Origin of the sequence: Paraburkholderia sp. UCT2, assembly GCF_014397665.1 — a bacterium.
Lineage (GTDB): Bacteria > Pseudomonadota > Gammaproteobacteria > Burkholderiales > Burkholderiaceae > Paraburkholderia > Paraburkholderia tuberum.
The window spans coordinates 1-42,220 of record NZ_VZQO01000059.1 but is presented as its reverse complement, the minus strand read 5'-3'; the positions used below and the strand labels follow the sequence as shown (position 1 = coordinate 42,220).

General features: G+C 63.4%; 34 protein-coding genes and 7 pseudogenes. 18 read left to right on the top strand and 23 right to left on the bottom strand.

Annotation, left to right across the window (positions count from 1 at the left end):
• The 5 genes and pseudogenes from F6X39_RS32265 to F6X39_RS32245 form a co-directional block, all read left to right on the top strand.
• Positions 1–151 (top strand): annotated as a pseudogene (locus F6X39_RS32265) (iron-containing redox enzyme family protein); the annotation flags it as partial.
• Between the two features lie 91 nt (positions 152–242).
• Positions 243–1,700 (top strand): aldehyde dehydrogenase family protein, encoded by a 1,458-nt coding sequence (locus tag F6X39_RS32260; RefSeq protein ID WP_187619590.1) that lies wholly within the window; start codon positions 243–245, stop codon positions 1,698–1,700.
• Between the two features lie 59 nt (positions 1,701–1,759).
• Positions 1,760–2,239 carry a GlcG/HbpS family heme-binding protein gene (locus F6X39_RS32255; protein WP_187619589.1) on the top strand — a complete coding sequence of 160 codons (480 nt, stop codon included), beginning with the start codon at positions 1,760–1,762 and terminating at the stop codon, positions 2,237–2,239.
• A 66-nt stretch (positions 2,240–2,305) separates the two neighbouring features.
• The gene (locus F6X39_RS32250) at positions 2,306–3,349 is read left to right on the top strand and encodes a 2Fe-2S iron-sulfur cluster-binding protein (RefSeq protein WP_187619588.1); all 1,044 of its coding nucleotides are present in this window, start codon (positions 2,306–2,308) and stop codon (positions 3,347–3,349) included.
• Positions 3,346–4,305 (top strand): ornithine cyclodeaminase family protein, encoded by a 960-nt coding sequence (locus tag F6X39_RS32245; protein WP_187619587.1) that lies wholly within the window; start codon positions 3,346–3,348, stop codon positions 4,303–4,305. The genes F6X39_RS32250 and F6X39_RS32245 overlap by 4 nt, the downstream gene beginning before the upstream one ends.
• A gap of 127 nt (positions 4,306–4,432) precedes the next feature.
• Here F6X39_RS32245 and F6X39_RS32240 read toward each other — a convergent pair.
• Positions 4,433–4,966 (bottom strand): annotated as a pseudogene (locus tag F6X39_RS32240) (IS6 family transposase); the annotation flags it as partial.
• A gap of 130 nt (positions 4,967–5,096) precedes the next feature.
• Here F6X39_RS32240 and F6X39_RS32235 point away from each other — a divergent pair.
• A complete protein-coding gene (locus F6X39_RS32235; protein WP_187619586.1) occupies positions 5,097–7,877 on the top strand; it encodes a LuxR C-terminal-related transcriptional regulator in 2,781 nt (926 codons plus the stop codon).
• Positions 7,878–7,907: 30 nt separating this feature from the next.
• Here F6X39_RS32235 and F6X39_RS32230 read toward each other — a convergent pair.
• Together F6X39_RS32230 and F6X39_RS32225 are read right to left on the bottom strand one after the other, a co-directional pair.
• Positions 7,908–8,398 (bottom strand): annotated as a pseudogene (locus F6X39_RS32230) (transposase); the annotation flags it as partial.
• A 200-nt stretch (positions 8,399–8,598) separates the two neighbouring features.
• Entirely contained in the window at positions 8,599–9,069 is a 471-nt protein-coding gene (locus F6X39_RS32225) for a YbhB/YbcL family Raf kinase inhibitor-like protein (RefSeq protein WP_187619584.1), read from the bottom strand.
• A gap of 538 nt (positions 9,070–9,607) precedes the next feature.
• Here F6X39_RS32225 and F6X39_RS32220 point away from each other — a divergent pair.
• Positions 9,608–9,802: a hypothetical protein gene (locus F6X39_RS32220; RefSeq protein WP_187619596.1), complete on the top strand. Its 195-nt coding sequence runs from the start codon at positions 9,608–9,610 to the stop codon at positions 9,800–9,802.
• A gap of 241 nt (positions 9,803–10,043) precedes the next feature.
• Here the strand turns inward: F6X39_RS32220 and F6X39_RS32215 are convergent, their stop codons facing one another.
• The 14 genes and pseudogenes from F6X39_RS32215 to F6X39_RS32155 form a co-directional block, all read right to left on the bottom strand.
• A complete protein-coding gene (locus F6X39_RS32215; protein WP_262414892.1) occupies positions 10,044–10,781 on the bottom strand; it encodes a GntR family transcriptional regulator in 738 nt (245 codons plus the stop codon).
• Between the two features lie 84 nt (positions 10,782–10,865).
• Positions 10,866–11,264 carry an oxalurate catabolism protein HpxZ gene (gene hpxZ / locus F6X39_RS32210; protein ID WP_187619594.1) on the bottom strand — a complete coding sequence of 133 codons (399 nt, stop codon included), beginning with the start codon at positions 11,262–11,264 and terminating at the stop codon, positions 10,866–10,868.
• A 5-nt stretch (positions 11,265–11,269) separates the two neighbouring features.
• The gene (locus tag F6X39_RS32205) at positions 11,270–11,932 is read right to left on the bottom strand and encodes a cysteine hydrolase family protein (RefSeq protein ID WP_187619583.1); all 663 of its coding nucleotides are present in this window, start codon (positions 11,930–11,932) and stop codon (positions 11,270–11,272) included.
• Between the two features lie 43 nt (positions 11,933–11,975).
• Positions 11,976–13,589: an ABC transporter ATP-binding protein gene (locus tag F6X39_RS32200; protein WP_184033142.1), complete on the bottom strand. Its 1,614-nt coding sequence runs from the start codon at positions 13,587–13,589 to the stop codon at positions 11,976–11,978.
• Positions 13,590–13,591: 2 nt separating this feature from the next.
• Entirely contained in the window at positions 13,592–14,284 is a 693-nt protein-coding gene (locus F6X39_RS32195) for a cysteine hydrolase family protein (protein WP_187619582.1), read from the bottom strand.
• A 71-nt stretch (positions 14,285–14,355) separates the two neighbouring features.
• On the bottom strand, positions 14,356–15,282 hold the full coding sequence (locus F6X39_RS32190) for an ABC transporter permease (protein WP_187619581.1): 927 nt from the start codon (positions 15,280–15,282) through the stop codon (positions 14,356–14,358).
• Positions 15,275–16,429: an ABC transporter permease gene (locus tag F6X39_RS32185; RefSeq protein WP_187619580.1), complete on the bottom strand. Its 1,155-nt coding sequence runs from the start codon at positions 16,427–16,429 to the stop codon at positions 15,275–15,277. The genes F6X39_RS32190 and F6X39_RS32185 overlap by 8 nt, the downstream gene beginning before the upstream one ends.
• Before the next feature lie 30 nt (positions 16,430–16,459).
• A complete protein-coding gene (locus F6X39_RS32180; protein WP_187619579.1) occupies positions 16,460–17,557 on the bottom strand; it encodes a BMP family ABC transporter substrate-binding protein in 1,098 nt (365 codons plus the stop codon).
• A 32-nt stretch (positions 17,558–17,589) separates the two neighbouring features.
• A complete protein-coding gene (gene atzF, locus F6X39_RS32175) occupies positions 17,590–19,440 on the bottom strand; it encodes an allophanate hydrolase (RefSeq protein ID WP_187619593.1) in 1,851 nt (616 codons plus the stop codon).
• 920 nt (positions 19,441–20,360) lie between these two features.
• A pseudogene (locus F6X39_RS37435) lies at positions 20,361–20,543 on the bottom strand (substrate-binding domain-containing protein); the annotation flags it as partial.
• Positions 20,544–20,795 (bottom strand): annotated as a pseudogene (locus F6X39_RS37430) (LacI family DNA-binding transcriptional regulator); the annotation flags it as partial. It lies immediately after the preceding pseudogene.
• Positions 20,796–20,959: 164 nt separating this feature from the next.
• The gene (locus F6X39_RS32165; protein WP_187619592.1) at positions 20,960–21,919 is read right to left on the bottom strand and encodes a dihydrodipicolinate synthase family protein; all 960 of its coding nucleotides are present in this window, start codon (positions 21,917–21,919) and stop codon (positions 20,960–20,962) included.
• Positions 21,920–21,957: 38 nt separating this feature from the next.
• Positions 21,958–22,617 (bottom strand): annotated as a pseudogene (locus F6X39_RS32160) (MFS transporter); the annotation flags it as partial.
• 61 nt (positions 22,618–22,678) lie between these two features.
• Positions 22,679–23,398, bottom strand: a complete 720-nt coding sequence (locus F6X39_RS32155; RefSeq protein WP_184071848.1) for a TetR/AcrR family transcriptional regulator — start codon at positions 23,396–23,398, stop codon at positions 22,679–22,681.
• Between the two features lie 344 nt (positions 23,399–23,742).
• Here F6X39_RS32155 and F6X39_RS32150 point away from each other — a divergent pair, with 344 nt between their 5' ends.
• The 5 genes from F6X39_RS32150 to hydA all read left to right on the top strand — a co-directional run bounded on the left by F6X39_RS32150 (position 23,743) and on the right by hydA (position 30,906).
• Complete coding sequence (locus F6X39_RS32150) at positions 23,743–25,008, top strand: Zn-dependent hydrolase (protein WP_187619577.1); 1,266 nt, start codon at positions 23,743–23,745, stop codon at positions 25,006–25,008.
• Between the two features lie 127 nt (positions 25,009–25,135).
• The gene (locus F6X39_RS32145) at positions 25,136–26,530 is read left to right on the top strand and encodes an NAD(P)-dependent oxidoreductase (RefSeq protein WP_187619576.1); all 1,395 of its coding nucleotides are present in this window, start codon (positions 25,136–25,138) and stop codon (positions 26,528–26,530) included.
• A 39-nt stretch (positions 26,531–26,569) separates the two neighbouring features.
• On the top strand, positions 26,570–27,850 hold the full coding sequence (preA, locus tag F6X39_RS32140; RefSeq protein ID WP_187619575.1) for an NAD-dependent dihydropyrimidine dehydrogenase subunit PreA: 1,281 nt from the start codon (positions 26,570–26,572) through the stop codon (positions 27,848–27,850).
• Positions 27,851–27,903: 53 nt separating this feature from the next.
• Positions 27,904–29,406 carry an NCS1 family nucleobase:cation symporter-1 gene (locus tag F6X39_RS32135; protein WP_184033163.1) on the top strand — a complete coding sequence of 501 codons (1,503 nt, stop codon included), beginning with the start codon at positions 27,904–27,906 and terminating at the stop codon, positions 29,404–29,406.
• A 42-nt stretch (positions 29,407–29,448) separates the two neighbouring features.
• Complete coding sequence (gene hydA / locus F6X39_RS32130) at positions 29,449–30,906, top strand: dihydropyrimidinase (protein WP_090811231.1); 1,458 nt, start codon at positions 29,449–29,451, stop codon at positions 30,904–30,906.
• Positions 30,907–31,133: 227 nt separating this feature from the next.
• On the opposite strand, the gene F6X39_RS32125 is transcribed toward hydA, so the two are convergent.
• A complete protein-coding gene (locus F6X39_RS32125) occupies positions 31,134–32,084 on the bottom strand; it encodes an oxidoreductase (protein WP_187619574.1) in 951 nt (316 codons plus the stop codon).
• A 136-nt stretch (positions 32,085–32,220) separates the two neighbouring features.
• A pseudogene (locus F6X39_RS32120) lies at positions 32,221–33,890 on the bottom strand (Tn3 family transposase); the annotation flags it as partial.
• On the opposite strand from F6X39_RS32120, the gene F6X39_RS32115 reads away from it, so the two are divergent.
• A complete protein-coding gene (locus F6X39_RS32115; RefSeq protein WP_262414891.1) occupies positions 33,849–34,736 on the top strand; it encodes a PhzF family phenazine biosynthesis protein in 888 nt (295 codons plus the stop codon). The pseudogene F6X39_RS32120 and the gene F6X39_RS32115 sit on opposite strands and share 42 nt — an antisense overlap.
• Before the next feature lie 148 nt (positions 34,737–34,884).
• On the opposite strand, the gene F6X39_RS32110 is transcribed toward F6X39_RS32115, so the two are convergent.
• From F6X39_RS32110 to F6X39_RS32100, 3 genes are all read right to left on the bottom strand, one after another.
• Entirely contained in the window at positions 34,885–35,685 is an 801-nt protein-coding gene (locus F6X39_RS32110) for a hypothetical protein (protein WP_187619572.1), read from the bottom strand.
• 489 nt (positions 35,686–36,174) lie between these two features.
• Positions 36,175–36,594 carry a GntR family transcriptional regulator gene (locus F6X39_RS32105; protein ID WP_222945380.1) on the bottom strand — a complete coding sequence of 140 codons (420 nt, stop codon included), beginning with the start codon at positions 36,592–36,594 and terminating at the stop codon, positions 36,175–36,177.
• Between the two features lie 1,022 nt (positions 36,595–37,616).
• Entirely contained in the window at positions 37,617–38,789 is a 1,173-nt protein-coding gene (locus tag F6X39_RS32100; protein ID WP_187619571.1) for a tyrosine-type recombinase/integrase, read from the bottom strand.
• A gap of 162 nt (positions 38,790–38,951) precedes the next feature.
• Here F6X39_RS32100 and F6X39_RS32095 point away from each other — a divergent pair, with 162 nt between their 5' ends.
• The 5 genes from F6X39_RS32095 to F6X39_RS32075 all read left to right on the top strand — a co-directional run bounded on the left by F6X39_RS32095 (position 38,952) and on the right by F6X39_RS32075 (position 41,376).
• Positions 38,952–39,965: a DNA-binding protein gene (locus F6X39_RS32095; RefSeq protein WP_187619570.1), complete on the top strand. Its 1,014-nt coding sequence runs from the start codon at positions 38,952–38,954 to the stop codon at positions 39,963–39,965.
• Positions 39,962–40,165, top strand: a complete 204-nt coding sequence (locus tag F6X39_RS32090; protein WP_187619597.1) for a hypothetical protein — start codon at positions 39,962–39,964, stop codon at positions 40,163–40,165. The genes F6X39_RS32095 and F6X39_RS32090 overlap by 4 nt, the downstream gene beginning before the upstream one ends.
• A gap of 79 nt (positions 40,166–40,244) precedes the next feature.
• Positions 40,245–40,490, top strand: coding sequence for a type II toxin-antitoxin system ParD family antitoxin (locus F6X39_RS32085; protein WP_187619569.1), 246 nt, complete (start codon positions 40,245–40,247; stop codon positions 40,488–40,490).
• Positions 40,480–40,779 carry a type II toxin-antitoxin system RelE/ParE family toxin gene (locus F6X39_RS32080; RefSeq protein ID WP_187619568.1) on the top strand — a complete coding sequence of 100 codons (300 nt, stop codon included), beginning with the start codon at positions 40,480–40,482 and terminating at the stop codon, positions 40,777–40,779. The genes F6X39_RS32085 and F6X39_RS32080 overlap by 11 nt, the downstream gene beginning before the upstream one ends.
• 369 nt (positions 40,780–41,148) lie before the next feature.
• Positions 41,149–41,376, top strand: coding sequence for a hypothetical protein (locus F6X39_RS32075; RefSeq protein ID WP_187619567.1), 228 nt, complete (start codon positions 41,149–41,151; stop codon positions 41,374–41,376).
• A 276-nt stretch (positions 41,377–41,652) separates the two neighbouring features.
• Here F6X39_RS32075 and F6X39_RS32070 read toward each other — a convergent pair.
• The coding region (locus tag F6X39_RS32070) for a proline dehydrogenase family protein (RefSeq protein ID WP_187619566.1) at positions 41,653–42,220 on the bottom strand (568 nt) is incomplete at its 5' end.

The following is a 42,220-nucleotide window of genomic DNA, read 5'->3' as shown; positions in this document are numbered from 1 at the left end:
TCTGGAGAACGCCAACACGGTCGAGCTGCAGCAGCGCTGCCTGAAGATCTGCGAGATCGGCGCGCAGATGCGCCTGCTCTACACCACCGCCCTCTACTACGACTACGTCGAGAAGGAAATCCCGCTGACCCAACTGGGGCTCGCCGCCTGAAGTAGTCGGGGCCGGGCGCGAGACGCCCGGTCATTCAGTTCATGCGATGGCGGCGTGCTCGCCATCGCCATCGCGTACAAGAGGGAGTGTCATGAGCGAATCCGCAACTGTATTCAAGAACCTGATTGCGGGAGAGTGGACCGCCAGCGTGAGCGGCAAGACTTTCCGGAACATCAATCCCGCCGATACGCGCGATGTCATCGGTCATTTCCAGGCGTCGACGCCCGACGACGCGCAGGCGGCGCTCGGCGCGGCATCGGCCGCATTCGCGAAGTGGCGCCGCACTTCGGTATCGGCGCGCGCGAAGATCGTCAACAAGGCGGCCGACTGGCTGGAGGCCAACGCCGATGCATTCGCGCTCGAATTGACGCGCGAAGAAGGCAAGCCGCTCGCGCAAAGCCGCGACGAAATCCTGCGTTCCGCGCAGGTGCTGCGTTTCTACGCGGTCGAAGCGCAGACCTTCACCGGCGAGACGTTCCCCAGCGACGATCCCGACCAGCTGGTGTACACGCAGCGCGAGCCGCTCGGTGTGGTCACCGTGATCACGCCGTGGAATTTCCCGATCTCGATTCCGGCGCGCAAGATCGCACCGGCGCTGATGGCCGGTAACACGGTCGTCTTCAAGCCTTCATCGGATGCGCCGCTGATCGGCTATCGGCTTGCCGAAGCGTTCGTGCAGGCGGGCATTCCGGCCGGCGTCATCAACTACATCACCGGGCGCGCCTCCGACATCGGCGCGGCGATCACCGAGCCGCCCGTGGTGCGCGCGGTGTCGTTCACGGGTTCGACGGCCGCGGGCGAGCATATCCATCGCTCGGTGCCGATCACGACGCGCACGCAGATGGAACTCGGCGGCAAGAATCCGCTGATCGTGATGGAAGACGCGGACCTTGAGCGCGCGGTGGATCTCGCGGTCAAGGGCGGCCTGTCGCTGAGTGGCCAGGCGTGTACCGGCACGAGCCGCATCCTCGTCATGGAGACGGTGCGTGAAGCGTTTACGGCCAGGCTGCTCGAACGCGTGAAGAGTCTCAAGATCGGCAGCGGCGTCACGCCCGGCATGGATCTCGGTCCGCTCGCCAACCGCAAGCAGCTCGATACGGTGCTCGGCTACGTCGCATCCGGCAAGGAGCAGGCGACCCATCTGACCGGCGGCGATCAACTGACCGGCGACGGTTTCGAACACGGCTATTACGTCAGGCCGGCCGTCTTCACGAACGTGCCCGAGAACGCCCGCATCTATCGCGAGGAAATCTTCGGTCCGGTGCTGGCGATTGTTTCGGTGACGAGCTTCGAGGACGCAATGACGAAAGCCAACGACACCGAATACGGTCTTTCGGCGGCCATCGCGACGTCGAATCCGCGCTACATGCACCGCTTCGCCGACGAGATCGAATCCGGCACGGTCAAGATCAACCGCACCACCACCGGCAACGTCGTCAATGCGCCGTTCGGCGGTTTGAAGCGCTCGAGCACGTCCACGTTCCGTGAATCGGGCCGCGCGGGGCTGGAGTTTTACACGCAGATCAAGACGGTTTATCGCGGTCTCTGAGCCGCACGTCGCGCGGCCAAAGCATCGCAACGACACATCATTCAATCGGAAAACGCATCATGAAAAGTTCTTTCAGGCTTGAACTCGCCGAAGCGCGCGCGATGGCGCGCGCCTCGCTGGAACGCGCGCAGGCGATCGACGTCGCCGAGTCGGTCTGCATCGTCGACGCGGGCGGCTATCCGCTCGTGCTGGAGCGCATGGACGAAGCGCGCATCACCGGCCCGCAGATCGCCTGGAACAAGGCCTTCACCGCGGCGGGCCACAAGCGCTCGACGCATCTGTTCACCAAGGCGCCGAATGGCCCCGCGTTGCCGGGCAACGAGGCGTTCGGCATCCAGTTGAGTTTCGAGGGACGCTTTGCCGCGTTCGTCGGCGGCTTTCCGATCGTGGTCGACGGCGAAGTGATCGGCGGCGTGGGGCTGAGCGGCGGCAACGGCGAGCAGGACACGCAGTGCGGCCTCGCCGCGCTCGAAGCGCTGCAGACGCTGCTGTCCGCGGGCCTGCATCGCGTGCTCGTGGAAGCCGACATCAAGAAGTAACGTCAAGAAGTCACACTGCGCCGCCCAGTGGCAGGCGAGTCCATTGTTTCGTTAGAGATTGGCAAGATGGTCTATCAGATTGAGATCGCGGAAACCGGCCAGCGCTTCGCTGCGCAGGCCGACGAATCGCTGCTCGACGCGGCGCTCGCCGCTGGCGTCGCGCTTCCTCACGATTGCCAACTGGGCGGTTGCGGCGCATGCCGGGTAAAGGTGGTCAGCGGTGCGCACGAGTACGACGAGTTCCCGTTCGGGATCTCGGAGGAAGAATCCGGCGCGGGCTTCGCACTCGCATGTCAGGCGCGCGCGCGCAGTGACATGGTGATCGCCGCGGGGCATGCGGGCGCGGATGTGTCTGCACCCGCCGTGGTCGAGGCGCGAGTCGTCGAAGTGAGCAGCTTGGGTCCGGACGTGCGGCGGCTGGCGATCGCGCTTCCCGAGCACCTCGCACTCAAGTTCAACCCCGGCCAGTACATGAACGTCGTGCTGGACAACGGCGCGCGCAGGAGCTTTTCGATGGCGTCGGCCAAGCTCGGCGGCGCGGATACATATGCGCTCGACTTTCATATCAAGCGCGTGCCGGGCGGCCGCTTTACCGATCATCTGCTGTCGGGCTTGCGCGCGGGCGATCGTCTCGACGTCGAACTGCCGCTGGGCAGCTTCCGCTTCCACGCGGAGGATTACCGCCCGCTCGTGATGGTCGCGACGGGCACTGGACTCGCGCCGGTCAAAGGCATCATCGAGTCGCTGATGGACGATCCCGATTGCCCGCCGGTATCGCTGTATTGGGGCGCGCGGACCGAGGCGGATCTTTATCTTCACGACGAGATCCAGCAATGGGGCGCACGCCTCTACGAGTTCCAGTACGTGCCGGTGCTGTCGCGACCGGACAGTACCTGGACCGGACGGCAGGGCTATGTCCAGCACGCGGTATGCGAGGACTTTCCGGACCTGTCGGAGCACGCGGTCTACCTGTGCGGATCGCCGGCCATGATCGACGATGCGCGGCGCCACTTCCTGCGCAACGGCGCGAGCATCGATCACCTCTACGCGGACAGCTTCACGTTCCAGCACGAAGCCGAATCCGCGCTTCACGAAAGGAAGATTGCATGATTCATTTGACGGATGCGCGGATCGACGAACTCATCACCATCGACGATGCCATTCCGGCACTCGAACAGGGATTTCGCGAACTCTCCAGCGGCGCGGCGGCGGTGCAGCGCCGGGTGCGCACGGAAGCGGGCGGCGTGAAGCTCTCGACCCTTGGCGCCGTGCTGCCAGGACTCGGTGTCGCGGGCGCGAAGGTTTATTCGACGATTGCCGGTCAATTCAACTTTTCGATCGTGCTGTTCTCGACGGTGGACGGCAGCTTGCTGGCCACACTCGATGCGAACGCGATCACGCGCATTCGCACCGCCGCGACGACGGTGGTGGCCGTGCGCGCGCTGGCGAAGCAACAGGCGCGCACGGTGGCCGCGTTCGGCACCGGCGTGCAAGGGCGCGCTCATGCGCTTGCGCTGGCCGCGCATACGGACTTGCGGTCGTTTCGTATCGTCGGGCTGGAGGGCACGCGCGAACTCGCGGCGGCCGTCACGGCCGCCGGTTCGACGCGAGGCATCGAGGCCACGGTGTGCGACGCGGGCGACGCGGTGCGGGGCGCGGACGTGATCGTGACCGCGACGCGTGCCACCGGTGCGCTGTTCGACGGCAATGCGGTGTCGCCGGGCGCGCTGGTTGCCGCGATCGGTTCGAGCCTGCCGCATACGCGCGAACTCGACGACACGCTGATCGCGCGAGCGTCGCGCATCGTGGTCGAACTGCGCGAGCAGGCGCGCGAAGAAGCGGGCGACCTGGTGCTCACGCAGCCGGGCACGTTCGACTGGAACGACACGGTGGAGCTCGGCGATGTGCTGACCGGCCGCGCTAAAGGCCGCGTCGCGGACGACGACGTGATCGTCTACAAGGCCGTGGGCATCGGCTTGCAGGATGTCGTGCTGGCGGGAATCGCATGGCGCAAGTACCTGGCGCGCAGCGAGGTCAAGGTGCTGAACGCGTTGCAGGGCTCGTGATGAGCGCAACGCCGGGCGCCGATCGGGCCTGCACCACTGCGGTTCTGTCGCGGTAAGGCGATTTTGGCGGACGATTGCGATGTGAGAAGGATTGCTTACATCGCCAGCCAGTAGAATTGCCGGGCGGCCGATGGTCTTGTTCCACGATATTGTTGAGATACTTGGTCTGGCGGATCTTGATGGGCGTCTCACGCTCGGCGTTCACGGCGTGCAGCCCGGCCAGATTGGCACCGCTTTTGTCGATGGTTACGGTTTCGGGCGCGCCATTCTGATCGATGGCCTTCTCGAAGTACCGTCGGGCCGCTTCCTTGTCCCGCTTGGCTCGCAGCAGGAAATCAACCGTGTTGCCGGCCTTGTCGACGGCGCGGTAGAGATACTTCCATGTGCCCCGGACCTTCACATAGGTTTCGTCCATCCGCCAGCTCTTGCCGACCGGGCGCTTGCAGCGGCGGAACGCCTTTTCAAGCACTGGCAGAAGCTTGATGGCCCACCGATGCACGGTCGAATGATCGACCGCGATCCCGCGTTCGACCATCATCTCCTCGAGATTGCGCAAGCTCAGCGGGTAGGCCACGTGCCAACGCACGCACACCAACATTATCTCGAGCGGATAGTGCAACCGCTTCAGCACTTCGGCTACCGCCGGACTCAGCGCCTTCATGGCCGTCCACATCATTCTGTTAGGTCCCGCAGCATACCAGCCTCCGCTATTGCAACAGAACCGGTGCAGCAATAGCGCTGGTAAAATTTCGCGCTATTATTTCTGGATTGGGGGCCAGTAGAGGACAAACATGGATGCGTCTTCAGACAGTACCGATCGCCCATGGAGCGTGTCGCTGATTCAGACCAAGATGCTCCCGCCCCGTCTTCCGTCTGGCTGCGTGCAACGATCCGTGTTGCTTAAGTGGTTGCGTAAGCAGCCGGTTCGCAGCATCACCGTCGTGACCGCCCCGGCGGGGTTCGGCAAGACGACATTGCTTGCTGGTTGGTGTGAAGCGCTGTCGCAGCGAAAGCATGTTGTTGCATGGCTCAGCCTCGACGCAGAAGACGATGATCCGCAGCAGTTCTGCGCTTACCTGGTGGCCGCGTTCGCCAGGGCCTCGGCGGAAATTGCCTCGCAAGCGCAACAGATCCTTAATAACGATCCGCTGACTCCTATCAGAACGGTCATTTCACTACTCCTGAACGGGATCGCTGCATCCGGCAGGCGCGTTTTCCTCGTGCTGGATGACGCCGACCGTCTGACTGCGAAACCGGTTCTTGCGATTACTTCCCGTCTGCTTCGCTATGCCCCCGAGAACATGCATATCCTGCTCGGGGTGCGAGGTGAACCGGCCTTGATAGTTGGTCAGTTTCGAGCTCCAGAGGAACTAGTTCGTATTGATGTCGACGATCTGCGTTTTTCGATCGCCGATGCGCAGGCATTTTTTGACCGGACAGGCACCGTGCCGCTTGACCGGACCAGTGTTGAGTTGCTGAACGAGGCAACGGAGGGGTGGGTCGCTGGCTTGCAACTTGCTGCTCTTGCGCTACGCGATGTGGGCGATGCGGCCAAGGTCGCCGGTGCGCTGGTCGGAGTCAGTTCCGGAATCGATTCGTACCTGAACGATGCCGTGCTCGCACACCTGCCGCTCCATATGCTGAAGTTTCTGCTATACACGTCGATTCTTGAACGACTCGCCCCTGAGTTGTGCGATGCCATCATGGGCAAGGGAAGTGGAAGCGCGGGCCAGCTCGACTGGCTCGAGCGGCACAGCGTGTTCATCCGGCCGCTGGATGAAACACGGCACTGGTACCGCTATCATGCGCTCCTGTCCGACGCACTTCGTCGGCGCCTTCTTCGCCAGATGCCGCAACACGTCCCGTTGCTGCACCGTCGTGCGTCCCAATGGTTTGCAGGAGCACGTCTTTGGCCCGAGGCAGTCAGACATGCCTTGGCTGCAGGCGAACTCGAGCAGGCGGCACAGTGGGTTGAAAACTGTGCGACGGAGATGCTCGAGCGCGGTGAGTTGAACACGTTGCTAGGATGGATCGGAAAACTGCCACCGGATGTCATCCAGAGACGGCTTCGTTTGCGCCTGACGAAAGCATGGGCGCTCGTGTTCTCGATTCAGCCGGACGCCGCCTCGAGGGAGGTTGCTGCTGTTAACAACGAATTCTTTCGGGGGCGTCGCAAGGATACCAGCATGGTAGAGGAAGCGGCATTGGCGGAGATCAACGCGGTCAGCGCACTGATCGCCACCATGGTGGAGGAAAGCGAGCGGGCGCTCGAACTAGGGCGTGCTGCTCAAGCCTCAATGGCGCCTACAGCGCCGTGGGTGCAGCGCTGTGCGCAATTCGCGCAGCTCTTCGGCTTGATGCACAGGGGCAGGTTCGACCAGATACGTGAAATACGCGACGCCGTCGGCGAGCGAGTCGAACAGGGCCAGGAGCCCGACTACTCGGATATGTTTCGACGCTCGTCGTTCGGTGTTGCTGCATTTATGCATGGCGAGCTGTCTGAATCAAGGCGAATTTTTGAGGCGATGTTCCACCGCATCGAAAAAGCATGGGGCCACTCGTCATCCTGCGCAACCTGGGCGGCCAGTTGCCTTGCTGCGATCTACTATGAGTGCAACGAACTGCCTGAAGCGCGGAGGATGATCGCGGGCCGCACGACCGCTGCACTGGAAACCTCGCCGCTAACTGGTTTAATGCGCCATATTCTGTCTGCAGCACGCTTGCTGTGGCGCGACGGGGAGATGGGTTCGGCGCTGGCCATTCTCGAAGACGGTCGACAGGCCGCCGTAACCCGACACTGGCTACGTCTGAAGTTGGCGCTGGATGCCGAAACGGTAAGATTGCTCCTTGTAGAAGGCAACGTTGCTCAAGCGAGGCAGATCGCCGACGAGCTGAGCAAGAGCGTGCCCATGATGTGCGAAGGGCGGACTGGGTGCGCGGTAGACACCTGGACAAGCTATTGTCTCCTGGAGGCTCGCGTACTGATCGCCGGGGATCGTGCACATGAAGCCGTCACGCTTCTCACACCTTTGCTTGATACTCTGGCTGCTACGGGCAGGCGCTATTCGGAGGCTGTGGTTTCCTTGCTGTTCTCATGCGCGCTCGCGCAATGTGGAGCGTCCGAAAAGGCGCTTGGTGCGCTCGAACGAGCGCTACGGCTCGGAAGGCAGAGCGGCATGATTAACAGCTTCGTGGATGAGGGGCCACCCGTGCGCGCGTTGCTACAGCAATTTCGCTTGGCTTCAGCGAATGTTCCTACGGCAGAAACGGCGTATGTCGACAGGCTGCTTACAGCTTTTGATGCCTTCGGTAATTCACCGGCTGCGTCGCCCGCGCATGTTGAGGCCGTGCCGCTGTCACCGGATGTTCTTAGTGCGAGGGAGTTTGAGGTACTCGAGTGCGTTGCCCGCGGTCTTTCGAACAAGGAAATCGGCCGGTCGTTGAAACTGGCACCCGAGACGGTCAAGTGGCATCTGAAAAATATCTTCGAAAAGCTCGACGTAAATTCGCGAATTGACGCCGTACAGAGAGTTTTTGGACTTGGGGTAGGAGAGGGTCGCGCGGCCATGTAGTGACGAGCCATAGGCAATAGCCCTCACCAGATCCGGCGCGGACATCCCCAGATCGCCTGGACTTTTTTCTCAGAATCACAAGCGCAGCCGCTTCCGCCAGCGCCTTCCTTGCGCTGCAATTCCTTCTCAAGCTGCTGGATGCGCTTCTTGTCATCTTTCGACTGATGACGCTGCTCGCGCGCCTGCTCGGCAGCATTCGCGTCGGCCGCCTGGCAAGCAGCCCGCCACGCTGCAATCTGTTCGGGATAAAGACCTTTGCGGCGGCAATACTCGGCCAGCTCCACTGCGTTGACCGACGCGGTTTCCAGCACTACCGCAAACTTGTCTTCCGAAGACCATCCTTCGGGATTCTTCCCATCGCCCGGCACTGCGACTCCTTGTCCTTTGGCCTGTCGGCGCCACGTGTACAACGTCTGTTCTGTAGTCCCCGGTTCTATGGCCAGCGCCGAAACCAGCGCATTTTCTGGCGGCATCATGCGGCGCACTAACGCTTCTTTTCTTTCTGCTGAGTAGGCTTTCATTCATCCTTTTGCGACAGCAACGCTGTTCATGTCGCACCCCCCGGCTTCAGAATAGATACTGTGGTCCCCGTCAAGCATTTTGTAGTTCGGGATCGAAGCCCTTGCCTGACCTGATAACACCGAATGCGACGTGAACGAGCTTGCGCAGCATCGACGTGGAATCGACAATCCCGGACAAGTAGCGTCCAGGGGGCTGCGTGTTACTTCTTGAATGTGCCGAGCAGTTCGGTGTGCGCCACGACATGGCCTTGCATCGCCTTTTCCAACGCCACCTTTGTGGGCTTGTGAAGATCGGGTAGCACGGTGTCGAGCGCGTAGAGCTTATGGAAATACCGATGACGGCCAGTGGGCGGGCATGGGCCGCCATACGTGGTGCGATGGAAGTCGTTGGTGCCTTCAAGTGTGCCTGCCGGAAGCGCGCCCGAAGTGACGCCCTCCTGAATACCAGGAGCCGTCGTCGGGATGTTGTAAAGCACCCAGTGGACCCATGTCATCCGTGGCGCGGCCGGGTCGGGCGCGTCGGGGTCGTCGACGATCAGCACGAGGCTTTTCGCGTTGGCGGGCACCCCGGACCACGAGAGCGGTGGGGAGACGTCCGCGCCCGTGCAGGTGTAGCGCCGAGGAATCTCGCTTCCTTCGTGGAAAGCGTGTGAGGTGAGGGTGAAGGCCATGGTGCGCTCCTCGGCGTCAGCCCGCGCCGCCAGCTAGTGCTTGCGATGCATCCAGCTCATATGGTGTGTGTCGAGCCATTGACTCAGGCTCTCTCCCGGGTGATCGCGCCTGTAGCGCCTGGACAAGGCCGATGCAACGACAACGAGAACCACAAGGCCAACCCAAAAACTGATCATTGATTGAGTCATGGCAGCCTCCTTGGGGAATGCGACGATCCCTAAATTGTAGTCATTGGCGGCCGAACTGGCTCAACTCGAGAAGGCGGCTTACAGCCCGAACGGCTACGTCGACGATTCTCCCGATCTCCAGCGTGCCGAAACCCGAATTTGCGTGATCGCCACCGTATCTGTTGCAGTGCGGCACTCCCCAATCGACCCAATATGCGGGACGACCCTGGATTGCCGCGCCGCTGCGCTGCCCCTACCATCAACTCCCCGCGCCATTGCCGCGAGTGCGCCATCGGCAGGCGACGTCAAAAGCGAGTGCCACAGCCAACACAATCCATACAGCACCTACTCAAGCTATCAGGAGGCAAGCATGCTCAGTGCCCATGAATTTGCGACATTGATGCTGGTCAGGGATTCGGCTGACCATATTGCCGAGCGGGAAGAACTCGATACGCTGCTTGAACGTCGGCTCGTCACCATGGAGAGGCTTGCCGGCGGGGCAGTGCGACCTCGCGTGACGCCGGACGGCGATTCGCTCCTTCGTAACCTCGCGCGCATACACTGAGAAGTCGAAACCTGCCGCGTGTCGGCCGGGACTCGAGCGAGCAGCTAGCCTCAACCGACGAACCGCGAAGTATTGACGAGCCCTCGGATCTTCGACTTCCTCGTAGTCGCCGGGGTGGAATGCCAAATTCTGCATGGAAAGTACGATTACCCCTTGAAGGGCGCCTCGAAGACATGAAGGCCGAAGGCTGTGTCCGGAGACCGCGCCAGATAGTTGCACCAAAGCCCCGGAAAGGCACTCTCTAGCTGACAAAGGGCAGCTTCTCGTCGCGCGCAGTCGCGAGCATCGACAGCGTGATTTTTCGCACCTCGAGCTTGCTTTGCGTAATGTGAGCGCGCAGCAGGATGGCAGCCTCGCCAAACTTGCCGCGATCGATGAGATGGAGCATCGCCGAATGCTCGTCGTACGTCGCGCTCGTGCGATGCGCCTTGAGAAAATCGAGCCGCCGCACGATGCGGATGCGCTCGGTCACTTCGTTGTGCACGCGCAGCATCTCATTGTTGCCGGCAGCGCTCACGAGGCCGCGGTGAAAGCCCTCGTCGAGCACGAACATCGTGGCCGGACGGCTTTCGCGTTCCCGTTCGTCAACGCACCATACGGCTCGCAACGCATCCATCGCATCGTGTGGGGCGCCCGAGAGCCGCTCGAGCGCCGCCAGTTCGAGAACGATGCGCAGGTCATACAACTGGTCGAGTTGATTGAAGTCGATTTCGCAGACTTTCCAGCCGCGCCGGAACCCCACCTCAAGATAGCCTTCGCGCGCGAGACGGAACAGCGCATCGCGCATCGGCGTGCGCGACACGCCGTGGTGTTGGGCAATGTCGTTTTCGGAAAAGCGGTCGCCGGGAAACAGTCGAAAACTGAAGATGTCCTGCTTGATGAGCTGATACACCTGCTCGGCAAGGGGGTTCGCGCTATAGGTCACCTTCGTGCCAGATGCTGCGGGGGCTTCGGCGGCGGCTTCGGTCAAGTCGTCCATGAGTCAGGTATCGATAACGTCGAGAGTGGTGCGGCGCGTCGGTGCAATGGTGGGCGACGGGGGCCAGCTCCCTATTATCCGCCCTTAAACGGGCTCGATGAGGCTCACGTGCGCCGCCACGATCGTCCAGCCGTCGAACATATCGTTCGCCTCATGAAGCCGCGCCCAGGTCTGCATCTGGCGGCCCGTCAAAGGCGTGGTGTCGCTCGTGAACTCAGTGCTCACCGTCGCGTAGTCGCCGCCAAACGTCGTCACCACGGTGCGGTGCAACCGCCGCGAGCGGGGCACCGGCACGCAGGTTTCCCGCCAGCGGAGGATCGCGTCGCCACCATGCTGGATTTCGGCGATGCCATAGCGCACCGTTTCGGGTGCGTCCCAGAACAGGGCGTTCATCGTCTCGACGTCGTTGTCGACGAGCGCTCGCTCGTAAGCCTCGAAAGCTGCCGCGACCTGCGCGACGATCTCGGGCCGGTTCACTTCCATCGTCATCAGTCTGCCCCCAGCAGGGCGTCGAGCGGAGCGGTCCAGCCGACGATGCCGCCCTGAGAATGAATCATTGCAATCGTCGCTTCGCGAAACGCCGGTATGTAGCTTGCCGTCGCGTCCTCGACCAGCAGACACTCGTAGCCCCGATCGTTGGCCTCGCGCATCGAAGTCTGCACGCAGACCTCGGTCGTCACGCCCGCGAACACGAGATGCGTGATGCCTCGTATCGACAGTTCCTCGCCGAGCTGCGTTGCGTAGAAAGCGCCTTTGCCGGGCTTGTCGATGACGAGTTCTCCATCGATCGGCGCGAGCGTGTCGATGATCGCGTTGCCGGGCTCGCCGCGCACGAGGATGCGGCCCATCGGTCCTGCGTCGCCAATGCGCGCATCTGGCATGCCGCGCATGCGTTTGGCCGGGGGGCAGTCGGAGAGGTCGGGTGTATGCGATTCGCGGGTGTGCACGACCTGCCATCCCGCCGAGCGCGCATGCGCGAGCAGCCGCGCGACGGTCGGCACGATGCCTGAAAGCAGCGATACGTCGTTGCCGAGCGCCTGGCCAAAGCCACCCGGCTCGATGAAGTCGCGCTGCATGTCGATCACGATGAGCGCCGTATGACGCGCGTCGAACGTGAACGGCGCGGGCTTTGCGCTGGCGATGGTTGTCATCGCGACATTTCTCCGTTTGCGTTGTGGATCGTTCGCGCGCCGCTCAGGCGCTTGCGTGCAGCTCGGCCGGCTCAGCCGTCTGCGGCCTGCCTTCGTCGCCATGGCCCGCCATGTGACGCCCAAGCACCACTCGATCCGCCTCGTTTGCTGCAGTCTCGTAGACGAGACGTCCCTCGGCCATCACCACGATCCGGTCGGCAAGCTCCAGCAGTTCGTCGAGATCTTCGCTGACGAGCAGCACGGCCGCACCGGCATCGCGCGCCGCGAGAATGCGGGCGTGGATGTCCGCGACGGAGGCAAAGTCGAGTCCGAACACAGGATTCGCGACGATCAGCACGTTCACTGCGTGCCCAAGCTCGCGAGCCAGCACGGCGCGCTGTACGTTGCCGCCCGACAGCGAGCCGATGGCGCGCTCGGGCAGCGCAGGCCGCACGTCGAATTCGGCGATCAGCCGCTCGGCGCGCGAGCGCATGGCGCGACGATCGAGCCACCATCCGCCGCGCCGCAGCGGCGCGCGGTCGAAATCCCGCAGCGCCATATTCTCGGCCACGCTCATGCCTGCCACGCAAGCATTGCGCAGCGGCTCCTCGGGAAGGGCGAACACGCGCATGCGTGTCATCTCTACGCGCGTCGCGGCATAGGGCAAACCTTCCACGGCCATCGCGCCCGACTGGGCCTTGCGCTGCCCGACGAGCGCTTCGATCAGTTCCTTCTGACCGTTGCCGGAGACGCCCGCAAGCCCGAGGATCTCGCCCGCGCGCACGCTCAGCGACACCTCGCGCACGGCAGCGTGCCCACGCTCGTCGACGACCGAAAGGCTCGATAGCGAGAGCCGCACCGGAGCGTCGGGCGAGTTCGGCCGGCGCGCAGGCCTGAACTCATCGGTGTCTTCAGCGGCGCCCTCACGCGTTTGCGCGCTTGCGTCGCTACCCATCATCCAGGCGGCCAGCCGGTCGCGGTCGGTGTCGGCCACCGCGCAGGTGCCGACGAAGCGGCCCTTGCGCAATACCGTGACGTTGTCCGAATAGGCCATTACCTCGCGGAACTTGTGAGTGATCATCAGCACCGTGAGGTCACCGCGCGAGGCAAGCGTGCGCATGAGGCCGAGCACTTCGTCGGCTTCCTGCGGGGTGAGCACGGAGGTGGGCTCGTCGAGAATCAGGAAGCGCTGCTCCAGATACAACTGCTTGAGAATTTCCAGCTTCTGCTTTTCTCCCGCCGCGAGTGACGAGACCGGCGCATCGAGTTCGAGGCGAAACGGCATGCGGCGCATGAAGGCGTCGAGCGCGTTGCGCTCGGCCGCCCAGTCGATCTTCCATGACAGGTTGCCGCGCGCAAGGAGCAGGTTCTCCTCGACGCTGAGCCCCGCCGCGAGTGTGAAATGCTGATAGACCATGCCGATGCCGAGCGCTTGCGCATCGCGCGGGGATGCGATGCGCACCTCGCTTCCATCGGCCACAATCGTGCCGTGATCGAGCGGGCCGTAGCCCACGAGCCCCTTCACGAGCGTGCTCTTGCCTGCTCCATTTTCGCCGAGCAGCGCGTGAACCGTCCCGGGCGCAACCCTGATCGAAACGTCATCGAGTGCGCGGAACGTCCCGAACGACTTGCTCGCGCCGATCACCTCGACGCCGAGCGCGCGTGTCGCGGTGATCATGGTCACTGCTCCAGGGCAGCGACGAGCGCCGCCGAACTGGACACCGTGCCGAACACGCCGCCCTGCATCAGGACCATGTTCAGCGCAGCGTCATGGTTGCCCTTATCGGTCGCGCCGCAGCAGTCCGCGAGCAACGTGCATTCGAAGCCGCGGTCGTTTGCTTCGCGCATCGTCGTGTGGACGCACACATCCGTCGTGATGCCCGTGAGCACGAGATTCGCAATGCCGCGCGTGCGCAGGATCAGTTCGAGGTCCGTCGCGCAGAATGAGCCTTTGCCAGGCTTGTCGATGATGATTTCGCCCGGCAGCGGGGCGAGTTCGTCGATGATTTCCCAGCCCGGCTCGCCGCGCACGAGTATCCGGCCGCACGGTCCCATGTCACCGATGCCAAGACCGTTCGTGCCCGCCTGGCGGCTGCGCCAGCGCTTGTTCGCCGGCAGATCGGACAGATCCGACCGATGCCCTTCACGGGTGTGGATGATCGTGAAGCCGAGTTCGCGCATCGGCCCCAAAACGCGCTTGATCGGCTCGATCGGGGCGCGCGTGAGCGAGAGGTCGTAGCCCATCTTGTCGACGTAGCCGCCGTAACCGCAGAAGTCGGTCTGCATGTCGATGATGACGAGCGCCGTGTTGTCGGGGCGCAGGTTCCCGTCGTAGGGCCAGGAATAGGGACGGGCTTCGATGGTACGGGTCATGTTGATTCTCCGGTCGCGCGCTACGCGAGCGCGGGCGATTCTGGATTCGGTCGGTCGGAAGCTGTCCGCGCTCAGCGCGTCAGGCTCAGCTCGCCGGGTGCGCCCGCCAGCGTGCGGTCCGGCCTGCAGTTGATGATCATGAGCGCGAGCGTCAGCACGTAAGGGGCGGCGTTGAAGAGGTAATAGCCGCTGGTCACGCCGATTGCCTGCAGGGCGGGGCCAAGCGCTCCGGCAGCGCCAAACAGCAGCGCGGCCCAAAGACAGCGCAGCGGCTGCCAGCGTGCGAAGATCACGAGGGCGACGGCCATCAGGCCTTGCCCGCTCGACAGTCCCTCGTTCCAGCTGCCGGGATAGACGAGCGAGAGATAGGCACCGCCCACGCCCGCGAAGAAACCACCCACCGCCGTCGCGATGACGCGTATCCGCGTAACGGGATAGCCCATTGCACGCGCGCTCTCGGCGTTCTCGCCGACGAGCCGCAGCGTCATGCCCCAGCGCATCGAGCGCAGTCCCCACTGCAAAGCGACGGCAAGCACGACGCCAATCACGAAGAGCAGATTGATATGCAGCGCGTTGTGCACTTGCTGCGAGGCGGCCCACGCGCCGAGATCGATCGACGGGAGCATCGCTGCCTGCGGCTCGATGAACGGCTTGCCGAGATAGAACGCCAGGCCGGTGCCGAACAGCATGAGCGCGATGCCGAACGCGATATCGGAAACACGCGGCAGCGAGCAGACCAGCCCATGCAGGCAGCCGAGCACCTGACCGGCCGCCGCCGCCGCGAGTACGCCGATCCACGGCGAACCCGAGAGATACGAGCCCGCATAGCCGCACATGGCGCCGGAGACGAGGATGCCTTCGAGACCGAGATTCACGCGGCCGCCTTTCTCGGTGAGGCATTCGCCGAGGCTCACGAACAGATAGGGCGTACTCACGCGAATGGCCCCCGCAAAGAGCGAAATCAGCAGTACCGCAGCGGGCGAATGAAGGTCAGACATGGCGGGTACGCTCCAGTGAAGCAGACGAGGTGTCGAGCGCGGCGGCCTGAAGTTTCACGCGCCAGGCGGCAAGACGGGGAGCAAGTGCCTCCCAGGCCAACAGGTTCGCGAAAAGCAGGCCTTGCAGCACGAGCGTGGCGGCGTCGGGCAGCTCGAGGTGACGTTGCAGCAGACTGCCGCTCGCCTCGATGCCGCCGACCATCAGCGCGCACACGATCACGGCGAACGGATTCTGGCGTGCCGCGAACGCGACAAGGATGCCCGCATAGCCGTAGCCCGAGAGCAGCGACGCATTCGCGCTGCCTTGCACGGCCGCAACTTCGAACATTCCGGCAAGTCCCGCCGATGCGCCGCCTAGCGCGCAGGCGGTGAGCGCGAGCCCGCCCACGGGCAGGCCGACGAGGCGCGCCGTGTGCACGTTGCCACCTGTTACGCGCATGGCGAAGCCGAGCGTGCTTTGGCGCACGAGCACCCAGGCAGCGAGACACGCGAGCACGCCCCAGAAGAGGCCCCAGTGCACGTCGAGTCCCGGCAGCGAGCCGATGGTCATGGCGTCGGGGAGGGGCAGCGTCGACGGTTTGTTGAGACTGGCGGGATCGCGCAGCGGCCCTTCGACGAGAAACTTGAAAACGGCGATGGCGATATACGACATCAGCAGGCTGCTGATGGTCTCGTTGACACCACGCCATTGACGCATTGCGCCCACTGCGCTGATCCACAGGCCCCCCGCGAGCATGCCTGCAATCGCCATCAGCGGCGTCGCGACGATCCACGGCGTAGCCTGCGGCAGGCCCTGCGGCACGACGGCGGCCGCGAGCCCGCCCAGCGCGAGCGCGCCTTCGCCGCCAATCACGATCAGGCCGACCTGGGCAGGCAGCGCGACGCACAGAGCCGTAAGCATGAGCGGTGCGGCGCGCAGCAAGGTGTTCTGCCATGCGAACGACGAGCCGAACGCACCTTCGCCAATGAGACCAAGGGCCTGGATGGCCGGCTGTCCCTGCACGAGCAGGAAGATGCCGAAGATCGCCAGAGTTGCCACGATTGCACATACTGTCGGCAACGCAGGCAACAGGGCAAGCAGCAGGCGCGCGAGACTTGCAGGCAGCCTTCGCGACGGCCCGTGAGCGGGAGAAAGGGATGCGGACATCAGGACTCCTGGCGAAGACGCTTACGGTCCTCAGATCTGGCCAACCACACCGGCAACCAGATAATTCATGCTTTCGAGCGCGATATCGGTCTGTGCGTAGCTTGTGCCGGCCGCAATGGCGCTGCCGCCCTTGTTGTCCTTCATCGGTCCCTTGAAGATGACGTAGTCGCCCGCGACCATCTTCGCCTTCACGGTGTCGGCTTGCGTGCGGGCATCGGGTGTCACCTTCGCGCCATACGGAGACATCTTCACGAAGCCTTCGCGCAGACCGCCGCGAAGAATGTTCGGCTGCGGCTTGCCCGTCTGCGCGTTTGTGACGAGCAGCTTGTAGGGCGTCGCCCAGTCCCATTCGGCGCCCGTCAGATAGCCCTTCGGCGCCAGCGCCGCCTGGCTTGCGTGGTAACCGCAGCTCATCGCGCCGCGTTTCTCGGCTGTCTCGATCACGACCTTGGGTCCGTCCACGTGACACGTGAGCACGTCGCAGCCCTGATCGACGAGGCTGTTGGCGGCCTCCGCCTCCTTCACCGGCATCGACCAGTCGCCCGTGAAAATCACGTGCGTGGCGATCGACGGATCCACCGACTGCGCGCCCAGCGTGAATGAGTTGATGTTGCGCAGCACCTGCGGAATAGGCTTGGCCGCGACGAAGCCGAGCTTCTTCGTCTTGCTCGCATGGCCTGCCACGACGCCGTTCAGATACTGGCATTCGTCGATATAGCCGAAGTAGCTGGAGATGTTGGCCGGATTGCCGCTCTTCCAGAGACCGCCGCAGTGGGCGAAGCGAACCTTCGGATATTTGGCTGCCATTTTCAGCACATGGGGATCGAAGTAGCCGAACGAGGTCGCGAAAATGAGCGTCGCACCGTCCTGCTCGATCATCGCCTCCATGGTCTTTTGGGCGGCGACGGTCTCGGGCACGTTTTCTTCCTCGACGACCTTCACGTTCGGCAGCTTCTTGATGACAGCCGCAGCTTGCGCTTGTGCCTGGTTGTAGCCGTAATCGCCGCGCGAACCGACGTAGATGACGCCGACCGTAAGCGGCTCGGCACCGAAAGCGAGGTCGAATGGGAGCGTGCTGCCGAGGGCGAAGGCGCCAGCGCCCTTGAGAAAATCGCGACGGTTTGTCATGGTTGGACTCCTCGTGAGTTCAATGCATATATTCAGAATTGCCGATCGGATTGGGCTTGCGTTCCGGCCGCCGTTGCGAGCCATGCACGCCAGCCGCCGAATGCAGTGATGTCGTGTGCGCCGCTGCCTGGTGCGACCGCCGAGGGCTCGCTGATAAAGCCCTTGACGATGAGTCCATCGGCTGTCTGCACGCTGCCGATGCCGAGCGGCGCCGGCACGTGGGCAACGAATGCGCCGAAGCTGCGCAGCGGCACTTCCCAGAGCTCGATTTCGATGGGCTGGCCGGCCTCGTGCGGCGTACGCACCAGAGCGGGCTTGGCCGGCTTCGTACCGGCGAGCGCGTAAAGGCGGTAGTGCGAAGACGTGGTGGTGGTCTCGACGAAACGCGCACCAGCCTCGAGCAGTTGCCAGCAGAGGGGCTGCCCGCGCAGATGAGCGCCGACCACGGCGAGTGTCACCGTCGGCTCTTCGAAGGGCAGCGGTCGCGCGGCAATCCTGGCAGCGTCGTCGGGTGTAGCGTGCGCCATGAAGAGCGCCTGGACGCGTGCGCCGAGCACTGCCAGGCGCTGGTCCGCGCCCGCTGGGGCGATCAGCGTCACGCCGGCTGGCAGGCCGTCCGCGCGGCGAACGCCCGGCACCGCCAGAGCGCACAGATCGAGCAGATTCACGAAGTTGGTATAGACGCCAAGCTGGCTGTTCGCCCCGATCGGGTCCGCACGTACTTCGTCGAAGGTTGGATGCGTGGGCGTGGTCGGCACGACGAGGACGTCGATCGCCTCGAACAGCGTTTCCACTTCGCGGCGCAGTGCGGCCAGTGCATACTGTCCGTCGAACGCATCGACAGCGCTGTAGCCGTCCGCTTTGGCAATCACCTCGGCGACAACCGGATCGATGTCGGCGCGATTCGTCTCGAAGAAGGAACCGAGCGCGGCACGGCGCTCCGCTACCCACGGGCCGTCGTAAAGCAGCGCGGCAGTTCGCTGCATGGGTTCGAACGGCACGCTTGTTGGCGAAAGCGCAAGGCGCGAAGCGATCGTGTCGAGCGTGGCGGCAAAGGCCTGATGCGCCTGAGCGTCATCCTGGAAGGTCAACTGATCCGGCACGGCGAGGCGCAGTGGTGCATGGGGCAGTCCGAGCGCCGGCACTCGGCGCGCATAGCTGTCGTCTCCATCGTACTTCGCCATCTGCAGCAGGACCTCCCAGGCGTCGCCCACGTCATGCGCGAAGATCGACACGCAGTCCAGGCTCCGGCACGCCGGTACCACGCCGCGCTTGCTTACGATGCCAGGCGTTGGCTTGAGACCCACGAGGTCGTTGAAGCCTGCCGGAACACGCCCCGAGCCAGCGGTATCCGTGCCGAGTGAGAACGCAACCAGCCCAGCCGCAACAACGACTGCCGAGCCGGAGCTTGATCCGCCGGAGATGTGCGCATCGGATTCGAACTGTCGCACGCCGCCATAGGGCGAGCGTGTGCCGACCAGGCCTGTGGCGAACTGGTCGAGATTCGTCTTGCCGATGAGGATGGCGCCGGCGTCGAGCAGACGATCGACGGCGAATGCCGAGGCTGCGGGCGTGTAGGCGAAGGCGTCGCAGGCTGCGGTGGTTGGCATGCCGGCGACGTCGATGTTGTCCTTCACCGCGAACGGTACGCCGAACAGCGGCATCCGCTCAAAGATCGCGGCGCCCAGGCGCGCGCGCGCTTCTTCGAGCGCGGCAGCCCGGCTGCCGAGATCGGCGGCACTCACGCGCGATATCCAGACTTCGGGGCGACAGGAGGCTTCGATCCGGGCGATCACCGTGTCGACGATGTCGCGAGGCGTCGTGCTTTTGGCGGCGTAGGATTCGAGCAGCGCTCGAACCTTGAAGAAGGCGTCGGGAAGCATGAGTTCAATCTTGAATACAAGTTTGAGCTCATGCTCGCAGCAACTGTGCCAAGCAGGGGAGGTTGGCAGGAAGTCCTTGCCCGGCAACGATTTTTACATTGGCGTAGACGCTGGTACTTGTCTGCCCGTGATCCAGTGTGGGTCGCGATTGGTTTGGGTTGGTGCACGTGTCCCGCTCATCGTGCACCAACCAGAGGGAAGGGCGCGAGCGGTGGTTCGCTCGGCTATCGCCCCATCGTAGGCACCCACCGGATCCTGACGCTCGCAGGACCGAGCGAGCGGTAGTTAAGGCACTCCTGGCCGAAGCGAGGAAGCCAGGCGTAGACCATTACCACCGGCTCGGAGAGGAACTGGACGAGCATGACGGCCCGCCGCCCCGCGAAGTTCACAAGTGGGTGTGTTTGGGCGGGGGATACGAAATCCATCTCGAAATAAGACCCGCATATGCCCAGCCCGTGCCACCATCTTCGTGCTCCGGGTTTGGGACACAAGGCAAGACCGCTGATCAACGGGCGTGACCAGCCGGTCACTTTCCAAAGCTGCACGATCGGGGCACAAAAAAGAAAACGCCCGTGTTATTCACACGGGCGTTTCCGTGGCCCCGCTACCGCGCCCCAATGAACGATTTCTCGTCCGCTTCTGCATCAGGGGCCGGCTTCCGCGCGGCTCTCTTCAAGTATAGGGCGCTTGGCGGGATATCCAAGTCGGCGAGACCAGCTTTTTGCACGGAATGCGAGCGGATGATTCAGACGTTTGAGTACTCGCGCCGCCTCTGGACTCAACGCCGTCATTGAGCTTTCAGCCGTTCATGCCGTTCGGTACATGAAAGCGACAACCTTACTGCAAAGCCGGCTGGCCTAATAGCGATAAGCAATTCTTCGAAAAATGCACGTCTGCTTCCGCAAGCGCACACGAGGGCATCATCTTTTGCCAGCCGCATTGAGATACGGCCCTGTTGACCCGCGTACTTTTAGCACCACAGGCAGCGCATATCCTTGTCGCGTTGCCCGGCCGTCCAGCGCGTCGAGCAGATGCCTCGCGGCGACCGTGCCGATCTCGCGTGTGTCCACGTACATCGTCGTGAGGGGCGGGCGCGCTTCGCGTGCGATCGCAGCCTGCATGCCGCTCACCTGCGAGGCAAACACCTGATCATCGAGCGTCGGAATGACGATGCCCGCAATGTGGCTGCGTGTGGATGCGAGCGCACGTCCGGCTGCATTCGGAAACCAGTTCAGCTCCAGCGCAGCCCGCTCGACGCGCTCGCGCACGCTGTCCGACACTTTGCTGGGCTCGTTGTAGACGCGCGATACCGTCGCCGTGGACACGCCCGCGAGCTTCGCCACGTCGGACAGCACCGTGCGCCCCGTGCTGCGGCGGGAGCGGGCCCCGGCCGCCCGCCCGGCAGGTGACGGTTTTTCTTCGAGAGCAGAGTCAGAGGCGCAAGAGCGAGGCATCGACGTTCAGGTCTCGTACAGGGAGCCCGTCATCTTACTCGGGGCGCGACACAACGGCGCATCCGTCAGGCCCCCGCTGCGATGCGCGAGCGGAAATGCTCGGTACCTTCGACGATCTTGTCGAGCACCGCGTCGAGCGCCCAGAAGCGTTCGCGCACGTCGTAGTCGATCGCGCGGCAGCGAATGGACTGGAACGTGCCGACGCGCTGGTGGTACATCTTCGCGAGCGCCGGATAGCCGAGTGCCTCGGATACCGCCGCGACCACGAGAAAGATCGAGAGCTCGCGGGCGAGCGCCGGGTTCTCGTCGGCGCGATTGCGCAGCCAGTTGTACAGGTCCGGATGGAAGTTCGTGAACGCGCCATTGAATCCCGCGGATCCGGCTTTCATCGCATCCCAGGCAATCGCGGCATTCGCGTTAAGGATCTTCATGGGCGAACCCTTCGCCAGGGCAACGCGGCGCTTCACCGTGTCGAGATCGCAGCTCACGTCCTTCAACATCACGAAGCGGCCGGTGTCGATGCACATCTTGAGCTCGTCGTCGGATAGCAGGCGCCGGTAGGGAGCCGGGCATTCGTATAGCCCGAGCGGTATGTCGGAAGGCAAGCGGCTCATCAGGCGGCGCAAGTTCGTTGAGAACGCTTGCGTGCCGTCGCGGGCTGGATCGAGCCGGTTCGTCACCAGAACGATCCCGTCCGCGCCGGTCGCCGCGGCGGCGTTCAGCTCTTCGGCCTGCGCGTCGGGATCATCGCTGATATGGCCCGAGACCACCACCGGCACGCGGCCGCCCACGCGCTCGACCACGAAGCGGCCAAGTGCCGCGCGCTCCGCGAGGCTGAGAAATTGCATCTCGCTCGACTGCGCCACGGCGAACAGCGCGTCCGAGCCGTGCGCGAGATACCACTCGATCAGCCGTTCGAGCCCGGCATAGTCGATGGCGCCGTCGTCGTCGAAAGGCGTCAGCATCACGGGCACGATGCCTTCGATCGTTTGCGAGGAGCGCGTCGAAGAAGTGGGGAGGGTCATGTCGGTGTTGTCCTTGGCAGGGTTGAACGGGCGGTTCATCAAGCTGGTGCCGGTGCCGGACTGGCCGGTTCCGGTTCGCTTTCGATCGGTTTGCGCACCAGAAACAGATAGCTCATGGCGCCGACGAAGGCAATCGCGGCAGCCGTCAGCAGAGCCGGCACGAAGGACCACGCCTGCGCGATGTAGCCCGTGAGAATGGGCGCGAGCGCGCCGCCCAGAAAGCCGCCGAAGTTCTGGATCGCGCCAGGCGAGCCGACGCGGTTGGCGGGCGCAGCGGCCGTCGCGAGCGCCCATGAGCAGGCGGACACCGCGTTGGCGAGAAAAACCACCACGGAGATGCAGACGATCGCGATCGTATTGCTTTCGACGAGCGCGGCGGGCACGGTAAACGCGACCATCCCGAGCATCGCGATGACGACCGCGTTACGTCTGCTCGCCACCGGCGAGGCGCTCTTCTTCGTGATGAGGTCGGAGAACCATCCCGCGCAGAGCGCGCCGAGGAAGCCACAGAAGAACGGCACCGAGGCCGCGATGCCCGTGTGGATCAGCGTCATGTGGCGCTGCATCGTCAGATAGCCGGGCAGCCAGGTCAGATAGACCCAGTTCAGATACGCCGAGCCGAAGAAGCCGATCAGCATGCCCCAAGTCGTCAGGTTCGAGAAGAGGGCGCGCCAGTCCGCGAAGCTCAGGCTTTCGGCGCGGAAAACAGCGACCGGGGCAACGAGACAATGACGTCATCAGGGAAACTCCCTAAACGATTCATCGGACCGGCGATCGCGCTCCGCTCGCCCGCAGGATCATGCTCACCACTTCTTCCGTCGTAGCCTCGAAGCGCTTCGTCGAGAGCGCGCGTTTGCCCGAGAGCGCGCATATTTGAGCCTCGAAATCGGCGTAGTGCTGCGTGGTCGCCCAGATCATGAAGAGGAGCGTCCGAGGGTCGACGGGCGCGAGCAACCCTTTGGCTATCCATCGCTCGATCAGCTTCACGCGTGTGTCCATCCACGGCTTCACGCGTTCGAGCAGGATCTCTTGCATGTGCAGCGCCCCGCTGATTATTTCGTTGGCCCACACCTTCGATCCAAGCGGGCGGCGCCGTGACAGGGCCATCTTGGCGCGCACGTAGCCGCCAATCGCCTCGACCGGATCGTCGCTTGCATCGAACAGGTTGGCGGCGGCGTTCCATTCCTCGAACACATCGTCGAGTACGCGCCAGTACAGCGCCAGCTTGGTCGGGAAGTAATAGTGCAGATTCGCCTTCGGTAAACCCGCGCGCTCGGCGATCAGCGCCGTGCTCGCGCCTTCGAATCCGCGTTCGGCGAACACGGCTTCGGCACAGGCGAGTAGATGGGATTCATTCGACGCACGAATGGAGGCTTTGCGCCGATGTGGCTTGTGCGATGTGTCGGCGGCTCGTTGCGCCTGCACGGTGCCGCGCGTCGCGAGGGGCGCGGCTCGCGTGGTGGGTTCGTCGTCGCGCATGTTCGGTCCATTCGGAAGAGAAAAGGAGCGCGGCGGCCGCGCGCATGCGGGAATCATTGTAGCCACGATGCAAGTGCGCCGCGAATTCACCGACATCAGGAGAAACGCGCAGCACGGACGCCTGGTGTTTTCACGCACTGCAGCATCAATGGCACGCTTCTCGCTCGTAACTCCGCATTGAATTCGCGAGGTTTCTCGTCTAAAACCTGTCCAATCGGACAGGATTCGAAGGGCTGGGTTTCAGGGGCAGCGCAGTGCCATCGAGACGTGCACCGTTGTGATCCTTCGCGCCCCAACACGGTGGCATGCATGCACGTTTGACAAGCACGGACAGGAGAACACGCATGAGCGCAGTAAGCGAAGCCGCGCTGACGACCGCGATCCACGTGAACGGTCAGCGATTGTGGGACAGCCTGATGGAGATGGCCAGGATTGGCGCCACGCCCAAAGGCGGCGTGTGCCGTCTGGCGCTGACCGACCTCGACAAGCAGGGCCGCGATCTCATCGTGCAATGGGCGAAAGAGGCGCGCTGCACGATCAGTGTCGATCAGATGGGCAATGTGTTTATGCGCCGCGCGGGGCGCAACAACGACCTGCCGCCCGTGATGACCGGCTCGCACGCGGACTCGCAGCCAACCGGTGGGCGCTTCGACGGTATCTATGGGGTGCTCGGCGGCCTCGAAGTGATTCGCTCGCTCAACGATTACGGCATCGAAACCGAGCGCCCTGTTGAAACGGTGATCTGGACCAACGAAGAAGGCTCGCGCTTCGCGCCGGCGATGGTCGCCTCGGGTGTATTTGCGGGTGTGTTTGCGCTCGAGTACGGACTGTCGCGCAAGGACGTCGACGGCAAGACCATCGGCGAGGAATTGCAGCGCATCGGCTACGCGGGCGCGTTGCCGTGCGGCGGCCGCAAGATTCACGCGGCGTTCGAACTGCACATCGAACAGGGTCCGATACTCGAGGCCGAAAACAGGACGATCGGCGTGGTCACCGACGCACAAGGTCAGCGCTGGTACGAAGTCGTGCTCACGGGCCAGGAGGCGCACGCGGGGCCTACGCCCATGCCGCGCCGCCGCGACGCGCTGCTGGGCGCCTCGCGCGTCGTGCAGCTCGTCAACGAAATCGGCCTGCGTCATGCGCCGCTCGCGTGCGCGACGGTCGGCATGATGCAGGTGCATCCGAATTCGCGCAACGTGATTCCGGGCCGCGTGTTCTTCACCATCGATTTTCGCCATCCGCAGGACGAGGTGCTGGCGCAGATGAACGCAGAGCTGCGTGAAGGCATCGCGAAGATCGCGGAACAGGGCAAGCTCGAAGCCGACGTCGAGCAGATTTTCTACTACGCGCCCGTGCCGTTCGACGAGGCGTGCGTGAAGTCCGTGCGCGCGGCGGCCGAGCGCTTCGGCTATTCGAATCGCGACATCGTTTCGGGCGCAGGTCACGACGCGTGCTATCTCGCGACGGTCGCGCCGACCTCGATGGTGTTCGTACCGTGCATCGACGGTATCAGCCACAACGAAGTCGAGGACGCGACGATCGAATGGATCGAAGCCGGCGCGAACGTGTTGCTGCACGCCATGCTCGAACGCGCGAGCGAGCCCGGCTGACGCAATCTCGATCTAACGCAAGCGGTCTCAGCGCCGCGCTGTCTTTCCAACGATTCCCCACGTACCGGCCGCGCACGTCACGCACACGGCCGGCGGACCCGTGTTTCGCCGCGCAAGGAGCATCCGGATGTCCCAGACCACCTCGAATGCCGCCAACGGCATCGCGCCAGGCCGTCTCAGTGCCGAGCAACTGGGCTGCAATTTCGCCGACGTCGCGCCGCCGCTTTCCGCGAATGCGGCCGTGATCGCCGCCGACCGCTGTCATTACTGTTACGACGCGCCTTGCGTGAACGCGTGCCCCACGGGCATCGACATTCCCGGTTTCATCCGCAAGATCGGCAACGGCAATCTCAAGGGCGCGGCGCGCGATATCCTCAGCGCGAACCCGCTGGGCGGCATGTGCGCACGCGTGTGCCCGACCGAGATTCTCTGCGAAGGCGCCTGCGTGAGAAATCATCAGGATGGCGAGCCCGTTCAGATCGGCGCGCTGCAACGTCATGCCACCGACTTCCAGATGGCCCGCGAAGCCGCCGGTGCCCCTGCGTTGTTCACGCGGGCCAGCGAAACAGGCCGTCGTGTTGCAGTGGTCGGCGCGGGTCCCGCGGGTCTCGCCTGCGCGCACACGCTCGCGCTTGCCGGGCATCGCGTGAGCGTCTTCGACGCGCGCGAACAGCCGGGCGGCCTGAACGAGTACGGCATAGCCGCGTACAAGACCGTCGACGACTACGCGCAGCGCGAAGTGCGGTGGCTTCTTTCCATTGGCGGGATAGAACTGCGCCAAGGCCAGCGACTGGGGCATGACGTGACGCTTGCGGAGTTACGCGCGGCGTATGACGCGGTGTTCATCGGCGTGGGCCTTGGCGGCACGCATACGCTCTCCATCGAAGGCGAACTGCTCGACGGCGTGCTCGATGCGGTGGATTTCATCGCGCGCGTGCGCGAGGCCGACGATCTGGCCAGCGTGCCCGTCGGTCGCAAGGTGGTGGTGCTCGGAGGCGGCAATACGGCAATCGACGCCGCCGTGCAAAGCCGCAAGCTGGGCGCGGAGCAAGTGACGCTCGCCTATCGTCGCGGCGCGGCGCAGATGAGCGCCACCTGGGCCGAACTGGAATTCGCGCGTAGCCAGGGTGCGACGTTGGCCGAGTGGATGAAGCCGCTGCGAATCGTCGGCGACACGCAGGTGCGGGCCGTGGAATTCGAGCGCACCGGGCTCGATATGAGCGGCGCATTGCGCAGCACTGGGGAGATCGTGCGCGTGGAGGCCGATATGGTGCTGAAGGCAATTGGCCAAACGCTGTTGCCCGAAGCCCTCGACGGGTTGCAACTCACCGAGGAAGGCGGGCGCGTCGCGGTGGATGCGAACGGCGCCACCTCGCTCGCGGGCGTTTTCGCAGGCGGCGACTGTGCCGGCCACGGCGCCACCGATCTGACCGTCCAGGCCGTGCAGGACGGCAAGCTTGCCGCGCATGCGATCGACCGCTTCCTTGCGAATCAGTCCGCCAGGGCCGCCCGAGCCGCGTGATAGCTACACCGAATCCAGATAAAACGAAGGAGTCGCATCATGGCCGACTTGCGCTGCACGATTGCCGGCATTCAATCGCCCAACCCGTTCTGGCTCGCTTCCGCGCCGCCCACCGACAAGGCCTACAACGTCAATCGCGCCTTCGAGGCGGGTTGGGGCGGCGTGGTCTGGAAGACGCTCGGGCTCGACCCGCACGTGGTGAACGTAAGCTCGCGCTATGGCGCCACCACCTGGCGCGGCCAGCGCATGGCGGGCCTGAACAACATCGAGCTCATCACCGACCGGCCGCTCGACGTGAACCTGAAGGAAATCGCGCAGGTGAAGCGGGACTGGCCCGACCGGGCGCTCATCGTCTCGCTGATGGTCCCTTGCAACGAGCACGACTGGAAGTGGATTCTGCCTCAGGTGGAAGACACTGGCGCGGACGCTGTGGAGCTCAACTTCGGCTGTCCGCACGGCATGAGCGAGCGCGGCATGGGCGCGGCGGTGGGTCAGGTGCCCGAGTACATCGAAATGGTCACCCGCTGGGTGAAAGAAGGCACGCGGCTGCCTTGCCTCGTAAAACTCACACCGAACGTCACCGACATTCGTCACGGCGCGCGCGCGGCGATGAAGGGTGGTGCGGACGGCGTCTCGCTGATCAACACCATCAATTCGATCGTCGGTGTCGATCTCGACGTGATGGCGCCGCTGCCCACCGTGGACGGCAAGGGCACGCATGGCGGCTATTGCGGTCCTGCCGCGAAGCCCATTGCACTGCACATGGTCGCGGAGATTGCGCGCGACCCGCAAACGCAAGGCTTGCCCATCTCTGGCATCGGGGGCATTTCCGACTGGCGCGACGCCGCGGAATTCATCGTGCTGGGAGCGGGCAGCGTGCAGGTATGCACCGCGGCGATGCACTACGGTTTCCGGATCGTCAGCGACATGATCGACGGCCTTTCCAACTGGATGGACGAGAAAGGGTACGCCAGCCTCGACGCGATTCGCGGCCGCGCCGTGCCGAACGTCACCGACTGGCAATACCTGAACCTCAACTACGACATCAAGGCGCGTATCGATCAGGACCGCTGCATCCAGTGCGGGCTCTGCCATATCGCCTGCGAAGACACCTCGCATCAGGCGATCACCGCCACGCGCGACGGCAAGCGCCACTTCGAAGTGGTCGATGCGAACTGCGTCGGGTGCAATCTATGCATGCATGTTTGCCCGGTCGATCAATGCATCACGATGGAGCGTGTCGATTCGGGCGAGCGCTACGAGAACTGGACCACGCACCCGAACAATCCGGCGCGTGTCGCCGACCCGAAAGCCGCCTGACATTTCGAAGCCGGATCGAGCCGGACCCACGACAAGCACGGAGAACCCACGTCATGAGCCAGCCCTTTGCAGTCGACGCCAATGCGCGCCGCGCCGAAAGCGAGCTATACAACGATGACCTCGCGCCCACCGGCGTTGCGCAGCGCACATGGCGCTGGTATCACTTCGCGGCACTATGGGTAGGCATGGTGATGAACATCGCCTCCTACATGCTCGCCGCCGGCCTCACCGAGCAGGGCATGGCGCCATGGCAGGCCGTGCTAACCGTGCTGCTCGGCAATCTGATCGTGCTCATGCCGATGCTGCTGATCGGTCATGCGGGTACGAAGTACGGCATTCCTTATGCGGTGCTCGTGCGAGCGTCGTTCGGCACCCAGGGCGCCAAGCTGCCAGCCATGCTGCGCGCCGTCGTGGCGTGCGGCTGGTACGGGATTCAATCATGGCTTGGCGGCAGCGCCATCTATACGCTCGTCAACATCCTCACGCACAACGCGCTGGTGGGCGACGCACTGCCGTGGCTCGGCATTTCGATCGGACAGGCTAGCTGCTTCCTCGTCTTCTGGGTGTTCCAGCTGTACTTCATCCTGCACGGCACCGATTCGATCCGCTGGCTCGAAAGCTGGTCCGCGCCCATCAAGGTGGTGATGTGCGCAGTGCTCGTGTGGTGGGCATGTTCGAAGGCAGGCGGCGTGGGCTCGATGCTGTCGCAACCGTCACAGTTCGCCGCCGGCGGCAAGAAGGCGGGCCTCTTCTGGGCGACGTTCTGGCCGAGCCTCACGGCCATGGTGGGTTTCTGGGCCACGCTCGCGCTCAACATTCCCGACTTCACGCGTTTCGCAAAAACGCAAAAAGACCAGTTCGTGGGCCAGGCCATCGGCCTGCCCATTCCGATGGCGTTGCTCTCGGTGGTCTCCGTGGTCGTGACCTCTGCAACGGTTGTGATTTACGGAAGGGCGATCTGGGACCCGATCGACCTCACGAGTCGCATGGAGGGCGTCGGTGTGGGCATCGCGCTCATCATCCTCACACTGGACACGATGTGCTGCAATCTCGCCGCGAATCTCGTCGGGCCAGCTTACGACTTCTCGAGCCTCTGGCCCAAGGGCATCTCGTACAAGACGGGCGGTCTCATCACCGCGGGTATCGCCATCGTGATGATGCCGTGGAAGATCCTTGCCACCACCCAGGGCTACATCTTCACGTGGCTCGTCGGTTATTCGGCGCTGCTTGGGCCTGTGGCCGGCATCCTGATGGTCGACTACTTTCTCGTTCGCAGCACACGCCTCGACACGGCCCAGCTGTTCGAGGAAAACGGCGAATACGCCTACTCGAACGGCTGGAATCCGGCTGCCGTGATCGCGCTGATCGCAGGTGTGCTGCCGAACCTGCCGGGCTTTCTCAATGTCGCGTTCCCGAATGCGTTTGCCACCGTGCCCGATGCGTTCAAAAGCATTTACACCTATGCGTGGTTCGTGGGGCTCGCCATTGCGGCGCTCGTCTATGGCGTGATGATGAAGCTCGGCAAGAGCCGGCGCCCACGTGTTGCGAGCGCGTGAGCGTTTCAAGCGTGAATGTTCAACTGAAGGAGACTTGGCATCATGGCGATCCTGATTCGAGGCGGCACCGTCGTCAATGCAGACAAGAGCTGGCGTGCGGACGTGCTCTGCGAAAACGGCGTGATCCAGAGCGTTGGCGAGAACCTCGACGCGCCTGCGGGCGCGACCGTGGTCGACGCCGGTGGCCAATACGTGATGCCTGGCGGCATCGATCCGCACACGCATATGGAGCTGCCCTTCATGGGCACGACCGCCAGCGACGACTTCTACACGGGCACGGCGGCGGGGCTTGCGGGCGGCACGACATCGATCATCGACTTCGTCATCCCCAACCCGAAGCAACCGCTGATGGACGCCTTTCGCGAGTGGCGCGGCTGGGCCGAGAAAGCCGCTTCTGATTATGGCTTTCACGTGGCGGTGACGTGGTGGGATGAAAGCGTGTATCGGGACATGGGGCTCCTCGTGAACGAGCATGGCGTCTCGAGCTTCAAGCACTTCATGGCCTACAAGAACGCCATCATGGCCGACGACGAGATTCTCGTGAACAGCTTTGCGCGCTCACTCGAACTGGGCGCGCTGCCTACCGTGCATGCGGAAAACGGCGAGCTCGTATTCCAGTTGCAACGCCAGTTGCTTGCGCGCGGTTTCACGGGGCCCGAGGCGCATCCGCTTTCACGGCCACCCGAAGTCGAAGGCGAGGCAGCGAATCGCGCCATCCGCATCGCGCAGGTGCTCGGCGTGCCGGTGTACATCGTGCATGTCTCGGCGAAAGACGCGCTCGAGGCGATCGCGCGCGCACGCGGCGAAGGGCAGCGCGTATTCGGCGAAGTGCTGGCGGGGCATCTCGTGATCGATGAGTCGGTCTATCGCGACCCGGACTGGACGCGCGCCGCCGCCCACGTGATGAGTCCGCCGTTCCGTACCCAGGAGCATCGCGACGCGCTCTGGCGCGGGCTTCAGGGCGGCCTGCTGCACACCACCGCAACCGACCACTGCGTGTTCTGCGCTTCGCAGAAAGCCATGGGCCGCCATGATTTCACGAGAATTCCGAATGGTTGCGGCGGCGTGGAAGATCGCATGGCGGTGTTGTGGGATCAAGGTGTGAACACCGGCCGGCTCACGCCGAACGAATTTGTGCGCGTCACCTCCACCAATGCGGCGCAAATCTTCAACCTGTACCCGCGCAAGGGCACGGTGGCCGTGGGTGCCGACGCCGATCTCGTCGTCTGGGATCCCGAGGCCACGCGCGCGATATCGGTCAAGACGCATCATCAGAACGTGGACTTCAACGTGTTCGAAGGGATGACGGTTCGCGGCGTGCCCACACACACCGTCTCACAAGGCGAACTCGTGTGGGCGGACGGCGACCTGCGCGCGCGGCGCGGAGCCGGGCGTTATCTGAAGCGGCCCGCGAATCCCGGCTATCTGCAGGCCTCGCGCCTCGCGAAGAGCCTGAAGCAGACGCAGCCGGTGCATCGCGAAGGTGACGCGCCACAATAAACACGGCAACGCGTGGAGGCACTGCAGGGGACATCGGGGGCTCGACGCGACAGGATTCGCGTTGCGCCCCGGTAGTTCGAGTGCAAACCGGTCTGCGCTTTTTATCTGCGTCGGAGTTCGCCATTGAGCGATCAGATACAAGAACAGCGCGAGTCGGGGTGCGGTCATCGTTGAATGAGCAATCCGTATCTCGCGGTTAGTGTTTCCCGCGTTCCGCGATCCATGCGCTATCCGGTCGCTGTTCCAGTCAGCGATTCACAGGCCTGCCAGAGGCGTCTTGCATCGGTTCCGTTTCTTGCCTGACTGGCGACGTTCGCTGGTCCCACGTCTCGACCACGTGTTTCGAACAATCCGAGCGGACCATAGTAGCCGCCGTCGACGACATCGGCCGCGGTTGCGGCATAGAGCGTGGAAAGCGCGCCGGTCTGGTCACTGTTGAACAAGATATCGATCAGTCCGCCTAGCGCAGAGCGGACGATCGGGCTTGCGGCAAAATGGTCGGCACGGAACAGATTCGTATTGGCAACGCCGGGATGCGCGGCAACGGACATCACGCGCGATCGTGCGGCGCGCAACCGGCGATCGAGTTCGAACGCGAACATGAGGTTGGCGAGCTTCGACTGTCGATAGGCGGTCATCGGACGGTAACGATGGGTTGCCTGAAGGTCGTCGAAGTCGAGCCGCCCGGTCTTGTGTGCGATAGAGGCAACCGTGACCACGCGTGGCCGCTCGGCAGACGCTCCTGCCGCCATCTCGAGCGCAGGCAACAGGAGGCGCGTCAGGGCGAAATGCCCGAGTACATTGGTGCCGAACTGCAATTCGAAGCCGTCGACCGTTTCGAGGCGTCGGCGGGGCGCCATGACGCCCGCATTGTTGATGAGGATGTCGAGCGGCCGGCATTGCGCGAGTTCGCGATCGCAAAAGGCGCGCACCGAAGCAAGGCTTGCGAGATCCAGTCGTTCAAGCCGCAATCGGGCGGCGGGCAGTTCCCTCTGCAGACGGGACAGGGCATCGGCGCCGCGCTGTTCGTCACGGCAGGCGAGTACGACTTCCGCGCCTGTGCGAGCCAGTATTGCAGCGACGTGATAGCCGATGCCGCTGTTGGCCCCCGTGATGATGACGCGTTTGCCGTGCTGAGGCGTGATGTCGTCGATGCTCCATTGTTTGTTCTGGTTCATTGGCGATTGTCGAGGGAAGGCCGTTAGCCGGAGAGAATGCTGACTAGCATACCCGTTGCACGCGCGCCGCATGTGCTGGACATTCTCGGGTTTGATGTTTGAGGTGCAGTGGAACGGAAAACCGGGTTAAGGATTTTCACGAGTCACTGTCTGCGGGATCACGTAAGGGTCGCAACTCGCCCTTGGCCACCGCTTCGGGCATCGAGAACGAGTACCGCCCCAGCATGTTGATGTGCTCGTGCAACAGTGGCGATAGCCGCGCCACATCGGCATCCTTTACCACGTAGTTTTCCTCCCGCAACTGGTTCAAGGCTGCCTCCATGTATATCGTGTTCCACAGCACGGTCATGTTGAGCACGAGGCCGAGTGTGCCCAACTGGTCTTCCTGACCCTCACGGTAATGTTGGCGCAGCTCGCCGCGCTTGCCGTGAAAGACAGCACGCGCGACGCTATGGCGGCCTTCGCCGCGGTTGAGCTGTGTCAACGTGCCTCTGCGTTTCGCTTCGTCATCGATGTAGGTCAGCATGTGCAGCGTTTTGTCGATGCGCCCGAATTCAGCGATCGCTTGCGCGAGTCGCGTCGGCCGGTCGCCAACCTGGAGCGTGCGCATAACGCCGGTAGCGGCCACCCGGCCGAGCTTGAGCGAGCCGGCCAGGCGCAGCATGTCATCCCAATGCGGCTCGATCTTCTGGAAGCTGAGGTGATGCGCCGAGACTGGATTAAGCAAAGCGTAGTCGGCCTGTGCATCGAACCGCCGGAAACGCGTGCCACCAACGTCGGCCAGTGGGGACTGAAGCGGTAGCCGAGCAGGCGGAACAGTCCGAACACCACGTCGCTGTAGGCGGCGGTGTCCGTCATGATCTGCGTTGGTTGAAGGTCAGTCTGCTGTTCGCGTACTACGGCCAGCAGGATCAGGCTGTCTCGCAACGTACCGGGAACGGTAATATCGTTCAGGCCAGAGAACTGATCAGATAGCAGGTTGTACCAGGTGACGCCGCGCCCGACGCCGAAATATTTCGGGTTTCGGCCGGCGTGCACCGTACGAACCGGGACCACGAAGCGCATGCCGTCGGCCGACGTCACTTCGCCGCCACCCCACAAATTAGCCAGCTGCACAAGACGACTTTGTGCGGCGACCAGTGTCGCATTCGCCGCCGTCAGCGTGTCGTCTCGCAGGTAGTTCTGATCTACCCAGGACAGCCGGTCACGCTTGAGCGCCGGCACGTCGTTGCGGATCAACGGCTCCAGCCCGGTGCTGGAGGCTTCGGCCATCAGCACTGCACACAGGCTGATGCGCAGGTCGGTCGCGCGCGCGGTGCGTTCCGAGATGTGGGTGAAGGCGCCGGTGAAGCCTGTATGCGAGGCAATTTCCAGAATCAGCTCCGGCAGGTCCACGCGCGGCAGCATGCCGGCCACCTTCTTGCGCAACTCGAGCAGTGAAGCCGGTTCGTCCAGCTTGTCCAGCGGACTGAGCACCAGCTCGTGCTTGTCGCCAGCCATGTCGAAGCGTACTGCCGGGTTGTCGGGCAGCCTGGCTGCCACCGCACGGTAGGTCCGATCCAGTTCGGTCGCCAAGGCGGTCAGCGTCGGCTCGTGGCCGACCGACAGCCCGAGGGTCCGGCAGATGATCGGGCGGGTAGCCTCCCATTCAGCACCTTCCAGCAGGCCGGCACGTGGATTGGCATAACGCCAGCTCGGCGCTACGAATACGTCACGACGCTTCAGGGCAATCTGTAGCTCTTCCAGCACGCAGAAGGTGTACGCATGGAAGTCAACGGTGCCGTCTTCATTCACAACATGCCTTTGACAGACGGAAAAACTGGGGGAAATCCCGCCGGCGTGGTGATCGACGCCGATGAACTCACCGTGAGTCAGAAGCTGCATGTCGCCCAGCAGGCCGCACTATCGGAAACTGCATTCGTGTCGAAATCGAATGTCGCGACGATCAAGTTGGAATTTTTCACACCAACGCGGCAGATTGCTCATTGCGGTCACGCCACCATTGCCACGTTTTCGCTCCTGAGGCAACTCGGCAGAGTAAGTAACGGCTGGTCGTCAAAGGAGACAATCGACGGATGCAGGGACATCGCAATTGATGGCAATACCGTTCTGATGGAACAGCGTTCCCCGACCTATCGCACAATCGAAAAGGGGTCCCAACTCGCCGCAAAAATCGCACAGTCGATGGGCATATCGACGGGCCAGATCTACAGCACGGCGAGCCCGGCAGTAGTCAACACGGGCAACAGTTTTCTGATGGTTGCATTGCCGGATGAGCGGTCCGTGGCCGCGATCCGTCCGGACCAGCGATCTATCGAATCGATCAGCGACGAACTCGACTTGATTGGTTATTACGTATTCTCGACCACGACGAAAGTACCGGGTCGCCACGCTGGAGCCCGGATGTTCGCGCCACGTTTCGGAATTGCCGAAGAGTCGGGGACGGGAACGGCGGCGGGGCCTCTGGCGTGCTTTCTATACGAGCGTATGGGTGTGGGCGACACGGAAATAGCCATTGAACAGGGCCGCTTGATGCAGCCGCCGTCGCCGAGCGTCATCCAGGTCGCTCTTGATGTCGACAGCAGCAGGATTTCGCGATTGATGGCTGGAGGCACGGGGGTAGTCATGCGGTCGATTACCGTCGAGATTTGATGATGGCATTGAGCGTCCGCTAAGTGGACGGTCGAACGGCCGTTGGGGGTGGCGAAGGGCCGATCGCCGTCGGGCAGAGGTCGGCCATCAGCGGTCGGTCGAAAGCGTGGCCCAGATCGTCCACAATCGAGCCACTCACACCTCTTGATTAAAAATCCGCTGGCGATCTTGCTGCTGAAACGGACCGTCCCGATAACCTTTTAGCGTTGAGGTCGATATCCTGCGCTTTCAGAAACTCTGCCTTGATACGCCACTTCGCGGTGCCATCCGGTAGGCCGAATATGAGTGCTTTGTCGTCGGGTTCATCAAAAGTAGCGGGCGCAACGGTGAAAACCTTCCGTCGCCAGGCTAATGCAACGAGTGTTTTCTTTCCCGTAGTCGACACCTTGAACACGCGGATCCAGGCAGGATGTTCGCCAAGCGCTGACATATCCGTCGTCTCGTCATCGTCCGCCGTGGACGGGCGCGCCCAGCCGATCGCAATGATCCTGATCGTTCGTCCGGCCCGGTCCAGCTGCTCCTGACGCTGTACCTGCTTGCCCAGCAAGCGGAACCGTGACGTGGGAACATGAGAGCCCGCCATGAAGTATTCCGCGATTACCCAGTCGCCCCCCGAAGAGACGATCGGAACATCTCGTCGACGATCGTATCGATAGATTCTGGCCACGTCGTGGAGGACCGATTTCGGAACGGCAGTACCTGGGAAAAAATAGCGCGCCGGTTTGAAATCACCGGTTTCCGATGCGATCGAGTTCTCGGCGTTCATGTCCAGACGCAACAGCTTTGGCGGCAACGTAATCGAAATCAGTGCATTGCCAGCAGTCCTCGCGACATACGGCGGTTGGGAGGACTCAACTGTCTTGATGGAAGGCTGCGCTTGCGGCAAAGCTGATCCGCATGGTGCGATCAGGAAACAGGCAAATGCGCCTATGGCGAAACATGTGTTCAAGCGAGATTTCATTCTGCTGGGGGGCTCTGGCAGAGAGGACAGGTTAGCTGTTTAATCCGTTTTTGTTCTGCGTGCAAGAATTTCGGCGGTGTCGCGCGTCGCACTCGGCCGTCACAGGCTCCGTGACTGGCACAACGGGCGGGTGGAAGAATTAAGGTCGGGGACCGCCTCTTATCAAGAATATCAACAGACCGCAATGGGTCGTTAGACAGGCTGAGACTCGCACCGTGACGGGCATTCTCGCGGAATGTGGATCCTGGCGATGTTATCGAGCCCTGCGATTTATGTTATCGGGCCGCTACAGTTAAGTGTCCGTCTGACATACAGGCGAACGGCTGTTGATGGGCCGCTTTGCGGCGGTCCTCCTGAATCTGCGGTGAACAATACTGATGGTGCTCTAATGTCCGAATTCTGAAGCCGGACCAAGTTAGCTTCGCGACCGCTGTCCGAGCTACCCGAATTTCCGCTGCACGCGGCGAGCACTCACGCTTAACCCGGTTTTCCGTTCCACTGCGCGCGCAGCGCGGCCATCCGGACGACGAGTTCCTCGAGCGGCCGCCTGACTTCCAGCAGTTCAAGCTGCTGTCGAATGTCGACGCCGGCAACCAGTGTGCCGCGGCGCGGAAGCATGTCGACGAAGCCGATCTGACGTAGCCGCTGAAGCGCTTCGCGCACGGGGGTTCGCCCCATTTCCAGCTCAACTGCGAGCTGACTTTCCGAGATCATGGAGCCAGGCGGCAAGCGACGGGTGATGATCATTTCCTCGATCTGCGCGAAGGCGACGTCGGCCAGCAACTGTTCGGGCGGATTTATCACTTCAGGTTTGGGAGCATTCTCGACGGAATTGCTTTTTCTCATTAGGGCTATCAGAAACGGTGGACTTGTACGGGTTGCAAGCGGTGCGGCCACGCAATAGCACGGCATACTGGCGTCAGCATACACGCGACCGGTGCGTTGTTCTGATGACGCGTGCCGGTTGAGCAGAATCGCTGGCTGCGCAGGGTGGCGATCGATCTGCTCGCGGACACGGCAACGCACGTGCGCAGTACAAAGTCTGCGAAAGTGGAATAGTACTCATGGGTGAGAGCCCGATCTGCTTCGATCGGCCAGAAGCGGTCACACGTCCCGACATTCCGGGTGCCTGCGTTAGGCCGGTCAGGAGACGCTGCGCGCTTAACGTCAATGCCCGTAACGGGTCGAGCTGGGCCGACATGCATCGGGCAGTACGCGGCCACGCACGGTCAGCTGTCATAGTCCCATGGATCGTCGGCAATCCGCGTCAGTTTCTTGTTTGCGCCGAACGATGTCCATCGTCAAGATTTGCATAGGAAGCTTTTTTGGTCGCGTCGGGAAGCCGCGGTTGTTCGGATCGCCAGTATTGCGACCTGGTGGCCGAAGGCTTGCCGGAAGGCGCAGGAAGATCCCGCCTCCGTGTAGGCCAGGAGCACCTAGGGCGTGCGCCGACCCGATATTCCCAAACTCGGAATCGAATTCTGAACAGAGAGAAATGACGAAAACTGCGATCGGAGCGAGTAGGTAAAAGAGGGGGGCTGAACGAGGTAAGCGCGTCTGCGCTGCAGCGGATGAGCGCGTACCTTGTTCGCCCCCGTGACCGGTAGCACGGCGACGCTGGGCGACGTGATCAAGGCGCACCGCGATCTCCTGCCCCGGCCCCTGGACGTCGCGGTCGACAAAATCTGGGCTTTACGTCGGAACGCGGCCGGCATCTCATCGAGGGACGCGAGCCGAGCGCCGAAGAGGCAGAGCTCGTTGTCGGGCTGGCGTCGTCGATCGGGGCCTATCTCGCGAAACCCGGCCGATGATCCGCTGCCGGAGCAGCGCGGTGAACGGTTGGCTGCGCTTGCGCGGCCGCACAGGCGCGTCGGGCGGCGTCCGCACGGCGGGATGAGCGAACCGTGATATCCGCGCCCTTACCAGTCAATGCGGTGCTTCTGTTCGGTCTCCCGATGGCGCTGGTCGTCGTCGGCGTGCAGGTACAGGCTCGTGGTCGTCAGCGACGCGTGGCCGAGGTTGTCGCGGATGAGCCGCAGGTCCACGTCGCCATCGGCCATGTGGGAGCCCGCGCTGTGGCGCAGCCAGTGGGCCGAGGCGCGCTCGAGCTGGGCTGCGCGGGCGGCATACTCTTCACCGCGCAGGCGCAGTTTTTCGGCGGCGCCGGCGAAGATGCCCTTGACGATCGTGTGCAGGGCGGCCCGCGTGAGGGGCTTCATGGATTTGCCGAGTGGCAGCACGAGGGGCGTGTCCTCATGCGAACCGGGCAGCACGGGCAACCCGCGCTCGCGCCGGTATCGTCCAAGTTCGACCATCATCTCGGCGGAGGCGGGCACGAGGCGCTCCTTGTCGCCCTTGCCGGTGACCTCGAGCCACCAGCGTTCATGCCCGTCGGCGTCACGCCGGCAGAAGAAGCGGCCCATCGTGTTGCCGCTGACCTCGGAGATGCGCAGCCCGCCCAGGTACAGCAGGGTGAAGAGCCAGCGCGCGCGCCAGTAGCGTTCGCGCTCGCGGTCTGTCTCGCGCGGCAGGGTGTCGATGGAAATCTTGACCTCGTGCCATAGGTCGCGCTCGAGAAAGCGCGTGACGCGCGGCGCCGCACGCCGTGCGCGCTGGCGTGAGAGCGACAGCGGGTTGCCGGCGAGGTAGCCTGCGCCGACGAGCCACGAGAAAAGGGCGTTGAGGATCACCATGGCCTGGCGCTGGCTGGAAGCGGCGAGTGGCCCGTGGAACGGTCGCCAGCGCGGATCGTCGCGGGCAAACTTGCGCCCGGTGGCGACCCAGCGGGCGCGCGGCTGCGGGTCGGCGAGGAAGCGCTGGTACACGAGCAGATCCTCGTGCATGAGCGACGACAGCGGCTTGCCAAGCTGGACGATCGCCCACAGCAGCAGTCGTTCGGCTTCCTTGCGGTAGTTCTCGAACGTGGTTTTCGTGTCGGCGACGCGCGCCAGCCACGCGCGAACGGCCGCCAGGTCATCATCGGCTGCGATCTGGCGGTGGCCGGTGGCGCGGTTGACGCCAGTGCGGCCGTCGAGATCATCGGGCAGTTCGAGGACGTCGAGCGGGCGCGGCGCGCTCAGGGCAGTTTTCATGGAGTTTGGGCGGCCTCAGGGTGACACGCGACGATGCTCGCACCACCGATGTTAAATTTCAACATTATAGGGATAATGTCAAAACCACAATGCCATAATAGTAGGTATCTACGGTACTACGGCGTAATATCTACGCATTTCCAGCTGCCCGGTTTTCCGCCCATGCCCGACGCCATCCCCGACGAAACCCGCCTCGCGGCCGAAATCGACCGCCTCAAGGCCGAGTTCCCGAAAACCCGCGAGCTGTACCGCGAGGCCTGCGCGCTGCTGTTCTTCCGCTTCGGCGTCGCGCCGACCGCGAACCGGCTCTACCAGCTGGTGCGCCGCGGCAGCATGAGCACGCCCGTCGCGGTGCTGCAGGAGTTCTGGGCCGAGCTGCGCGAAAAGAGCCGGGTGAGAATCGAGCACGCGGACCTGCCCGAGGACCTGCAGGGCGCCGCCGGCGAACTCGTCGCCACGCTCTGGAAGCGCGCCACGGGGGCCGCGCAGGATGCGCTCGAGGTGCTGCGCGTGGACGTCGAGGAGGTCCGGCAGACAGCCGCGGCGTCGGTGGCCGCGATGCGCGCGGATCTGGAACGCGCGCACACCGCGCTCGAGCAGCGCACCGCGGCACTGCTCGCCGCGCGGGGACGCGTTCAGGCGCTCGAACAGGCACAGGTGGCCGCCGAGGCGACGCGCGGTGCGCTCGAAGGCGAAATCGCGCGGCTGCAGCAGCATGGCCGGGAGCGGGATGCCGCGCTCGAACAGGCGCGTACCGACTTCACCGCCGAGCTCGACAAGCAGCAGGCAAGTGCCAAACTCGCAGAAACCCGTCTGCAGGCGGCCGAAAAACGCGCGCTGCTCGAAATCGAGCGCGAGCGCGCCACGAACGCCCGGCTGCAACGCGACGCGGCCGCCGCCGCGCAGCGTGCCGCCCACAACGAGGCAAGTGCCCGCACCGCGAACCAGACATTGCAGACGCAACTTGGCAGTCTGCGTCACCAGGCCGGTGTGCTCGAGGGGCAACTCGACGCGCTGCGCGCGAGCCATCACGCCCAGGCGCGGGAACTCGAAACGTTACGGCAGATAGCGGCCGGCACTGGCAATATCGCGCCGCGAAATACGCTACGCGCGGGACGTCCAGCTGGGGCGACGAAGCTGCGTCGCGCGTCCCGCAAGCCCGGCGACCGTTCATGAGACGCGCGGCGCACCAACGACGCTGGCCGCTGTGCCCGGAAATTCCGTCGCTGATGAATTACGGTGAACGGGTGGTGGAGGTGGTGGCCGAGGCGCGCGGCCGGCGCGTGACCATCGAGTCAGTCGACGGGAACGGCCGGCGGTTTCGCAGCGCGGTGAAATGGAAGAATCTCACTGCGCTTGACGCACAGCTCTTCTAACCCCATGACTACGGGGACTGGGCGGTCGGGCGAGTACCAAAAATTGGTATATTATGGGGCGACCGAAGAGGAGAGCGCCATGCCACGCAATACATCCATTTCGCTGGGCGACCACTTCGCCGAGTTCGTTGATACCCAGGTCCTGTCTGGACGTTATGGTTCAGCAAGCGACGTCGTGCGCGCAGGCCTGCGCCTGCTTGAATCGCACGAGATGCAGATCCGTGCCTTGCAGGAAGCCCTGAAGGCCGGGGAGGATTCCGGCACGCCCCGTCCGTTCGACAGCGAGGCGTTCCTGACCCGCATGCGGACCACGCATGGCAGCTAGCAGGCGGCAGGTCCGGCTCACGCCGCTGGCCGAGTCCGACCTTGAGGATATCTGGCGCTATACCTCCAGCAACTGGTCCGTGGACCAGGCAGATCGCTATCATCGCGATCTGCTTTCGACAATCGGGGCGCTGGCGCGGGGGCTGAAGACCGGACGTATCTGCTCCGTCAGGGCCGGATACTGGCGCTATACAGCCGGATCACATGTGATTTTTTACCGGGACACGGATCACACGCTTGACGTCATCCGTATCCTGCACCAGCGCATGGACGTCGATCGCCACCTGTAGCTGTTGTCCGTATGGCCACGCGCGATCGTTGCGGGCGCAGCAGGTAATGTCGACGCCTACTGTGCAACGTCTGGCGTAGCGCGATGCGACTTCCCGTCGCAGGGTAGCGCTTAGGGGCCGGAGCCCTTTCGGACTTGTATTATTCCAGGCGAAGAGGTACCCGCCTACTATCTCACTAACCCTTGGATGGTCGAACGGAGATAGTCATGAGCCCTTTTTCCCTGATTGAAGTGTCGGATCTGCATACCCGCGCAGGCGTCACACGCCATGGCCATTTCCGGCTGAACCCCGCGCGCCTAGTGGCCCTGCTGCGAAAGCTCTTCGCGGGGCGTCCTCCCGCCTGCGGCTGCCGCTGAACGGGGGTTGATTGTGGACTACACTCTGGCTCTGCGCTTCTTTGCTGTCATGCTGACGGTTCTATGCCTCCCGCTCGCGACGCTCATGGTGCGGCGCGATCCGCTCCCCGCGAGCAGCACGATCCGCATTGATGCCCTGCCACGCGCGCAGTGGCCTGCCGTTCTGACGCGTACCGGCATCGGGTTTCTGCTCGCGTCCTTTGTTCTGCTTCTGATGGCCTGCTGCCTCCTACTCGACTGACTGTCCTTCAACCGGTCGCCATTGACCGGCGCATGGCACGCATCAGTCCCGCTGCCTGCGGGCGACCCACCGCCGCACGATTCGTGGGGAGCTGGAACCGTTTCGCGCCCCGGGAGGCGGTCGTGGCGTGTCGATGGCACGTACCTGATTCGGTGAATGGCGATCGGCCGGAGACCGTTGCCGACCCACTCCGGCCGGACGGTCCTCTCAAATGCAGCCGTTCAAACCGGGACCAACGATCTGGTCGGTCCCGCTCCGCTAATCCTGCTGTAACTGCTAGCGCGCCCGATTGCTATGGATCATCGCCGCCAGGATATATCCAGCAATTCGCGGATTCTCCTTGATTCGCCGGGTGCTGTAGCCATACCAATCATGACCATAGGGCACATAGACCCTCACGTTAAATCCTTGCGAAAGCAAAGCGTCACGCAGCGGCTCGCACACCCCCAGCAACATCTGGAACTCGAAGCGTGACCTGTCGATTCGCTCGCACTGCAGCCAATTGGAAAGCAGATCGATCAATTGGGCATCGTGCGTTGCAATGCCTACGAACGATCCCGCCTGTATTGCGCTCGAAACGTGCCGAATGAAGTGCGAATTGATCGCGGCCCGATCCCTTGATGCACCGTCGACGAGATGCTCGTTTGTCTCAGCATAAATTCCCTTGCAAATGTGCATGCAGAGCAGGGCCAGGTTGACTGGGCCCATTTTGATCACCTGCAGATCGGGCGCGCGCGCCGGCCGCTCATGGCCTTCGTCATGGTGCTGTCGTGGTCGCGGCAGATCTATCTGCGCTTCTTCCTCGATGCCCGCATGGACAGCTTCCTGGCGGGCCACGCCGGCG

Bases quoted from the DNA above. Each gene is read 5' to 3' on its own strand.
- F6X39_RS32260 (WP_187619590.1), top strand. From the start codon at position 243: ATGAGCGAATCCGCAACTGTATTCAAGAACCTGATTGCGGGAGAGTGG.
- F6X39_RS32255 (WP_187619589.1), top strand. From the start codon at position 1,760: ATGAAAAGTTCTTTCAGGCTTGAACTCGCCGAAGCGCGCGCGATGGCG.
- F6X39_RS32250 (WP_187619588.1), top strand. From the start codon at position 2,306: ATGGTCTATCAGATTGAGATCGCGGAAACCGGCCAGCGCTTCGCTGCG.
- F6X39_RS32245 (WP_187619587.1), top strand. From the start codon at position 3,346: ATGATTCATTTGACGGATGCGCGGATCGACGAACTCATCACCATCGAC.
- F6X39_RS32235 (WP_187619586.1), top strand. From the start codon at position 5,097: ATGGATGCGTCTTCAGACAGTACCGATCGCCCATGGAGCGTGTCGCTG.
- F6X39_RS32225 (WP_187619584.1), bottom strand. From the start codon at position 9,069: ATGGCCTTCACCCTCACCTCACACGCTTTCCACGAAGGAAGCGAGATT.
- F6X39_RS32220 (WP_187619596.1), top strand. From the start codon at position 9,608: ATGCTCAGTGCCCATGAATTTGCGACATTGATGCTGGTCAGGGATTCG.
- F6X39_RS32215 (WP_262414892.1), bottom strand. From the start codon at position 10,781: ATGGACGACTTGACCGAAGCCGCCGCCGAAGCCCCCGCAGCATCTGGC.
- hpxZ (WP_187619594.1), bottom strand. From the start codon at position 11,264: ATGGAAGTGAACCGGCCCGAGATCGTCGCGCAGGTCGCGGCAGCTTTC.
- F6X39_RS32205 (WP_187619583.1), bottom strand. From the start codon at position 11,932: ATGACAACCATCGCCAGCGCAAAGCCCGCGCCGTTCACGTTCGACGCG.
- F6X39_RS32200 (WP_184033142.1), bottom strand. From the start codon at position 13,589: ATGATCACCGCGACACGCGCGCTCGGCGTCGAGGTGATCGGCGCGAGC.
- F6X39_RS32195 (WP_187619582.1), bottom strand. From the start codon at position 14,284: ATGACCCGTACCATCGAAGCCCGTCCCTATTCCTGGCCCTACGACGGG.
- F6X39_RS32190 (WP_187619581.1), bottom strand. From the start codon at position 15,282: ATGTCTGACCTTCATTCGCCCGCTGCGGTACTGCTGATTTCGCTCTTT.
- F6X39_RS32185 (WP_187619580.1), bottom strand. From the start codon at position 16,429: ATGTCCGCATCCCTTTCTCCCGCTCACGGGCCGTCGCGAAGGCTGCCT.
- F6X39_RS32180 (WP_187619579.1), bottom strand. From the start codon at position 17,557: ATGACAAACCGTCGCGATTTTCTCAAGGGCGCTGGCGCCTTCGCCCTC.
- atzF (WP_187619593.1), bottom strand. From the start codon at position 19,440: ATGCTTCCCGACGCCTTCTTCAAGGTTCGAGCGCTGCTCGAATCCTAC.
- F6X39_RS32165 (WP_187619592.1), bottom strand. From the start codon at position 21,919: ATGACCCTCCCCACTTCTTCGACGCGCTCCTCGCAAACGATCGAAGGC.
- F6X39_RS32155 (WP_184071848.1), bottom strand. From the start codon at position 23,398: ATGCGCGACGACGAACCCACCACGCGAGCCGCGCCCCTCGCGACGCGC.
- F6X39_RS32150 (WP_187619577.1), top strand. From the start codon at position 23,743: ATGAGCGCAGTAAGCGAAGCCGCGCTGACGACCGCGATCCACGTGAAC.
- F6X39_RS32145 (WP_187619576.1), top strand. From the start codon at position 25,136: ATGTCCCAGACCACCTCGAATGCCGCCAACGGCATCGCGCCAGGCCGT.
- preA (WP_187619575.1), top strand. From the start codon at position 26,570: ATGGCCGACTTGCGCTGCACGATTGCCGGCATTCAATCGCCCAACCCG.
- F6X39_RS32135 (WP_184033163.1), top strand. From the start codon at position 27,904: ATGAGCCAGCCCTTTGCAGTCGACGCCAATGCGCGCCGCGCCGAAAGC.
- hydA (WP_090811231.1), top strand. From the start codon at position 29,449: ATGGCGATCCTGATTCGAGGCGGCACCGTCGTCAATGCAGACAAGAGC.
- F6X39_RS32125 (WP_187619574.1), bottom strand. From the start codon at position 32,084: ATGAACCAGAACAAACAATGGAGCATCGACGACATCACGCCTCAGCAC.
- F6X39_RS32115 (WP_262414891.1), top strand. From the start codon at position 33,849: ATGGAAGTCAACGGTGCCGTCTTCATTCACAACATGCCTTTGACAGAC.
- F6X39_RS32100 (WP_187619571.1), bottom strand. From the start codon at position 38,789: ATGAAAACTGCCCTGAGCGCGCCGCGCCCGCTCGACGTCCTCGAACTG.
- F6X39_RS32095 (WP_187619570.1), top strand. From the start codon at position 38,952: ATGCCCGACGCCATCCCCGACGAAACCCGCCTCGCGGCCGAAATCGAC.
- F6X39_RS32090 (WP_187619597.1), top strand. From the start codon at position 39,962: ATGAGACGCGCGGCGCACCAACGACGCTGGCCGCTGTGCCCGGAAATT.
- F6X39_RS32085 (WP_187619569.1), top strand. From the start codon at position 40,245: ATGCCACGCAATACATCCATTTCGCTGGGCGACCACTTCGCCGAGTTC.
- F6X39_RS32080 (WP_187619568.1), top strand. From the start codon at position 40,480: ATGGCAGCTAGCAGGCGGCAGGTCCGGCTCACGCCGCTGGCCGAGTCC.